This window comes from Haloferax denitrificans ATCC 35960 (assembly GCF_000337795.1).
Lineage (GTDB): Archaea > Halobacteriota > Halobacteria > Halobacteriales > Haloferacaceae > Haloferax > Haloferax denitrificans.
In genome coordinates this window covers 1-54,840 of the sequence record NZ_AOLP01000011.1, presented here as the reverse complement: position 1 = coordinate 54,840, position 54,840 = coordinate 1, and the positions used below count along the sequence as shown (strand labels likewise).

Annotated in this window: 59 protein-coding genes, 1 tRNA gene and 1 pseudogene (1 of these 61 only partly in view); 33 read left to right on the top strand and 28 right to left on the bottom strand. The window is 68.3% G+C overall.

All coding sequences use genetic code 11. The features are described 5' to 3' along the window. Positions 1-1,437: the 5' portion of a ribosome rescue protein RqcH gene (gene rqcH / locus C438_RS10085; RefSeq protein ID WP_004969279.1), read on the bottom strand. It extends 669 nt beyond the left edge of the window; only the first 1,437 of its 2,106 coding nucleotides appear in the window; its start codon is at positions 1,435-1,437; its stop codon lies beyond the left edge, outside the window. A 108-nt stretch (positions 1,438-1,545) separates the two neighbouring features. Between rqcH and C438_RS10080 the strand changes: the two genes are divergently transcribed. Together C438_RS10080 and C438_RS10075 are read left to right on the top strand one after the other, a co-directional pair. Then, positions 1,546-2,895, top strand: coding sequence for a hypothetical protein (locus tag C438_RS10080; RefSeq protein WP_004969278.1), 1,350 nt, complete (start codon positions 1,546-1,548; stop codon positions 2,893-2,895). 97 nt (positions 2,896-2,992) lie between these two features. Then, the gene (locus tag C438_RS10075; RefSeq protein WP_004969277.1) at positions 2,993-3,436 is read left to right on the top strand and encodes a GNAT family N-acetyltransferase; all 444 of its coding nucleotides are present in this window, start codon (positions 2,993-2,995) and stop codon (positions 3,434-3,436) included. 13 nt (positions 3,437-3,449) lie between these two features. Here the strand turns inward: C438_RS10075 and C438_RS10070 are convergent, their stop codons facing one another. From C438_RS10070 to C438_RS10045, 6 genes are all read right to left on the bottom strand, one after another. After that, complete coding sequence (locus tag C438_RS10070; RefSeq protein ID WP_004969276.1) at positions 3,450-4,673, bottom strand: mechanosensitive ion channel family protein; 1,224 nt, start codon at positions 4,671-4,673, stop codon at positions 3,450-3,452. 416 nt (positions 4,674-5,089) lie between these two features. Continuing rightward, entirely contained in the window at positions 5,090-6,748 is a 1,659-nt protein-coding gene (locus C438_RS10065) for a tRNA uridine(34) 5-carboxymethylaminomethyl modification radical SAM/GNAT enzyme Elp3 (RefSeq protein WP_004969275.1), read from the bottom strand. Between the two features lie 129 nt (positions 6,749-6,877). Beyond that, positions 6,878-9,088 carry a DHH family phosphoesterase gene (locus tag C438_RS10060; RefSeq protein WP_004969274.1) on the bottom strand — a complete coding sequence of 737 codons (2,211 nt, stop codon included), beginning with the start codon at positions 9,086-9,088 and terminating at the stop codon, positions 6,878-6,880. 125 nt (positions 9,089-9,213) lie between these two features. After that, entirely contained in the window at positions 9,214-9,741 is a 528-nt protein-coding gene (locus C438_RS10055) for a YIP1 family protein (protein ID WP_004969273.1), read from the bottom strand. Between the two features lie 83 nt (positions 9,742-9,824). Continuing rightward, the gene (locus tag C438_RS10050) at positions 9,825-10,412 is read right to left on the bottom strand and encodes a thymidine kinase (protein ID WP_004061202.1); all 588 of its coding nucleotides are present in this window, start codon (positions 10,410-10,412) and stop codon (positions 9,825-9,827) included. Positions 10,413-10,542: 130 nt separating this feature from the next. Next, positions 10,543-11,121 carry an NADPH-dependent FMN reductase gene (locus C438_RS10045; protein WP_049917941.1) on the bottom strand — a complete coding sequence of 193 codons (579 nt, stop codon included), beginning with the start codon at positions 11,119-11,121 and terminating at the stop codon, positions 10,543-10,545. A 97-nt stretch (positions 11,122-11,218) separates the two neighbouring features. On the opposite strand from C438_RS10045, the gene C438_RS10040 reads away from it, so the two are divergent. Next, complete coding sequence (locus C438_RS10040; RefSeq protein WP_004969271.1) at positions 11,219-11,560, top strand: DsrE family protein; 342 nt, start codon at positions 11,219-11,221, stop codon at positions 11,558-11,560. Between the two features lie 13 nt (positions 11,561-11,573). On the opposite strand, the gene C438_RS10035 is transcribed toward C438_RS10040, so the two are convergent. The 3 genes from C438_RS10035 to C438_RS10025 all read right to left on the bottom strand — a co-directional run bounded on the left by C438_RS10035 (position 11,574) and on the right by C438_RS10025 (position 14,277). Beyond that, on the bottom strand, positions 11,574-12,218 hold the full coding sequence (locus C438_RS10035; protein WP_004969270.1) for a helix-turn-helix domain-containing protein: 645 nt from the start codon (positions 12,216-12,218) through the stop codon (positions 11,574-11,576). Between the two features lie 34 nt (positions 12,219-12,252). Beyond that, a complete protein-coding gene (locus tag C438_RS10030) occupies positions 12,253-13,251 on the bottom strand; it encodes an alpha/beta fold hydrolase (protein ID WP_004969269.1) in 999 nt (332 codons plus the stop codon). Positions 13,252-13,359: 108 nt separating this feature from the next. Beyond that, positions 13,360-14,277: an A/G-specific adenine glycosylase gene (locus tag C438_RS10025; RefSeq protein WP_004969268.1), complete on the bottom strand. Its 918-nt coding sequence runs from the start codon at positions 14,275-14,277 to the stop codon at positions 13,360-13,362. A 118-nt stretch (positions 14,278-14,395) separates the two neighbouring features. On the opposite strand from C438_RS10025, the gene C438_RS10020 reads away from it, so the two are divergent. Next, on the top strand, positions 14,396-14,719 hold the full coding sequence (locus tag C438_RS10020; protein ID WP_004969267.1) for a hypothetical protein: 324 nt from the start codon (positions 14,396-14,398) through the stop codon (positions 14,717-14,719). A 22-nt stretch (positions 14,720-14,741) separates the two neighbouring features. Here C438_RS10020 and C438_RS10015 read toward each other — a convergent pair whose 3' ends face one another. The 4 genes from C438_RS10015 to C438_RS19510 all read right to left on the bottom strand — a co-directional run bounded on the left by C438_RS10015 (position 14,742) and on the right by C438_RS19510 (position 17,792). Continuing rightward, complete coding sequence (locus C438_RS10015; RefSeq protein ID WP_004969266.1) at positions 14,742-15,179, bottom strand: hypothetical protein; 438 nt, start codon at positions 15,177-15,179, stop codon at positions 14,742-14,744. Between the two features lie 54 nt (positions 15,180-15,233). Beyond that, positions 15,234-16,553, bottom strand: a complete 1,320-nt coding sequence (locus tag C438_RS10010; protein ID WP_004969265.1) for a class-III pyridoxal-phosphate-dependent aminotransferase — start codon at positions 16,551-16,553, stop codon at positions 15,234-15,236. Positions 16,554-16,827: 274 nt separating this feature from the next. Continuing rightward, a complete protein-coding gene (locus tag C438_RS10005; protein WP_004969264.1) occupies positions 16,828-17,631 on the bottom strand; it encodes an IclR family transcriptional regulator in 804 nt (267 codons plus the stop codon). Further along, positions 17,628-17,792, bottom strand: a complete 165-nt coding sequence (locus C438_RS19510; RefSeq protein ID WP_160166866.1) for a hypothetical protein — start codon at positions 17,790-17,792, stop codon at positions 17,628-17,630. Before C438_RS19510 ends, C438_RS10005 begins: the two co-directional genes overlap by 4 nt. A gap of 106 nt (positions 17,793-17,898) precedes the next feature. Between C438_RS19510 and C438_RS10000 the strand changes: the two genes are divergently transcribed. From C438_RS10000 to gatE, 6 genes are all read left to right on the top strand, one after another. Beyond that, on the top strand, positions 17,899-18,939 hold the full coding sequence (locus tag C438_RS10000) for a DUF1611 domain-containing protein (protein ID WP_004969263.1): 1,041 nt from the start codon (positions 17,899-17,901) through the stop codon (positions 18,937-18,939). Further along, positions 18,936-19,991, top strand: coding sequence for a dipeptide epimerase (locus C438_RS09995; protein ID WP_004969262.1), 1,056 nt, complete (start codon positions 18,936-18,938; stop codon positions 19,989-19,991). The genes C438_RS10000 and C438_RS09995 overlap by 4 nt, the downstream gene beginning before the upstream one ends. 78 nt (positions 19,992-20,069) lie before the next feature. Then, on the top strand, positions 20,070-20,333 hold the full coding sequence (locus tag C438_RS09990) for a BolA family protein (RefSeq protein ID WP_004969261.1): 264 nt from the start codon (positions 20,070-20,072) through the stop codon (positions 20,331-20,333). A 156-nt stretch (positions 20,334-20,489) separates the two neighbouring features. Beyond that, positions 20,490-21,899, top strand: coding sequence for a class II fumarate hydratase (locus tag C438_RS09985; RefSeq protein WP_004969260.1), 1,410 nt, complete (start codon positions 20,490-20,492; stop codon positions 21,897-21,899). Between the two features lie 235 nt (positions 21,900-22,134). Continuing rightward, positions 22,135-22,299 carry an HVO_2901 family zinc finger protein gene (locus C438_RS20180; RefSeq protein WP_013035362.1) on the top strand — a complete coding sequence of 55 codons (165 nt, stop codon included), beginning with the start codon at positions 22,135-22,137 and terminating at the stop codon, positions 22,297-22,299. Between the two features lie 47 nt (positions 22,300-22,346). Continuing rightward, entirely contained in the window at positions 22,347-24,221 is a 1,875-nt protein-coding gene (gene gatE, locus C438_RS09980; protein WP_004969259.1) for a Glu-tRNA(Gln) amidotransferase subunit GatE, read from the top strand. Positions 24,222-24,260: 39 nt separating this feature from the next. Here the strand turns inward: gatE and C438_RS09975 are convergent, their stop codons facing one another. Next, entirely contained in the window at positions 24,261-24,788 is a 528-nt protein-coding gene (locus C438_RS09975) for a hypothetical protein (RefSeq protein WP_004969258.1), read from the bottom strand. 1 nt (position 24,789) lies between these two features. Continuing rightward, positions 24,790-25,710 (bottom strand): M48 family metallopeptidase, encoded by a 921-nt coding sequence (locus C438_RS09970; RefSeq protein ID WP_004969257.1) that lies wholly within the window; start codon positions 25,708-25,710, stop codon positions 24,790-24,792. Between the two features lie 171 nt (positions 25,711-25,881). On the opposite strand from C438_RS09970, the gene C438_RS09965 reads away from it, so the two are divergent. Continuing rightward, positions 25,882-26,349 (top strand): MaoC family dehydratase, encoded by a 468-nt coding sequence (locus tag C438_RS09965; RefSeq protein WP_004969256.1) that lies wholly within the window; start codon positions 25,882-25,884, stop codon positions 26,347-26,349. A 4-nt stretch (positions 26,350-26,353) separates the two neighbouring features. Here the strand turns inward: C438_RS09965 and C438_RS09960 are convergent, their stop codons facing one another. Genes C438_RS09960 through C438_RS09940 form a run of 5 tightly spaced genes read right to left on the bottom strand, consistent with a single transcriptional unit; the run spans position 26,354 to position 31,480 of the window. Continuing rightward, a complete protein-coding gene (locus tag C438_RS09960; protein ID WP_004969255.1) occupies positions 26,354-27,187 on the bottom strand; it encodes an RNA methyltransferase in 834 nt (277 codons plus the stop codon). Next, positions 27,184-27,774, bottom strand: coding sequence for a hypothetical protein (locus C438_RS09955; RefSeq protein WP_004969254.1), 591 nt, complete (start codon positions 27,772-27,774; stop codon positions 27,184-27,186). The genes C438_RS09960 and C438_RS09955 overlap by 4 nt, the downstream gene beginning before the upstream one ends. 44 nt (positions 27,775-27,818) lie before the next feature. Beyond that, positions 27,819-28,826 carry a PstS family phosphate ABC transporter substrate-binding protein gene (locus C438_RS09950; RefSeq protein ID WP_049917990.1) on the bottom strand — a complete coding sequence of 336 codons (1,008 nt, stop codon included), beginning with the start codon at positions 28,824-28,826 and terminating at the stop codon, positions 27,819-27,821. Positions 28,827-28,878: 52 nt separating this feature from the next. Next, complete coding sequence (locus tag C438_RS09945; protein WP_004969252.1) at positions 28,879-30,888, bottom strand: HAMP domain-containing sensor histidine kinase; 2,010 nt, start codon at positions 30,886-30,888, stop codon at positions 28,879-28,881. 22 nt (positions 30,889-30,910) lie between these two features. Then, on the bottom strand, positions 30,911-31,480 hold the full coding sequence (locus C438_RS09940; RefSeq protein WP_004969250.1) for a response regulator: 570 nt from the start codon (positions 31,478-31,480) through the stop codon (positions 30,911-30,913). A gap of 180 nt (positions 31,481-31,660) precedes the next feature. Between C438_RS09940 and folP the strand changes: the two genes are divergently transcribed. Continuing rightward, positions 31,661-32,800 carry a dihydropteroate synthase gene (folP, locus tag C438_RS09935; RefSeq protein ID WP_004969249.1) on the top strand — a complete coding sequence of 380 codons (1,140 nt, stop codon included), beginning with the start codon at positions 31,661-31,663 and terminating at the stop codon, positions 32,798-32,800. A 188-nt stretch (positions 32,801-32,988) separates the two neighbouring features. Then, entirely contained in the window at positions 32,989-33,672 is a 684-nt protein-coding gene (locus tag C438_RS09930) for a 6-hydroxymethylpterin diphosphokinase MptE-like protein (protein ID WP_004969247.1), read from the top strand. A gap of 53 nt (positions 33,673-33,725) precedes the next feature. Here C438_RS09930 and C438_RS09925 read toward each other — a convergent pair whose 3' ends face one another. Beyond that, positions 33,726-34,493 (bottom strand): hypothetical protein, encoded by a 768-nt coding sequence (locus tag C438_RS09925; RefSeq protein ID WP_004969246.1) that lies wholly within the window; start codon positions 34,491-34,493, stop codon positions 33,726-33,728. Positions 34,494-34,882: 389 nt separating this feature from the next. On the opposite strand from C438_RS09925, the gene C438_RS09920 reads away from it, so the two are divergent. The 3 genes from C438_RS09920 (at position 34,883) to sod (ending at position 37,782) form a co-directional block, all read left to right on the top strand. Next, positions 34,883-36,337: a cryptochrome/photolyase family protein gene (locus C438_RS09920; protein ID WP_004969245.1), complete on the top strand. Its 1,455-nt coding sequence runs from the start codon at positions 34,883-34,885 to the stop codon at positions 36,335-36,337. A gap of 102 nt (positions 36,338-36,439) precedes the next feature. Beyond that, positions 36,440-37,045: a DJ-1/PfpI family protein gene (locus C438_RS09915; RefSeq protein WP_004969244.1), complete on the top strand. Its 606-nt coding sequence runs from the start codon at positions 36,440-36,442 to the stop codon at positions 37,043-37,045. A 137-nt stretch (positions 37,046-37,182) separates the two neighbouring features. Beyond that, a complete protein-coding gene (sod, locus tag C438_RS09910; RefSeq protein WP_004969243.1) occupies positions 37,183-37,782 on the top strand; it encodes a superoxide dismutase in 600 nt (199 codons plus the stop codon). A 113-nt stretch (positions 37,783-37,895) separates the two neighbouring features. Here sod and C438_RS09905 read toward each other — a convergent pair whose 3' ends face one another. Beyond that, on the bottom strand, positions 37,896-38,321 hold the full coding sequence (locus tag C438_RS09905; RefSeq protein ID WP_004969242.1) for a DUF7522 family protein: 426 nt from the start codon (positions 38,319-38,321) through the stop codon (positions 37,896-37,898). Between the two features lie 182 nt (positions 38,322-38,503). Here C438_RS09905 and C438_RS09900 point away from each other — a divergent pair, with 182 nt between their 5' ends. Beyond that, positions 38,504-38,794, top strand: coding sequence for a DUF5827 family protein (locus C438_RS09900; protein ID WP_004969241.1), 291 nt, complete (start codon positions 38,504-38,506; stop codon positions 38,792-38,794). Between the two features lie 103 nt (positions 38,795-38,897). Further along, the gene (locus tag C438_RS09895) at positions 38,898-39,656 is read left to right on the top strand and encodes an SDR family oxidoreductase (RefSeq protein ID WP_004969240.1); all 759 of its coding nucleotides are present in this window, start codon (positions 38,898-38,900) and stop codon (positions 39,654-39,656) included. A 20-nt stretch (positions 39,657-39,676) separates the two neighbouring features. Here C438_RS09895 and C438_RS09890 read toward each other — a convergent pair whose 3' ends face one another. Beyond that, on the bottom strand, positions 39,677-40,255 hold the full coding sequence (locus C438_RS09890) for an MBL fold metallo-hydrolase (RefSeq protein WP_004969239.1): 579 nt from the start codon (positions 40,253-40,255) through the stop codon (positions 39,677-39,679). Between the two features lie 207 nt (positions 40,256-40,462). On the opposite strand from C438_RS09890, the gene C438_RS19100 reads away from it, so the two are divergent. From C438_RS19100 to C438_RS09845, 11 genes and pseudogenes are all read left to right on the top strand, one after another. Beyond that, positions 40,463-40,687, top strand: a complete 225-nt coding sequence (locus C438_RS19100; RefSeq protein WP_083899992.1) for a type II toxin-antitoxin system HicB family antitoxin — start codon at positions 40,463-40,465, stop codon at positions 40,685-40,687. Between the two features lie 87 nt (positions 40,688-40,774). Next, the gene (locus C438_RS19095) at positions 40,775-41,017 is read left to right on the top strand and encodes a type II toxin-antitoxin system HicA family toxin (protein ID WP_004969238.1); all 243 of its coding nucleotides are present in this window, start codon (positions 40,775-40,777) and stop codon (positions 41,015-41,017) included. Between the two features lie 95 nt (positions 41,018-41,112). Next, positions 41,113-42,111 (top strand): thymidylate synthase, encoded by a 999-nt coding sequence (thyA, locus tag C438_RS09885; protein WP_004969237.1) that lies wholly within the window; start codon positions 41,113-41,115, stop codon positions 42,109-42,111. Then, the gene (locus C438_RS09880; RefSeq protein WP_004969236.1) at positions 42,108-42,716 is read left to right on the top strand and encodes a dihydrofolate reductase; all 609 of its coding nucleotides are present in this window, start codon (positions 42,108-42,110) and stop codon (positions 42,714-42,716) included. Before thyA ends, C438_RS09880 begins: the two co-directional genes overlap by 4 nt. Further along, positions 42,709-42,924 (top strand): DUF4177 domain-containing protein, encoded by a 216-nt coding sequence (locus C438_RS09875; RefSeq protein WP_004969235.1) that lies wholly within the window; start codon positions 42,709-42,711, stop codon positions 42,922-42,924. Before C438_RS09880 ends, C438_RS09875 begins: the two co-directional genes overlap by 8 nt. A gap of 126 nt (positions 42,925-43,050) precedes the next feature. Next, entirely contained in the window at positions 43,051-43,977 is a 927-nt protein-coding gene (locus C438_RS09870) for a hypothetical protein (RefSeq protein ID WP_004969234.1), read from the top strand. Positions 43,978-44,071: 94 nt separating this feature from the next. After that, positions 44,072-44,254, top strand: a complete 183-nt coding sequence (locus tag C438_RS09865; protein WP_004969233.1) for an HVO_2922 family protein — start codon at positions 44,072-44,074, stop codon at positions 44,252-44,254. Between the two features lie 159 nt (positions 44,255-44,413). Then, the gene (gene psmA2 / locus C438_RS09860; RefSeq protein WP_004969232.1) at positions 44,414-45,163 is read left to right on the top strand and encodes a proteasome subunit alpha; all 750 of its coding nucleotides are present in this window, start codon (positions 44,414-44,416) and stop codon (positions 45,161-45,163) included. After that, positions 45,164-46,012 (top strand): MOSC domain-containing protein, encoded by an 849-nt coding sequence (locus C438_RS09855; protein WP_004969231.1) that lies wholly within the window; start codon positions 45,164-45,166, stop codon positions 46,010-46,012. Positions 46,013-46,034: 22 nt separating this feature from the next. Continuing rightward, positions 46,035-46,610: pseudogene (locus C438_RS09850) on the top strand (amidohydrolase family protein); the annotation flags it as partial. 84 nt (positions 46,611-46,694) lie between these two features. After that, positions 46,695-46,769, top strand: a tRNA-Glu gene (locus tag C438_RS09845). 170 nt (positions 46,770-46,939) lie between these two features. Here C438_RS09845 and C438_RS09840 read toward each other — a convergent pair. Next, positions 46,940-47,659, bottom strand: coding sequence for a helix-turn-helix domain-containing protein (locus C438_RS09840; protein WP_004969229.1), 720 nt, complete (start codon positions 47,657-47,659; stop codon positions 46,940-46,942). 364 nt (positions 47,660-48,023) lie between these two features. On the opposite strand from C438_RS09840, the gene C438_RS09835 reads away from it, so the two are divergent. Beyond that, positions 48,024-49,337: a 5'-deoxyadenosine deaminase gene (locus C438_RS09835; RefSeq protein ID WP_004969228.1), complete on the top strand. Its 1,314-nt coding sequence runs from the start codon at positions 48,024-48,026 to the stop codon at positions 49,335-49,337. Between the two features lie 105 nt (positions 49,338-49,442). Next, positions 49,443-50,042, top strand: coding sequence for a GNAT family N-acetyltransferase (locus C438_RS09830; protein WP_004969227.1), 600 nt, complete (start codon positions 49,443-49,445; stop codon positions 50,040-50,042). Between the two features lie 59 nt (positions 50,043-50,101). On the opposite strand, the gene C438_RS09825 is transcribed toward C438_RS09830, so the two are convergent. Both C438_RS09825 and C438_RS09820 read right to left on the bottom strand, forming a co-directional pair. After that, entirely contained in the window at positions 50,102-50,500 is a 399-nt protein-coding gene (locus C438_RS09825; protein WP_004969226.1) for a hypothetical protein, read from the bottom strand. A gap of 54 nt (positions 50,501-50,554) precedes the next feature. Beyond that, a complete protein-coding gene (locus C438_RS09820; RefSeq protein WP_004969225.1) occupies positions 50,555-51,745 on the bottom strand; it encodes a redox-regulated ATPase YchF in 1,191 nt (396 codons plus the stop codon). 265 nt (positions 51,746-52,010) lie between these two features. Between C438_RS09820 and C438_RS09815 the strand changes: the two genes are divergently transcribed. Next, positions 52,011-52,388 (top strand): hypothetical protein, encoded by a 378-nt coding sequence (locus C438_RS09815; protein ID WP_004969224.1) that lies wholly within the window; start codon positions 52,011-52,013, stop codon positions 52,386-52,388. A gap of 16 nt (positions 52,389-52,404) precedes the next feature. Further along, entirely contained in the window at positions 52,405-52,815 is a 411-nt protein-coding gene (locus C438_RS09810) for a hypothetical protein (RefSeq protein ID WP_004969223.1), read from the top strand. Positions 52,816-52,955: 140 nt separating this feature from the next. Here the strand turns inward: C438_RS09810 and C438_RS09805 are convergent, their stop codons facing one another. Continuing rightward, positions 52,956-54,500: a hypothetical protein gene (locus tag C438_RS09805; protein ID WP_049917936.1), complete on the bottom strand. Its 1,545-nt coding sequence runs from the start codon at positions 54,498-54,500 to the stop codon at positions 52,956-52,958. Between the last annotated feature and the right edge of the window lie 340 nt (positions 54,501-54,840).

Genomic DNA, 54,840 nt, shown 5'->3' with positions numbered 1-54,840 from the left:
CGAATCGAGCGCCAGCCAGTCGGTCTCCTCCGGCTCTTCGTCCTCGTCTTCCTCGTCGTCGTCGTCGTCGGCTTCCCACTCGTCGCGGCGCTTCTTCACGGCCGCCAACTCCTCGCGGGTGTCCTCGATGGCCGCCAGCGCGCCCTCCTTTTTCTCCTCGATGCGCTTTGCCTCGGTGTAGAGGCGGTCGGCGTTCTTCTCGACGCCCATCGACACCTCGAGGGTGACCGTCGCGTCGTCGAGGTCGACGGTGACCGTGCCGTTCGCGCCGTCGACGTTCGTGACCGCCTCGGCCTCGGGGATGCCCTGCTCGGCACCCTCCGCGAGCGTCTCGCCGATGTCGTCCCACGGGACGCCCTCCTCGCGCGCGCCGCGGACGGTCGACAGCACGTCGTCGACGAGATCGTAGTTGGCGTACAGCAGTTCGGCGCGCTCGCGCTCGTCTTGGGCCTGCTTCTCGAATCCCTCGATTGCGCCCTCCTGCTGGTCGATGATGCGCTGTTGCTTGGCGATTTGCTCCTCGAAGTCCGGGCGGTCCGAGGTCGCCTCCTGCTCGTCGGCGGTCAGGTCGAGCCGGAAGAAGTACTCGTCGAGCGCGTCGTTGAACGTGTCGTAGGCCTCCTCGTCGAGCCCGGCGTTCTGGTGTTCGCGCAGGGGGAAGGGCGTCACGTCCACGACTTCGCCGTCGTCGTCGAGGTAGAGCCGCGGGTCGAACTCCCCGGACCGAACCTGCTCGCGGAGGTCGACGATGGCGTCGTAGATGGCGTCGTAGTCGTCGTCGGTGGCGTCGGCGATGTCGAGGGTCTTCTCCACGCCGGCGCGGGTACACAGCTCCTCGGCGTAGAGGCCGCCGAGGTTCAACTGCGTGGCGAGCGTCCGCACCACGTCGGTGTCGGACTGCTCCATGTTCCGGCCGAGGGCGTCGCGGCTGACGGTGAGGGGGTCGAGCCGCGAGGCGGGGTACTCGTACTGCGACCCCGGCGCGACCGTCCGCGACTTGAGCCGCACCGTCTCCAGACTGCGGACGACTTCGCCCGTCTCGTCGAGCACGGCGATGTTGCCCTGCCCGAACAGTTCGACGACGATTTTCGTGTTCTCGTCGCCGCGCTCGAACGTGAACGTGAGGATGCGGTCGAACTCGTACTGCTCGACGCCCGCGAAGTCGGCCCCGTTGAGCCGGTTTCTGAGCATCATCGCGAAGTTCGGCGGCCGACCGGGGGCGTCCGGCACGTGCTCCTGTGCGGCGAGGTGCGCGCGCTTTATCTCGCCCACTTCGAGGAGGAGTTCGAGCCGACCGCGGTCGAAGTCCCGCATCTTGAGGCGAAGCAGGTCGTCGCCGTAGAGGTACGCCTTGTCGACCTTCGCGCCCTCGTACCGGTTCAACTCGGTGACGAGGGCCGCGAGGTCGACGCTCGTGAGTTCCCGCTTCGGGTCCATGGACTCGCTTTTTGTCGGCGAACGAAAAGGGGTGTCGTTTCCGCGAATGCGACGCCCGTCCGAATCGGGGAGAAGATACTTGTCAACCAGTCCGAATGTGTTCGGTGAATGCGTCCTCGTACCCTCACGCTCGCCGCACTCGCCCTCCTCGTCGCGCTGGCCGCGCTCCCCATCGGAAGCGTTCCCGCCGAAGGGCGACCCCCGCCCGAGGCCGTCTGCGGCGTCTGCGGTGAGACGTTCGAGGAGACGGCCGACGACGCCGGCGTCCCGCTCACCGTCGAATCGAGCGCGCTCCGGGTCCGCGTCGGCGACGACGGCGTCGGCACGTGGACCGCCCGCGTCGAACTCGACGACGGGTCGGCCGCGACGTTCCGCGAGAACCCCGAACGGCTCGATAGCGTCGTGCGCCGGACCTTCGAAGACCACCGCGTGTTCACCGACGACCGCCGACGCCTCGAAACCCGGATGGACGGCGACACCGCGGTCGTGACGTTCGAGGTACCCGAGATGGCGTCCCGCGGCTACGGGGACGTGCTGGTCGTGGACTACTTCCACGACGACGGGGTCAGGGGTACCGTCTACGTCGATGCCGACCGGTTCGTCGTGACCGGCCCCGAGGGGTCGGCGCTCCTCACCGCGCCCCCCGGGACGCGGGCCAACGAGACGGCCGCCGTCTGGAGCGCCGACGACGGGGACGCGTCCAGCGTCGGGAGCCAGACGTACCTCACGTTCGGCCCCGACGCTGGACTGGCGACTACGGCCGCGGCCTACGCCAACCTCGCCGCCGACTCGGGCCCCGGTATCCTCACGAACCTCGCGTGGGTCGCGTTCGTCCCGACGCTCGCGCTCGCCATCGGTGTGCTCCTCATCCGGCACTTCGACCGCCGGTTCGACGACGGCCGGACCGCGCGGCGCTTCGGACCCGTCGTCGCGGGACTCGGCGTCCTGTGGGGCTTCTGTCTCCTCGTCGTCCGGGCGTTCTCCGGGAGCGTCGCCGCGATGGCGTGGCTCCTCGCCGTCCAACTCGTCGCGCTCGGCGTCGTCTCGGCGGTCCGGCCCGAGGCGCTCGGATTCCGTCGCCTCGTCGCCGCGACCGTCGGGCCGCAGGTCGCGCTCGCGGTCGCTACCGCGATTACGATGCCGGGTCCGAACCCGTGGTTCTCGCTCAGCGCGCTCGCGTTAGAGGCCGCCGTGGTGTTGTTTCTGCCTCTCGGCTACGCGGCCCGGCGCGACGGAGGCACGCGCCCCCTGTCGCTCGCCATCGTCGCCGCGCCCGTGGTCTTCGCGCTCCCGCTGGTCCCCTTCGGCGGCTACGGCGTCCTGTTCGTCGGGATTCTGCTCGTCGTCTGGGTGCTGGTGACGCTCGCGGCCGGGTCGCTCGTCTACCGACTCGGCTGGGCGCTCGGCGGCGAGTCGGCTCGGGGGAAGGCCGACGACAGCACGCGAGCGACGGCGTAGCGACCGCCGAAACCGAGCGCGAACCCGGAAGCTCGCGGGTCCGACATGATAAACCTCGCTCCGCAATCGTCAGGTAGACCCCCGCGGAACTGCCTCCATGAGCGAACCCGATGTCCGCGTCGCGGTCACCGAGGGCGAGCGCGACGACGCCTTCGCCGTCCGCAAGGCCGTCTTCGTGGACGAACAGGGCGTCGACGAGGAACTGGAGTGGGACGAACACGACGACCCCGACGCCGAGGCCGTCCACTTCGTCGCCTCCCGCGGCGGCGACCCGGTCGGCGCGGCCCGCCTGCGCGAGTACGAACCCGGCGTCGGCAAAGTCGAGCGCGTCGCCGTCCTCGAATCGGCCCGCGGCGAGGGCTGGGGACGGCGGCTCATGGAGGCGCTCGAAGCCGAGGCGCGCGAGCGCGGGTTCGACTCGCTCGTCCTCCACGGCCAGACGACCGCGGAGGGCTTCTATCACGGCCTCGGCTACGAGACGACGAGCGACGAGTTCGACGAGGCCGGCATCCCGCACGTCGAGATGCGGAAGTCGCTGTAGCCGACGCCGTCGCCTAATCCTCCGAGACCGACCTCTCGACCGGCCGACTCCGGCGGTCCTCCCGTAGCTGGAAGCCGTCGGCCTCCTCGCGGGCGAGCAGTTCGCGCTGTGGGTAGGGAATCTTGATTCCCTCGCGGTCGAACGCGAGTTTCACGCTCCGCAGGACCTCCGCTTTCGCCTGCGCCCGCCGCGGGGCCGAGGGGTTCGTAATCCAAAACCGGAGTTGGAGCCCGATGGCGGAGTCACCGAACGTCGTCGGCATCACCTGCGGCTTCGGCACCTCCTCGACGAACTTGAGGTCCGTGAGCGCCTCCTCCGCCACCGACTCGGCGTGTTCGATGTCCGCCTCGTAGTCGATTCCCACGTCGAGGCGAAGCCGGAGGCGGTTGCGCTTCGTCCGGTTCGTTATCTTCGCGTTCGTCACGCGGTCGTTGGGGAAGACGACCGTCTCGCCGTCGGCGTTGCTCAGCCGGGTGTTGATGATGGTGATGTCGGTGACGATGCCCTCGGCGTCGTCGATTTCGACCCAGTCGCCGAGTTCGAACGGTCGGGAGAACATCAGCACGAAGCCCGCGATGAGCGACCCGAGGGTCTGTCTCGCCGCCATACCGACCACGATGCCGAGGAAGCCAGCGCCGACGAGCAGGCCGCCGATTCTGACCTGCCAGACCGTGAGCGCCGCCATCCCGACCGCGAGGAGGACGACCAACTGGAGGACGCGGAAGACGATGCCCTGCTGGTGGGCGTTGATGTTGTCCGAGGCCGTCGCGTACGAGTCCAGTTTCTCTTCGAGGACGTTCGTCCCGACGAGCGCTCCGGCGAACAGCGCGACCGTCAGCCCGAGTTTGGCGGCGTTCGGCACCGCGACGGCGAGCACTTCGGCGAGGTCCGCGGCGACGCCGGTGTACCCCCAGAGGAGCAACAGCGACAGCGCCGCGCCGACGAACACCGCGAGTTGGAGCGTCCGGACGACGACCGTCGCGGGAAACAGCCACGCGGCGTCGGTGACGGCGTCCGGGACCCGCGGGTGGGCCAACACCCGCGTTCGGATTTCGGCGGTCGCCCGCGAGACGAGCCGCGGCGCGAGAAAGACCGCGATGCCGAGCGCGAGCGCCACGAGCGCCGCCGAGATGCCGAGTCGCTCTTCTGTCGAAACGAACTGTGCGAGCGTCGAGCGGAGGTCCTGAAGCCACGTCGCCGCCTGCCCCGAACCCGCCGCACCCCCCTGCGGTGCCATTCTACCGTGTTCGGTGGGTCAGGCAGTAAAAGCGTGACGGAGCGACACTCAGGAGTGAGAATCGGGGGCCGTGGTTCGTCGGCTACGGCCGCTTCGACACGTACGGCCCAGTCCCACCTTTTCCCGAGACTCGCTCCGCTCGTCTCGCAAAAATCTGTCTTCGGGAGCGACTGCGACCGAAGGCTCGTGAGGCTCAGCCTCACGGCGGACCAAAAATCCAACTATTCCCTACAGCCGCTTCGACACGTAACGCCCACCTTTTTCCGAGACTCGCTTCGCTCGTCTCGCAAAAATCTGGACCAAAAAACAGCCGAACTAGCCTACAGCCGCTTCGACACGTACGGCCCAGTCCCACCTTTTTCCGAGACTCGCTCCGCTCGTCTCGCAAAAATCTGGACCAAAAATCCAACTATTCCCTACAGCCGCTTCGACACGTACGGCCCGTCCTGGTGGTAGCCGAGTTTCTGCTTGTAGTACTGCCGGACGCCGATACCCGAGATGACCGAAATCTTGTCGTAGCCGGCGTCGCGGGACAGTTCTTCGGCGTGCGCGAGGAGCTTCTTCCCGTAGCCCTTGTGTTGCCAGTCGCCGTCGGCACCGATGCCCGCCTCGGAGCCGTAGACGTGGAGTTCGCGGACGAGCGCCGCGTCCTGAAGCTCGCGGCGGACCGGGTTGCCGGGGAACCGGAGCCGACAGAAGCCGACGAGCAGGTCCTCGACGGGGTCTTCGAACGAGATGAAGTGCTCCGTGCCGCCGGCGACCTCGTAGGTCATCACGTCGAGTTCGATGCGCTCTGGGTCCGGGTCGGCCTCGTTCATGCCGACCTCGCGGGCGCGGATGTCCCGCTGGACGATGCCTCGCTCCTCGGCGCGCTGGGCGGCCAGTTGCCGGAGGTTGGACTTCCAGACGCCGGCGTCGATGAAGTCCGCGGGGATGTCCCGCTGGACGCGCTGGAGGCGGGTGTACTTCGGAATCATGCCCATGACCTCCGCGACGATGTCGGCGGCCTCCTCGTTGTTCAGCGGCTCGTACTCGTCGCGCCGCCACATGTCGTAGGTAATGGTGTCGCGGACGATGAGCGTCGGGTAGATTTTGAGGTAGTCGGGCCGCCAGTCGCTGTTTTCGAACAGCTGGCGGAAGTCCTCCAGACACATCTCCTTGGTCATGCCCGGCTGGCCGGGCATCATGTGGAAGCCGACCTTGAACGCCGAGTCGCGGAGGCGGCGGTTGGCGTCGATGGACGCCTGCACGCCGTGGCCGCGGTGCATCTCGCGGTTGATGCGCTCGTAGGTCGTCTGGACGCCGACTTCGACCTTCGTCGCGCCCAAGTCGAGCATCCGGTCTATCTGCTCGGGGTCGCACCAGTCGGGCTTCGTCTCGAACGTCGTCCCGATGTTGCGGATTTCGTTCGTCTCGTTTTCGGCGATGACGTCCTCGATGTACTTGAACTCGACATCCTCGGGGTCGGGCTTGAACGACCGGTCCTCGGCCGGCTCGGGCTCCTTGTCGAGGTCGTAGTCGTTCATGGCTTCGAGCGCCCGCTTGACGAACCACTCCTGGTAGTCGTGGCTCCGGGCGGTCATCGTCCCGCCCATCAAGATGAGTTCGACCTTGTCCACGGGGTGGCCGATGTGTCGAAGCTGTTCGAGGCGGAGCGTGACCTGTCCGTAGGGGTCGTAGTCGTTCTGGACGCCGCGGGCGGCCGCGGGCTCGTGACCCGTGTACGACTGCGACGAGGAGAACTCGCTGGCGGGCCCGCCGGGACAGTAGAGACACTTCCCGTGGGGGCACATGTGCGGCGAGGTCATGATGGCGACCGGCGAGACGCCGGAGGCGGTGCGGACGGGCTTGCGCTGGACGACCTCTTTGACCTCCTCGCGGCGGTCTTCCGGGGCGTACTGCAGAATCTCGGCGTTCTTCGGGACCTTCGGCGAGGAGTGTTCCGAACAGGCGTCGAGCTTTGCGGATTCGAGGTCGTCGCGGTCGACGTCGCCCGCGAGGATGCGCTCAACGAGCGCCTCGCAGGTCCGCTCGAACGCCTCGGACTCCGTCTCGGTCTCGGCGCTCACGGACACACCTCCCGTTCGGCGACGTGGTGACGGTTCATGGGCGCGAATCGGGTCGTTTCGTGGATAAGCGTGTCGCTCGGGAGGCTGGAATACAGCCCTCCGTCGAACCGCGCGAGGAGGAGTCTGGATTGCGGCTTAGAACTGCTCGGCGGCGGCGTCGAGGACGGCTTCGAGCGCCTCGTCGCGCGCGCCCGTCAGGAACTCGATGCGGCCTTCGCGGATGCCCGCGGCGGCGAGGCCGGCGGCGGGCGCTTTCTCGGCGGCCGACTCGACGACAGCGCGGAAGTCGAGGTCGCCCGTCGAGCGCAGGTAGAGTTCGTCCATGCCGAGCGCGACGGTCACGAAGGCGTCGCCCTCACGGGTGCGGCGGTGGAGTTCGTCCACGAGCAGGCCCGTCGGCGGGAAGTCGAAGCGGTGACTGTAGGCGTCGGAGTCGAGGACGGCCGCGGAGATGGCACCGACCTCGCGGCGTTCGAGGTTCGCCTGCGCCGTCTCGATTTCGGCTTCGAGCTTGATGCGGAACTGCTCGGAGACGTGGCCGGCGAGGCCCTCGTCGGCGTCGAAAAGCAGGTCGGCGATGAGTTCGCGCTTGTCCTGATACGACTGGTAGTAGGCCTCCAGCGCGACGGCCTCGCGGAGTTCGCGGACGCGGTCGGCGTCGAAGCCGTGGGACTCGGCGAGGTCGAGGTACTGCTGTGGGCAGTTCTCCCAGTAGCTGACGGCGGGGAGGTGCGACACGTCGTCGCGGACGTCGTCGTTGACGGCGACCGAAAGCGTCGAGGCGAGCGCGCCGACCGAGAGGTCGCGGGCGTCGGCTCCCTCGCGGGCGGGGTTGACGAGCACGTCGACTTCCTCGGCGACCTCGTCGTCGGCGGGCGCGGCGTCGACGACGACGCGCTCGGAGCCGTAGACGCCGAGCAGGCCGAGACCGTCGAGGGACTCGGCGGTCGAACCGGCACCGAGGAGGAGCACGAGCGGGAGCTTCTCGTCGTGGCGGTCGCGGTCTTCGAGCATCCGCGTCACGTCGTTCGTGGCGGCGTCCATGCCGTAGACGGCCTCCTCGAGCGGACGGCGGGTGAAGTAGTGGTACTCGGCGTCGTCGCGGGGGTGCTCCTCGCGGATGAGCGGGAGCACGGCGCGCTCGACGGCGGCGCCGGCGACGTAGCCGTCGGCGGTGGCCGTGTGGCGGACGACGATGGGGCGCGATTCGAGGACGGCGCGGCGGATGGCCTCCGCGGCGTCGAGAAGCGACTTGCCGACGGCGGCGACCGGCTCGTGGGCCGCGAGGGGCGCGACGGCGTCCGGGCGGGCCTCGTCGGAGAGGGCGTCCGCGAGGCGCTGGCTCACGGTGTCGGCCTCGTCGCCGTCGAGAATCGTCAGCTCCTCGGTCTCTATCTGGAGTTCGCCGCGGCGGCGCTCGACCTCGCCGTCGATGCGGACGTAGTCGCCCACTTCGACTTCGGGGTACGCGCGGACGCCGGCCTCGACGAAGGCCGCGCAGTCGGCGATGGCCGTCTCGTCGCGGAGTTCGAACACCGTCGGACCGCCGGTCTGGCGGACGCTGGCGATTTCGCCCTCGACGCGAATCACGTCGCCGACGCGGTCGTCGATGCTGTCGAGCGTCACGCGCTCGACCTCGGCGTCGTCGGACTCGGCGTCAGCGTCGGTCTCGACTTCCTGCTCGGCGTCGGATTCGGCGTCCTGTTCGGGCTCCGATTCGCTCTCCGGTTCCGGTTCGGCTTCCTGCTCAGACTCGCCGTTGGCGGCGATGTCGTCGACGACGTCGCCGGCGGTCGGCGCGCGGTCCTCGTCTCCGGCGTCGGACTCGGACTCGGACGCGGCGTCCTGCTCGGGTTCGGGTTCGGCTTCCTGTTCGGGCTCCGAGTCGGACTCGGAGTCGGCGGTCTCGGACGACGTGCTCGCGCCGGCGGGCTTCGTCGTCTTGCCCGTCTTCGGTCGCGTCTTGACGGTCGCCGAACCGCCGCTTTCGGACTCCGTTTCGACGGGCTGGCCGTCGGCGTCGCCGTCGGGGTCGTGGATGCGAGCGCCGCGGAACTCCGAGTCGGACTGGCGAATCGACCAGCCGAGGTCGATGTTGCCGTTGTCGCGGACGTTCTTGACCTGGACGAACACCTCGTCGCCCGGCTCCCAGTCGAGGGATTCGAGGCGGCGGTCGAGTTCGCTACGGTGCAGTAATCCGGTCACGTTCGAAGCGAGGTCGACGAAGACACCGAAGTCGGCGTAGCCGTCGACGGTGCCTTTGTAAAATCGGCCGGGGACGAGCTGGTGGGGGCTATTGCCCCGGAATTCGAACCAGACGTCCTCCTCGTGCGTAATCCAATCCATTGCGTTGAGCAAACAACCCCTAACTAAAACGATTGTCGAAAAACGCTCAGGAGAGATTCGCGCGTTCGCGGGCGAGAAATCGGCGCTCGGTCGGTCGAAACGGGGGAAATACGGGCCGGGTCGACTCAGACGAGCGCGAGCGCGGCGGCGAGTTCACCGAGGGCGCGGAAGCCCCCGAAGGCGTACCCGAACACCACGCCGGCGGGGACGGCCGCCGCGACCGCGGCCTTCGGCACCGTCGTCTGGTGGACCTCGCTGATGCCGACGACGAGGAGTACCGCCCCGTAGACGGCACAGAGCGCGCGGACGCCGGGAATCGGGAGGCTGGCGAAGGCGCACGGCGCGGCGGCGTAGGCGATGACCTGCACCGTCTCGCTCACTCCCGCGCGACGGGACAGAAGCGGGATGAGAAGCGCCGTCTGGATGGCCGCCGTCAGGTGGAGCAACGCCGGCGCGACGAACAGCGCGACGACGAGCAGGGCGACGAGCGCCGACACGACCGGGCCGCCCTCGATGGCCGGAATCGTCGCCGGCGCGAGGGCGAACCCGAGGCCCTGGTAGACGAGCGCCACCGCGATGGCGAACACGAGGCCGGGCGCTTGGTCGCCGGGCGCGACCCCGTCGCGGAAGAACTGGCGGGGACGAACGACCACGGCGACCCACGCGCGGAGGAGCCCTGTCAGCCCGCGGTCGCGGCCCTCCCGTGGGGTTTCGACCCAAGTAGTCACGCTAGCCTCTAGTCCCGCCGGAGGGTATGACAGTTCCGACACCGCGCCTCGTAGGACTCCTCCGCGCCGACGAGGATGGTGGGGTCGTCGACGTGCGCGGGCTCGCCGTCGATGAGCCGTTGGTTCCGGGTCGCCGGCTCGCCGCAGACGGTGCAGATGGCCTGGAGCTTATCGACGTACTCGGCGAGCGCCATCAGTTGCGGAAGCGGGTCGAACGGTTCGGCGCGGAACGTCTGGTCGGTCCCCGAGACGACGACGCGCTTGCCGTCGGCGGCCAGCGCCTCGCAGACGTCGACCAACTCGGCCGAAAAGAAGTTCGCCTCGTCGATGGCGACCACGTCCTCGCCGTTGAGTTCCTCGGCGATTTGCCAGACGCCCTCGCCCTCGGAGGGGACGACGCTCGCCTCCCACGAGCGACCGGCGTGCGAGCCGACGGTCGTCTCGCCGTAGCGGTCGTCGAGCTGGGGCTTGAACACCGAAATCTCTTGACCGGCGATTTCCGCCCGGCGGAGTCGTCGGAGGAGTTCCTCGGTCTTCCCCGAGAACATAGAGCCGGAGATGACCTCTATCCACCCGCTCTGCGTGATGGCGTGCATATCCTGACTGGGGGACGAGGAGGGTCAAAACGATTGTTCATCTGCCGCGACCGTCGGGCGTCGCGACGGGTCGCCACGCGGGCCGACGGCGCGGTCGTGACTGCGCCACGAGGGGGCGCGTGACGGCGGTTCAGTCGTCTGCGCCGACGTTCTCGGCACTTTCGAACGTCGGCGGCTCCGGCTCGATGTTGGCGTAGACGACCGCGTCGCGGCCGAGTCGTTCGACCCGGTCGCGGAGGTCATCGCTCGCGATGTCGTCGCCGTCGAACGACGAGGAGACGCGGGGAATCGCGACTTGGTGCGGGAGCACCCACGAGTTCAGCGACCGACAGACGGACCGGAGGTGTTCGAGGGCGGTCACCGGGAACGACCCGCCGGCGACGGCGAGCAGGCCGACGGTCTTCTCGCCGAACTCGTCGAAGCCGCAGTAGTCCAGCGCGTTCTTGAGAACGCCCGAGTACGAGCCGTGGTAGACCGGCGTGCCGAGGATGACCGCGTCCGCGCCGTCGACGACGCGGACGAGTTCGGCCGAGTCGCCCTGCTCGTCGAAGTCGGCGTCGAGCGGCGGGAGGTCGTACTCGCGGAGGTCCACGAGCTCCGTCGTGCCGCCGGCGGCCGACGCGCCGGCGAGGACGTGTTCGAGTGCCAATCGGGTGTAGCTGTGGTCGCGGAGACTGCCGCAGACGGCGACCACGTGTGGTTGCGTCATACCCTGTGTCTCCGTGACTGCGTGAAAACCTCGTCGGCCGCACCCGGGCGTGTCGGACGGGCGCAACACACAGGGAGCCGGGGGACGAAAGCCGGATATGAACGTCGTCTTCCACGTCTCCAGCGCCGACCTCGGCGACTGGCGACACGCCATCCGCAACGTCCGAAACCTGCTCGACGACGAGACGGTCGAGACGGGCGAGGTCACCCTGCTCGCCAACGGCGACGCGGCGCTTCTGTTCCTCGCAGACTCTCCGGTCCGCGAGCGCCTCGACCCGCTTTTCGAGGCCGGCGTTCGCTGTTGCGCCTGTCAGAACTCCCTCGACGGCCGCGGGTTCGACGCCGACCGACTGGCCGACGGCGTCGAAGTCGTCCCCTCCGGCGTCGGCGAACTCGTGAAACGGCAGGCGGCGGGCGACGCGTATCTGAAGGTGCCGTAGGCGTTAGCGCGCGTCACCCCGAACCGGCGAACTCCCGGAGCACCGTCGCCTCGGCCTTTCGGAGTAGCTCGCCGGCCGTACTCGTCGAGCAGTCGAGCGCGTCGGCCACGTCCGCGACCGACCCCTCGCGAGGGATTTCGTAGTAGCCGGTCGAGACCGCGGTCTCCAGCGCGGCCCGCTGTCGGTCGGTGAGCTGTGAGGGGGACCGCCGCCGGTCGAAGGGCCGCACGCGTTCGACCGTGACGTCGCCGAGCGCGGCGATGTCGTCGTGAAACGCGCTGAGCGCCGATACCTCGCCGACCGCCTCGAATCGGACGGAGCCGGTGGCGTGGAACACCACCGGCGGGAGGAATATCACCCGTGAGTCGGCGATGACTCCGAGGAGCGGGTCCGCGAACTCGTAATCGCGCTGGTGGAGGAAACCGTAGGTCCCCTCCGCGCCCTCGACGAAGTGCGCCCGAACGAGCGAATCGACACCCGAAACGAGCGCGTCGGCCGCGTCTCGGTCGCCGTCGAACCAGAACAGCGTCGTCGCGTCGGCCGTCGGACTCCACATCAACAGCTCCGCCCGGTCGACCGGCGAGTCGCGCATCATCCCCCGCTGGAGCGGGTGGACCAGTCGGTCCGGGTAATCGACCGAGAACTGGGCGTGTTTCATTCCGTTTCGACCGGCCGTTTTTCGGTCCAGTATATCAAACGCGGTGGTGCGATTCGGCGGCGGTCGACCCCGGGAAGTCCCTCGAAGCATCCGGGTCGAGCGACCGCGCGGCGCGGCGCTGTTCGTCCAGCACGCCGGGGACGCTCCAAAGGAGCGTCCGCAGGTGGTCCGCGCCGCGGAGCGCTCGGAGTCGAGCCGCGGGAACCTCCGGTTCGAGGCGTCTCGCGCCGGCTATCGGGACGTTCGTGTCGGCGTCGCCGTGCCACAGGGACACGTCGGCCTCGATGTCGTCGAAGGAGATGTCCCACGGCGCGGCCGCGCTTCGGAAATCGTCGAGGACGCCCCGGCGCGACCGGCTGACTGCCGCCACGAAGTCGTCTCGAACCACCGCGGCGACTCCGTCTGGAATCTCTCCAGTCGCGTCGCCGGCCGTGTACTGCGCGACGACGACCGAGGGGTCGAGCCTCCCGGCGAGCCACGCCTGTCCGCGGAGGAGACCACCGAGGAGCGTCGGCGCGTTCGTCGCCAGCCACGACAGGAGCCGTTGCGTTCGGGGCGTCTCAGCGCGCGCTTCCGGCGGAACCGCCCCCGCGACGACGCTCACGTACCGAACCCTGTCCGGCCGCGCCGCCGCGATAGCCAACGCGTCTCGGCTCCCGCCAGAGAACGCGACGACCCCCGCCGACTGCGCGCCGATGTCGTCGAGAAGCGCGTCGAAGAAGTCCGCGGGTGCAGGTGTCGTGAGTCGCTGGCTCGGTTCGCCCGATTCCTCGGTCGGGCGCGGCGACGAACGGCCGTAGCCGGGTCTGTCGGGCGCGAGGACTCTGATTCCACGTTCCTCGGCCGGCGGGTCGAACAGCGAACCGAGCAGGCGCGACCCCGGCGCACCGTGGAGAAAGACGACCGGGATGCCGTCGGAATCGCCGTACTCGGCGTAGGCGAGTCGCCTCCCGCCGTCCAGCGCGAGGGTCTTCGCTTCGGCGGCTTCGGCGGCTTCGCGAGGGTCGGACAGCGACGCGTCGCGTGTTGCCATCGAGTGTACGTAGTCGGAACCGAGGGGTGCGACTACTGCCGGACTAGTCCGGTGGGGTAAATACGGGCGGCGAGACAGCCGCGGCGAGAACCACCGACGGTGCGCGGGCTACTTCGCCAGCGAGACGCGGACGCCGTCGTCGCCCTCCGCGACGTCGACCAAGCCGTCGGATTCGAGGTCGTCCACGAGGCCGCGGAGCCACTCCGCGCCCGTGTCGCCGCCGTAATCGACGCGGACTCTCGGTCCCAACTCAGCGAGGCCGAGGTCGTCGTACTCGCCGAGAACCCGGACGACCCGGCCGCGGAACTGCCGCCTGCTCCCCTCGAAACTCGGCTGGGTCGGCACGTCGGGCGCGGTGAAGTCGCCCGTCTCGTAGGCGTGGCAGAACCGCCGCCACGGACAGCCGGACTCGTCGCAGGACGGCGTCTTCCCGCAGGCGACGCCGCCGAGTTCCATGATGGCGTTGTTCCAGACGCGGGACTCGCCGTCGGGCATGAGTTCCGAGGCGGCGGCCTCGAACGCCGCGTCGTCGTCGGGGACCGCGAACGCGCGGTGGAGCACCCGCTTGACGTTGGTGTCGACCACCGCGTCGCCGTTGTTGAACGCGAAGGAGGCGACCGCGTTTGCGGTGTAGGGACCGACGCCCATCAGTTCCGAGAGGCCGTCGGGCGTCCGAGGGAACTCGCCGCCGTGGTCTTCTTCGACCTGCCGGGCGGCCTCGTGGAGGTACTTCGCGCGGTTGTTGTAGCCCAGTCGGTGGTTCGTCCAGAAGCCGACCACGTCGGCTCGGTCGGCCGCCGCGAGGTCGGCCGTCGTCGGCCACTCGTCGAGGAACGCCTCCCACGCCTCGACCACGCGGCCGAGTTGGGTCTGCTGGCTCATCACCTCGGAGACGAGAATCTCGTAGGGGTCGTCGGTGCGCCGCCACGGGAAGTCCCGGTGGTCGGCCTCGTACCACTCGGTGAGCGCGGACTGGACTGCTTCGCGGTCGAGGTCGGCGGGGAGTTCGGACGGCGCGTCGCTCATCGCCCCGGCTTGGGACGGCCCGCGTTTAGCCGTGGCGATGAGCGATGAGGGAGCGAACCCGACCCGGCGGTCTCCGCGGTCGAAACGCGTATCCCCGTGACGGCCCCATCGCCGGGCGATGACGCTCGACGAACTCACAGACGACGTTGACGCGGCCTACGGAGACCTCGGCGACAGCCTCGACGTGTCGCTCGACCGCGAGACGCGACACGAACTCGCCATGCTCGTCGCCCTGTTCGACCCCGACGACGCGGACGAACTCGTCCGCCGGGCGGTCCACGCGCTGTTCCAGTCGGAACTCGACCGCGGACAGCTCGACTTCCACCTCCGGCAGGGCTACGACGTGACCTACGACGAGTACCTCGCGGGGATGACCTACGAGGAGATGACCGGGCAGTCGCAGGCCCCGCCGCGGGACGACGTGCGCCGCTACCAGATGTAACTGCGGGGCAGGAGCGACCGATTCAGACGATTTCGGCTTCGATTTCGACGTCGTCGATGCGGCGGTAGCGGTGGTTCCCGTCGTCGCCGTCGCGGACGACTTCGAACGCCCGGAGGAGCACCACCAGTCGGCCGTCGCCGAGGTTGGCGCGGAGGACGACGCCCTCGCCGGTGACGACCACGTAGGGCGGGGCCGCGACGGGCGGCGCGGCCATCGGCCGGCCGGTGGCCGTCACCGCGTCAGCGAGCGCCCGCGGCAGGCGAGACAGCGCACCCGACCCGTCGAGCGCGCGCTTGAACGGGGGCACGACGCGCTCGCGGTCGGTCACCGAGTCGCTATCCCACTTCGCGGCGACGGCGATGGCGCACTGGCCGACGACGGTCAACAGTCGCTCGTGGTCGTCGCGGAGCACGCGGACGGCCTCCTCGGCGGACGCGGCGGCGGGTGTCACGTCAGTCACGACCCGAGGTGCGTCGTCCCCCGATAAAAATCTCCCCCGGTTCGGGCGGCGGCGCTAGGGCGCGGCCACGCCGACCACGTCCGACAGCGCGGCGTCGAGGAGGTCGACCGCGAGGTCGAGTTCGCGCTCGGTCACGTCGAGCGGCGGCAGGAGGCGGAGCGACCGCGCGCCGCATCCGAGGGTGAGCAGGCCGCGCTCGAAGGCGGCGTCGACGACCGCGTCACGGCGTTCTTTGGTGTCGAACTCGACGGCGACCATCAGCCCGAGGCCGCGCACGTCGACGACCTCCGCGAGCGACTCGGTCGCCGATTCGAGGCGCGCCCGGAGGGACGCGCCCTTCTCGGCGGCGTTGGCCGCGAGGTTCTGTTCCTCGATGAGTTCCAGCGTGAGCGCGCCCTGCATCGCCGCGAGCACGTCGCCCGCGCCCCACGTCGACGAGAGCCGAGCCTCTTCTTCGGGGAAGATATCGCTCCGCGAGATGGTCGCGCCGACCCGGAGCGCCTTGGCGCTGGTGATGACGTCGGGTTCGAGCGCGTAGTGGTCCGAGGCCCACATCTCGCCGGTCCGCGCGACGCCCGACTGAATCTCGTCGGCGATTATCGTGATGTCGTGGGCGTCGCAGAGCGCGTTCACCTCGCGCATGAACTCGTCGCTCGGGACGCGGTAGCCGCCTTCGCCCTGCACGGGTTCGAGGATGAGAAACGCCACTTGGTCGGCGGGGAGATGCCCGTCTGTCCCGTCGAGTTTGGCGCGCAGTCGCTCGACGCCCTCAATGGAGTACGGTACGTCGACGATGCCCGACACCTCCGGGAACTTCCGGCGGTGGACCGACTTCGAGCGGTTGAGCGACAGCGCGCCGAGGGTGCGGCCGTGGAACGCGCCCTCGAAGGTGATGCCGTACTTCGGCGTCTCGCAGTTGTCGTAGGCGATTTTGATGGCGTTCTCGACGGCCTCGGCCCCGGAGTTCGACAGGAACACCGTGTCCATGTCGTACTGGCCCGTGACCTCGGTCAGGAGGTCCATCAGGTGCGCCGGCCCCGGGAGCGACGTGTCGTCTGGCGTGCCGCCCGTACTGACGTAGAAGTCCTGACCGGCGATTTTCATCGGGTCGACGAGGTCGAACTCCCGCAGTCGGTCGATGAGGTCCGGGTTGTTGTAGCCGAGCGGCGCGGCCGCGACGTGGCTCGTGAAATCGAGGAGGACGTTGCCGTCGGGGTCGGTACAGAACGGCCCGACCGCGTCTTTGGTCACGTCCCAGACGAAGTCGTAGACGTACGTGCTCGGCGCGGCGGACCGCTGGTGGTACGAGACCCACTGCTCCGCCTTCGGGCCGGGGAACTCACCGACGCTCGGCTCGACCGTGTCTCGGTTCATACGCCACAGATTGGACATACATACATAAAATTTTGCTAAGTGAGCCGATTGGACCAGACAAATGTCCATATGCGAGGTATTTGTTTCTAAATTGGACGACTGCATTTGATATATGCAGACGAATTATCGGGCGCAGTCCGGCGCGCTCGCTCGACGTTCGGTCGTGGTTCCGGTCGAACAGCGCCGAATCAAGAGAGACGGTGTCACGCGACACGACGGGCGCGGCCGCTCGCTCGTTTGATATATCCAGACGCGGCGAACTCGAACGCCGAGTTCACCGATTTCGCTCGAAAACCGCGGTTTCGAGGTTCAGTTCGATGAGGTTCGCCGTCTCGGTCACGAGTTCGGGAACCTCGGTCTCGAACCGTTCGCCGCTGAGTCGGCTGGTCGGCGCGGTCACGCTGACCGCGCCGCAGACCGCGCCGTCGACGCCGCGAACCGGCGCGCCGACCGAGCGCATCCCGCGGATTTCCTCCTCGTCGTTGACGGCGTAGCCGCGTTCGCGGACCCGTTCGAGCACTGCGAACAGTTCGTCGCGGTCCGTAATCGTGTTCGCGGTCTGCCCGACGAGGCCCTCGCTGTCGAGTATCGACCGGACCCGGTCGTCGTCGAACTGCGAGAGGAGCGCCTTCCCGCTGGCGCTGTAGTGGAGGTGTTGGGGCGTCTCCCGCATCCTGAGGTGGTAGTCGGTGGCGACGGCGTCGTCGCCGCGGCTCTCGTAAATCGTCACCTCGCGGCCCCGGTGTTCGACCGTGAGGTGAGCGTACTCGTGGGTGGTGGCGGCGAGCGCGTCGACCTCCTCTTTGCCCGCGCGGTACAGCGGCGTCTCGTTTCTGACGCTCTCGCCGAGGGTGACAAAGCGGAGGCCGAGCCGGTAGGTCCGCCCCGTGCGCGTGAGGAACCCCTCGTCTTCGAGCGTGGCGAGGTAGGTGTGTACCGTCCCCTTCGACGCGTCGAGTTCCGCGCAGACCTCGCCGAGCGTCGGGTTCGAAAGCCGCTGGACCACGGAGACGATTCGGCTCGCGGTCTGAACCGACTTGATTCGCCGCGGCTCGTCTCCGGCGTCTCCCTCGCTCATCGGCCTTCGACGTGGAACGTCACGCTGTCTGTCAGCCCCTTCGGTTCCGCGTCGGCGACCAACCGGGCGTTCGCGCCGGAGAGGTACGGTGCGACGAGGTCCGCGGCCTCGGACCCCTCCGCGGCCGCCCCGCCCCGACTCGCTGTGTCGTCCGGACTCATGAGACGACCCGTCGAGGCGCGCCGAGTTATAGCTGTCCGAACCCCGACGCCGGACCCTCTCATACGAGGGGGCTGACTTTTGCCCGAAAGCTGACCCAGCTACAGTATGCATCTGACCGAACGCTACGAGGGCCCCGTCGAGGCGATTGTCTTCGCGGAGGGGGCCTTCGGTGAGACGGCGGGAAAGACCGCAAACGGCGTCGTCGCCCACGGCACGCTGTTCGACGTTCGCGCCGTCGTCGACTCCGAGAAGGCCGGCCGCGACGCCGACGACGTGCTCGGAACCGACCTCGCTGAGCCGCCCGCGGTCGTCCCCTCCGTCGCGGCCGCGTTGGAGGAGGCCCCCGACGCCGAGGCGCTCGTGCTCGGTGTCGCGCCCGTCGGCGGGAGCCTCCCGCGAGACTGGATTCCGGGCATCGAGGCCGCCATGGACGCCGGCTGTGACGTGGTCTCCGGCCTCCACGAGTTCCTCAGCGACGACCCCGAGTGGCGCGAGCGGGCCGCGGCCGCCGGCGTCTCCCTCATCGACGTTCGCAAGCCGCCCGAAGACGACCTTCGGGTGGCCGACGGGCGCGTCGACGACTGCGACGCCGACGTGGTGTTGACCATGGGGACCGACTGCGCCGTCGGCAAGCGGACGACCACGTTCGAACTGTATCGCGCCGCCCGCGAGGCGGGCCTCGACGCCGGCTGGGTCGCCACCGGCCAGACCGGCGTGATGATCGGTGCCGACGCCGGCGTCGTCATCGACCGCGTCCCCGCCGACTTCGTCGCGGGCGTGGTCGAAGACCTCGTCTGCGACGTGGCCGAAGACCGGGACCTCGTCTTCGTCGAGGGGCAGGCCGCGCTCTCCCACCGCGCCTACTCGGCGGTGACGCTCGGGCTCCTCCACGGGGCGAACCCCGACGCGGTCGTCGTCGCCGACGAGCCCGGCCGGGACTCCCGCGACGACTTCGACCGCTTCGAGGTCGAACCGCTCGCGGACGAACTCTCGCTCATCGAACACCTGTCTCCGGCGACGGTGGCCGCGGTTTCGACGTGGGGCGACGCCGACGCGGCGACCGCCGAAACCGGCCTCCCCGCAGGCAACGTGTACGCGGACGGCGGGACGGAGTCGCTCCTCGACGCCGTGTTGGAGGCGCTGTGAGCGACATCGTCTCGGTCGGCGTCGAGGCGCTCGACCTGCCGCTCGTCGAACCGTTCGAAATCGCCCTCGGAACCCAGTACGAAGCGCCGAACGTCCTCGTGACCGTCGAGACCGAGTCCGGCGTCGTCGGCTACGGCGAGGGGTCGCCCGACCACTACGTCACCGGCGAGACGCAGGGCGCGACGCTCGACACGGCGAGGCACGCCCGCGACCTCCTCGTCGGCCGCGACGTGGCGGACTACCGCGCCGTCATCGAGTCGTTGCACGCGACGTACCCCGGTGCGGTGTCGGCGCTGTTCGCCCTCGAAACCGCGATTATCGATGCGTACTGCCGGGAGCGCGAGCTACCGATGTCGGAGTTCTTCGGCGGAACGCCCGAGCCGGTGCGGACCGACATGTCGATACCGATTCACCCGCCGGAAGTCGCGGCCGACCGCGCGGCGGCCGCCGCCGACGCGGGCTTCGAGACCATCAAGGTGAAAGTCGGACAGCGCGTCGAGACCGACCTCGAACGGCTTCGCGCCGTCGCCGAGGCCGCGCCGGACGCGACGCTCACCGTCGACGCGAATCAGGGCTGGTCCGTCTCGGAGGCCGTCCGGTTCGACGACGCCGTCCACGACGCCGGAATCCCGCTTTCCCTGCTCGAACAGCCCGTCGCCAAAACGGACGTCGCCGGGCTCGCGAGCGTCAGAGACCGGACGAAGACGCCCGTCGCGGCCGACGAGACCGTGTTCACGCCCGAAGACGCCGTGCGCGTGGTCCGCGAGGACGCCGCCGACGTCATCAACGTCAAACTCGGGAAGTCGGGGCTCCTCGGCGCGGCGGACATCGCCGCCATCGCCCGCGCCGCGGGCCGCGACCTGATGGTCGGCTGTATGCTGGAGAGCTCTATCGGCATCCACACCAGCGCCCACCTCGTCTCCGGCATCGGCGGCTTCTCGCACGTCGATTTGGACGCGACGCGGCTTCTCGCCGAGGACGTGGTCCCGAAGGAGGCCGGCCCCGTCCACGCGCTCGACGGCCCCGGCCACGGCATCACGCCGAACGTCTGAGAATCGCTTGTTCGCCCGCGACCGATGCACCGACCGCTTCCCGGACGCTTTTTGCCGGCGCGGGCCGCCAGTTGGGACATGGAACTCTCCGCAATCGAGGATCTCATCGAATCGCACATCGAGGACGCCGACGCGACGGTCTCGCGGCCGCGGACGGTCGACCAAGACCACGAGGACGACCACTACGCCGCCGTCGTCGTCTCGCCCGCCTTCGAGGGGAAGTCGCTCGTCCAACAGCACCAGCTCGTCTACGACGCCCTCGGCGACCACATGACGACCGACATCCACGCGATGGAGCTGAAGACGTACACGCCCGAGGAGTACGCGGCGAAAGAGGAGTAACTGCGCCGTCGCGGCCCCGACGTACTGAAGGACGCCAACGAGCGCCGACGGACGCCGACGGTCTCCGACGGTCTCCGACGAGCGCCGACGGGCGCGGCTGTCAGTGAGGCGCACGGACCAATGGATTTTACCTCCTGCCAAAACGACCCCCGAATCATGGGCGACGATGATTATCGAATCGAGCGGGACAGTCTCGGCGAGATGGAAGTGCCTGTCGACGCCTACTGGGGCGCACAGACCCAGCGGGCGGTCGAGAACTTCCCCATCTCCGGTATCACCTTCGGGCGGCGGTTCGTCCGCGCGCTCGGCGTGGTGAAGAAGGCCGCCGCGCAGGCCAACCGCGACCTCGGCATGATTGACGAGGACGTCGCGGCCGCCATCGTCGAGGCCGCCGACGAGGTCATCGCCGGCGAGCTCGACGACCAGTTCCCCGTCGACGTGTTCCAGACCGGTTCGGGCACCTCCTCGAACATGAACGCCAACGAGGTCATCGCCAACCGCGCCGCGGAGATTATGGGCGAGGGCATCGGCGACCGCGTCGTCCACCCGAACGACCACGTCAACTTCGGCCAGTCCTCCAACGACGTGATTCCGACCGCCATGCACGTCGCCTCCCTCGAAGCCGTCGAGAAGGACCTGCTTCCCGCGCTGGAGACGCTCGCCGAGGCGCTCGGCGACAAGGAAGCCGAGTTCGACGGCGTCGTCAAGACCGGCCGCACCCACCTGCAGGACGCGACGCCCGTCCGTCTCGGACAGGAGTTCGGCGGCTACCGCACGCAGGTCGAAAAGGGCATCCGCCGCGTCGAGAACGTCCGCGAGCACCTCGGCGAACTCGCGCTCGGCGGCACCGCGGTCGGCACGGGACTCAACACGCACCCCGAGTTCCCGGCGAAGGCCGCCGAGTACATGTCCGAGGAGACCGGCGTCGAGTTCCGCGAGGCCGACAACCACTTCGAGGCGCAGGCGGCCCACGACGCGATGAGCGAGGCCCACGGCGCGCTCCGCACGGTCGCCGGCTCCCTGAACAAAATCGCCAACGACCTCCGCCTCTTGGCGTCCGGCCCGCGCAACGGCCTCGGCGAACTCGAACAGCCCGAGAACCAGCCCGGCTCCTCCATCATGCCCGGGAAAATCAACCCGGTCGTCGCCGAGGCGGTCAATCAGGTCCACAAGCAGGTCGTCGGCAACGACGCCGCCGTCTCCGCCGGTGCCGCGGAGGGCCAAATCGACCTCAACCTCTACAAGCCCGTCCTCGCCCACAACTTCCTCGAATCGGCGAAACTGCTGGCGAACTCCTCGGAGGTGTTCGCCGAGCGGTTCGTCGCCAAGCTCGAAGCCAACGAGGAACACTGCGAGACGCGGGTCGAACAGTCGATGGCGCTGGCGACGGCGCTCAACCCCGCAATCGGCTACGACAAGGCCTCGAAGGTCGCAAAGCAGGCGCTCGCAGAGGACAAAAGCGTCCGGCAGGTCGCCGTCGACGAGGGCTACCTCACCGAGGCGGAAGCCGACGAGGTGCTCGACCCCGAGAAGATGACGCATCGCGGCATCCTCGGCGACGACTGAGCAGGCCGGAAAAGCAGTCCGCTTTTTGATACGTCGGGGCGAGCGGGCGAACCGCTCGGTTCGAGTCGCGTTCGCGTCGGTTTCGGTCAGTTCAGCCGCGGAGACGGTTATATTTACTCGGCTCGCGGTAGCAATCGCATCTCCGCATCGCCGTGACAGTCCGTCCCGAGTGAAGAACTGTCACGAAATATCTAAAATCGGTATTTTGAAGCTTGATTTTGACGATTATACGGGTATGGCCGGACTGCAACAGCAGCGGGCCCGCGGGCGAGACATGTTGGAGTGTCGAGGTTGTGGGGCCGTATTCCCGGAGGGACGAGCGACGAACGACGGGTGGACGTACGTCTGTCCCGAGTGTGAACAGGTCGAAGGCATCGGCGAGGGGCTTCGTCGCCTCTGACGGCAGACTGAATCCTTTTTTACTCCCCCCGAACGCAGGGAGTACCAATGACCGAGTACGACTACGACTACGAGGACCTCGGCCTCGTGGCTGGGCTGGAGATTCACCAGCAACTCGACACCGAGACGAAGCTGTTCTGCGGGTGTCCGACCGACCTCCGCGAGCCAGACGAGGCGGCGCGCACGTTCTCGCGGTTCCTCCATCCGACAAAGAGCGAACTGGGCGAACTCGACGACGCCGCGCTCGAAGAGAGCCGCGTCGAACGCGAGTTCGAGTACCTCGCCTACGACTCGACCTGTCTGGTCGAAGAGGACGACGAGCCGCCGCACCGCCTCGACCACGAGGCGCGCACGGTCGCCATGCAGATCGCCGAACTGCTCGACATGAACGTCGTCGACGAGGCGCACGTCATGCGCAAGCTCGTCATCGACGGCTCGAACACCTCGGGCTTCCAGCGCTCGTCGCTCATCGCCCAAGAAGGCGAGATTCAGACCAGCGACGGTCCCGTCTCCGTCGTCGACCTCATGCTCGAAGAGGAGTCCGCCCAGCGCGTCGAAGAGCGCGACGACGGCGTCCTCTACAGCCTCGACCGCCTCGGCATCCCGCTGGTCGAAATCGGCACCGGCCCGGACATCTCGTCGCCCGAGCAGGCGCGCGAGGCGGCCCAGACCATCGGCATGCTCCTGCGCTCGACGGGCAAGGTCAAACGCGGCCTCGGCACCATCCGACAGGACGTGAACGTCTCTATCGCCGACGGCGCGCGCGTCGAAATCAAGGGCGTGCAGGCGCTCGACCAGATCGACGAAATCGTCCGCTTCGAGGTCGGTCGGCAGGCCGAACTCGTCGAGATTCGCGACGAACTCCGGTCGCGCGACGCCTCCGTCGGCGACGTGGCCGACGTGACCGACGTGTTCGAGGACTCCGACTCCGGCGTCATCCGCGGCGCGCTCGACGCCGGCGGGAAGGTCACGGCCGTCCCGCTGTACGGCTTCGACGGCCTCGTCGGCCGCGAACTCCAGCCCGACCGCCGCCTCGGCACCGAACTCTCCGACCACGCCAAGCGCCACGGGGCGGGCGGCATCTTCCACACCGACGAACTCCCGGCCTACGGCGTCACCGAGGCCGAAGTGGAGGCGCTCCGCGACGCCGTCGACGCCGGTCCCGAGGACGCGGTCGCCATCGTCGCCGACGACCCCGAGACGGCCGACCTCGCCATCGACGCGGTCGCAGAGCGCGCAACGGTCGCCATCGAGGAGGTCCCCGAGGAGACCCGCGGTGCCAACGACGACGGCACGACGCGCTACCTCCGCCCGCTCCCCGGCGCGGCCCGGATGTACCCCGAGACCGACGTGCTCCCCGTCGACCTCGACCCGAGCGACGTGGAGACGCCCGAACTCCTGACCGAGAAGGTCGACCGCTATCAGGCCGAGTTCGGCCTCGACGCCGGCCTCGCGGAACAGGTCGCCTACGGCCGGAAGATGCCGCTGTTCGAGGCGGCCGTGGACGCCGGCATCGACGCGACGTTCGCGGCGGGCCTGCTCGAATCGACGCTGACCGAACTCCGCCGCGACGACGTGGCCGTCGCCGAACTCACCGACGACCATCTACTCGCGGTCATGCATCTCGTCGAGGACGGCGACCTCGCCAAGGAGGGCGTCAACGACGTGCTCTCGACCATCGCCGAGGACCCGAGCCTCACGGCCGAGGAGGCCGTCGAGGAGGCCGGCCTCTCCGGCGTCTCCGAAGACGAGGTCCGCGAGGCCATCGCCGAGGTGGTCGAGCGCAACGCCGACCAGGTCGAACAGCAGGGCATGGGCGCGTTCTCGGCGCTCATGGGCGAGGCGATGGGCGCGCTCCGCGGCAAGGCCGACGGCGGCGTCGTCAGCGACGTGCTCCGCGAGGAGATTCAAAAGCGCGCCTGAGCCAACTCTAACTGCTCTCTCCGGCCGTCTGTTTCGTTCTCACGTCGCCGAGCGTCCGCCATCGCGGACGAACCGCCGCCAGCCCCATCGACCCGCGTACTCGACGCCGGCCGCGACGAGGAGAAGCACCAACAGCGCCGGCCCGACGAAGAGGAACATCCCGAGGGCGTCCGTCTCGCCGCGGACGTGGAGGAACGCCCACCAGACGAGTTCCGTGACGCCGAACAGGCCGACGAGCGGCGCGACCAGCCCGCGGCGAGCGAACAGCAGGGCCGAAACGACGACGAACCCGGCGAGCAGGAGGAACGAGAATCCGAGGAAGCCAGCCGCGGTCAGCGGGTCTTCGACCAGTTCCGAGGGGACCGCGTCGGTGGCGAGTCGCGCCGCGGTCCAGACCGCGAGCGTGGCGAGGGCGTAGCCGCCGCCGACGAGCGCGGGCGTCAGGAAACTTCGGGCGCTCCGAGCGCGGGTCGCGTAGACGACGCCGACGGTGCCGAGCGCGGCGGCGACGGCGACGACGTGGGTGAGAAGCCAGTTTCCGAGCACCGGGTCGGGCGAGCCGGGCATCTCACCGCACCTCGATTCGCGTCATCGACTCGTCGGCCATCGCGGCCAGTCGCTCGACGCGCTCGTCGGTCGAGGGGTGGGTCGAAAGCAGGTCCGACACCGGGTCTTCGACCTCGACCTCGCCGTACACCCACAGAGGCGACAGGCCGAGTTTCGGCCGGGCGGCCCGGTCTAACTTCCGCAGGGCCGACGCGAGCGCCATCGGCTTGCCCGTCACCTCGGCGGCCCGCGCGTCGGCCGCGAACTCCCGCTTTCTCGACTGCGACCGGACGAACACGGTGAGGCCGAAGCCGAACAGCCCGACGAACTCGTCCAGCCGGAGGCGAATCCGCCCGGCGAACGTCTCGGGCCACGACTTCGGCCGGCCGCGCATCCACGCCGAGCCGAGGGCGACGCCCGTCGTCAGAAACGTCACCGGCGAGACGAACAGGTAGCCGACGCCGACGACCGTCTGGAGGACGCTCGCCACGAGCGACTGGACCAGCCCGTCTTTCCGTTCGAGGTGCGCGAGTTCGTGCGCCAGCAGGGCCTCGAACTCGTCGGCGTCGAGGAGGCGGAACAGCGCGGCGTCGAGGACGACCACGTCGCGGCCCATCGGGTCGAGCGCCATCGCGTTCGGCGCGGAAAAGCGCGCGAGCTTCAGCGTCGGCGGGTCGAGGTCCATCCGCTCGGCGAGGCGGTCGCGCAGGCGGTGGACCGACGGCGACTCCGCGGGCGACATGTCCCGCGCGTCGAGTTGGCTGAGCAGTCTGACCGTGCCGAAGCGGAAGCTCAGATAGCCGAGGACGACGGCGACGCCGACGCCGACGACGGCGGCGGTCAGGGGGTCGGGGCGGAGCCGCCAGAGCGTCACCACCGCAAAGGCGCTGAGCGCGCTGAGCGAGAGGTAGAACGCGAGGACGACGACGCCGACGGCGACCATCGGGAGGCGAGAGGGACGCGGGGACGATGCCATCTCGCGTGCCGATAGGGCGTCGGACCGCAAAAGCTGTCTGGCGCGCCGGGGGAACGACCGCGCGGGCACGCGGCCGTGAGCGCCCGCCCGGACCGCCGGCATCGCTACATTCTCAATGGGGGTGGGCAAAAGGGGGACATGCAGTTTTTCGAGGATTTCGCGGTCGGCGACACCGACGAGTTCGGCGAGTACGACGTGACGCTGTCTGAGGTTCTCGAATTCGCCGAGCGGTACGACCCCCAGTGGTTCCACACCGACCCGGAACGCGCAGAAGCCGAATCCATGTACGGCGGCATCATCGCCAGCGGCTGGCACACCGCGTCGATGACGATGCGCCTTTTCGTCGACGGCGTCCTCAGCGACGCCGCCTCGCTCGGCGCGAAGGGCGTCGAGGAGCTTCGCTGGTGGAAGCCGGTGTACCCGGGCGACACGCTCGTCGTCGAAAGCGAGGTGTTGGAGACGACCGTCGAAACCGACGACCGCGGCCTCGTCGAGATTCGGACGCGGACCTTCGCGGAGCGCGAGTCGGGCGAGGTCGAACTGGTCTGTTCGTTCGTGAGCGACGTGATGGTCGCCCGGCGGGACGGTACGTGGGGAAGCCCGTAGGGCGTCAGGGTTCGGCGTCGCGGTCCGTGTCGCGGTCGCCCAGTCCGTCGCCGTCGCCGTCGCCGTCGTCGTCGCGGAAGCGGTCGGGGTCGCGGACGGCCTCGGCGGCCCGGCGGAACACGCCCGTCAGCGTCGCGGCCTCGCGCTCGGTCGGGTGGGCGCGGCCGAGCAGTCGGCGCATCATCCGCGAGGTCTTGGTGCGCTTGTGCTCGCGGTAGTCCACGGCGTCGAGCAGTTCGTCGAAAAAGCGGTAGACGACCTCGATTTCGTCTTCGGAGGCGCGCTCGCGTTCCACGTCCGGTAGTTGCGTCTCCTCGACCGTGAAGCGGCGAAGCTCGTACATGAGAATCGTCGCCGCCTGCCCGAGGTTGAGCACGGGGTAGCGGTCGTCGGCGGGGATGCAACAGACCTCGTCGAGCATCGCAAGCTCCTCGTTGTCGAGGCCGGTGCCCTCGCGGCCGAACACGAGCGCGGTCTTCGTCTCCACCGACTCCAGCGAGTCGGCGATTTCGACCGGCGTCTTGAACGGGTAGCGAATGTGCCGGGTGGAGTCCTCGTGGGAGACGGCGGTCGTCCCGATGGTGTGGAACTCCTCGACGACCTCCTCTAAGGTCGTCTCGGTGGCGTTCGGGAGCACGTCCTCGCGGGCGTGGCCGGCGAAGCCGTACGCCTCGCCGTCGGGGTCGAGCGGCGGCGGGTTGACGAGGCGGAGGTCGTAGATGCCGAAGTTCTTCATCGCCCGCGCGATGGTTCCGACGTTGCCGGGCGTCTCGGGTTCGACGACGACGACGACGAACTCGCGGCCCCCGTCGGCACCGGCGTCTCGGTCGCCGCTCATCTCGTCGGGTAGTCCGTGTCGAGGTCGACGCCGTCGAGGTCGTCTTCGGTTAGGGGCGTGGCCTCCTCGTCGTCGTCCGCGTCGGGACCGTAGTCGCGGAGGTCGATGCGCTCGCCCTCGACGAAGTTCTCCTCCAGCCGGCGCTGTATCTCGTTTGCGTCCGGCGGCGACGGCAGTTCGTCGGGTTCGGTGTCGACGTACTCCAGCCCGCCGTAGCCGTCAGGGGCGCGGCCGCCGTCGGCGAACCACTCGTGGAAGGCGTCGGCGAACACCGCGTCGCCGACGAGGTCGCGGCCGTCCTCCTCGCGGAACCAGTAGAGGAAGTCCGGCTCGTGGTGGTCACAGAGGAGCACCTCCTCGCGGGGCTCGCCGTAGACGATGGACGCCTGTCGGCACTGCTGTATCTCCTCGTCGCCGTGAATCAGATAGCAGGCGTCGCACGGCTCCTCGACGAGCGAGACGAGGCGCACGAGTCGCTCCCGCGGGTCCTCGGGAATCTCGTCGAGCGGTTTGAACTCGCCCTCGTCGGTGAATATCTCGGCCTCCTCGAACCGCCATCCGCGGAGTCCGACGCTGACCTTCGCCATGGGCCGAGATAGCCGAGCGGCGGATAAAAATGGCGTGATGCCGGTCAGCCGTCCGCGAGGAGCGCGTCCAGCCGGTCGAGGTTGTCGGCGGCCGTCCCCTCCGTGACGGGCACGTAGCCGACGACCGCCGGCTCCGACGTGGACCGTTCGAGGTAGTAGCGGACGAACGCGGCGACCTCCGGACGCGACAGCGCCTCGCGGGCGACGTAGATGTACAGGGGTCGCGAGAGCGTGTCGTAGCGCCCGTTCTTCGCGTTCGCGGGCGACGGGAGGACGCATCCGTCGGGCTCGGAAATCGGGACCGCGCGGACGGTGTCGCGGTTCTGGAGGTAGTACGCGAGGCCGAAGTAGCCCATCGCGTGCGGCGAGTCGCCGACGGTCTTGGCGATGACCGTGTCCTGTTCGGTCGTGAGGTGGTCGGTCCGCTGGACCGCGCTCGGGAGGACGGCGTCGGAGAAGTAGTCGAACGTGCCCGAGGCCGTGGTCGGGCCGGCGAGGCGAATCGGCTCGTCGGGCCACTCGGGTCGCACGTCGCTCCACGACGAGGCCCCGCCGACGCGCCATATCGAGGCGAGTTCGGAGAGCGTGAGGCAGTCCACCCAGTCGGCGTCGGGGTTGACGACGACCGAGACGGCGTCGGTGGCGATGCGGAACTCCACGGGGTCGATGCCGGCGGCCGCACACGCGTCGCGCTCGTCCGCCTCGATGGCCCTGCTCGCGTCGTTCACGACGGTCCGGCCCGCACAGAAGAAGTCGGCGAACCCCCCGCCGGTCCCGGTCGAGGCGACGGACACCGTCACGTCCGGGTGCGCCTCCGAGAACGACTTGCCGAGCGAGAGCGTCAGCGGGTAGACCGTACTACTCCCAGCGACGGCGATACGCCCCGAGAGCGCGCCGTCGGTCGCCGCGGTCGCGGTCCGACTCGCGGTCGACCCCGGCACCGACTCGACGCTCCCGAGACAGCCCGCGAGTCCGACCGCCCCGGCCACCCCGACCGCGCCGAGGAACCCGCGCCGACTCGGTCCGTCTCCGCTCCGACAAGGTGGCTTCACGGTCGGTCGTTTCTCGCGTCCGGTCATGGTGGTTGCTAAGTGGGGTATATAGTCACACGAAGGAGACGGCGTCGTCGGAACCGCGGCCGACGCGCTCGACGCCGCTGAGTTCGAACCGCGCACCGCCGGTCGCCGACTCGCAGAGCGCGAGGTCCCAGCCGTGGGCGTCGGCGACCTGCAGGACGATTGGGAGGCCGAAGCCGGTCCCGCCGCCGGCGCGGTTCGTCGTGTAGCCCGGTTCGAGCACGCTCGCCCGGTCTGCCTCCGGGATGCCGGGCCCGTCGTCTTCGACGTAGAAGCCGGGGGCGTCGCAGAGCGCGCCGACGGTGACGGTCACCCCGTCGGGGTCGCCGTGCTCGACGGCGTCACCAGACGCAGTCTGGTTGCCCGTGGAACCGTGTTCCACGGCGTTCCGAAAGAGGTTCTCGAAGACGTGGGCCGCGAGGTCGGGGTCGGCGGCGAACCGGGCGTTCTCCTCGACGACGAGCGTCGCGTCTCCCGTCTCCACGTGCGCCCACGCCCGCCGGGCCGCGTCTGACAGCGCGACCGGGAGCGTGTCTTCGACCCGCCGCTGGAGCGCCAACACGAGCGCGTCGTCGATGATGGCGTCGATGCGGTCGAGCGAGTCGACCAGCGGTTCGACGTGGTCGCTTTCGGTCTCGTCGGCGAGGAGTTCGGCCCGGCCGACCGCGACGTTGAGGGGGTTTCGCAGGTCGTGCGAGAGCACGTTCGAGACGGTTCGGAGCTGTTCGTTTCGCTCCTCCACGTCGGCCATCATCTCGTTGAACGAGCGGGCGACCTCGGCCATCGCCTCGCTCTCCTCGTCGGGCTCGATTCGCTCCGCGAGGTCGCCGTCGGCGCAGGCCCGCATCACCTCGCCGTAGGCCTCCGCGGTCCGTTCGAGGTGGCGGCGGCGGCGCTCGGAGGCCTCCTTTTCGGCCCACGCCACCCCTCTCGCCGCCTCGGCCTCCTCGCGGGCGCGCTCGGCTTCGAGAATCTGGTCGCGCAGGGAGACGCGCATCACGTCGAACGCCTCGTAGAGGTCGCCGAACTCGTCCTCGCGGTCGCGGTCGATTGAGACGTCGAGGTTGCCGTCGGTGAGTTCCCGCGCGTTCGACCCGAGGGTCCGGACCGCGTCCACGGTGTCCCGACCGATGGTGACCGCCAGCAGGGCCGCGCCCGCGCCGACGACGAACAGGGTCGCGAGTATCTGCGTGAGGATGTCCGTCCGCAGGGCGTACGCCTCGCCCGTGGGGACGCGGGAGGTGACGACCCAGTCGTGGGTCTCCATCCGGGCGAACCCGACCTCGGTCGACGAGCCGGCGAGCGACTGCCCGGGGACGAACCCCGACGCGGCGTCGTACCGGGTCGTGTCGAGCGCGTCGGTCTCCAACAGCCGCGACTCGTCCTCCGCGAGGACGACCGTCCCCGCCCCGTCGACGACGACGAACCGGCCGGCGTCGATGTCGTGGAGATGCGTCTCGGAGATGTCGCGGAGGTTCGCCACGGCGATGACGGCCCGGTTCGGGCGGTCGGGAATCGTCGTCGCGAAGAGGACGACGGGCGCGGCCCCCTCGGAGGGGCGGAACGGGTCCGAGACGACCACGTCGCCGTGGGACTGCTGGGCGAGCGCGGTGAACTCCCGGCGGCCGTAGTACGTCGTCACCGACTCGGCCGAGGCGACGCTGGCGCTCCCCGTGCTCGTGAGAACCGTCTCGTTTCTCGTGTCGATGTAGTACGCGGCGTCGATGTCGCGGTCGCGTTCGACCACCGACCACAGATAGAGGTTGATGTCGCGGTCGTCGCCGGACTGGAACGCCGCGGACTCCGATAGCGACCGCATCTGCACCTCCATCCGCGTGAGCCACTCGTCGAGGTTCTGCGCCTGAATCTCGGCGTTCGTCACGAGGTCGTCGCGCGTCTCGTCGCCGATGACCTCGTTGGCGTGGAGATACGAGTAGCCGCCGACGGCCGCGATGGCGAGCGTGACGAGGCCGAGCGCGAGCGCGAACTGCACCGCGTACCGCTTCCTGACGAACCGCGGCAGGAGGCGTCGCGTCACGGCCGGTCGAGCCTCCGGTCTGTCATCCGAAGTCGAGCGCCGCCTCCTCGAACGCGTCGTCGAGCAGTTCCGCGCGGGCGTCGTCGGCGCGGGCCGCCGCGTCGTCGACCGAGGCGGTGAGTTCGCGGTACGACGCCGACTCTTCGAGCGTCTCGCGGTCGTAGGTGGACTCCAACACGGCCCGCTTGCGGGCGAGCGCGAAGTACTCGCGGAGCAGGTCGTTGTACGACCCGCGGACCACGAGCGAGCGGACGACGCGGCGGACCTCCGGTTTTCCGACCGGCTTGACGAGATAGTCGTCGAACGGCATCTCGACGATGTCGGTGTCGGGGTCGACGCCGGTCACCATCACGACCGGGAAGTCGTGGTCGCGCGCCCGGAGTTCGGACAGCACCTCGTCGCCGGTGCCGCCGGGCATCTGCCTGTCGAGCATCGCGGCGTCGAACGACTCGTCGGCGACGAGTCCGAGCGCCTCCTCCGCGCTCGACGCCGTCTCGACGCGGTAGTCGTCTGCGAGCCACGCCTCGTACAGCGTCGTCAGGGACGGTTCGTCGTCAACGGCGAGTATCGTCGGTGGTCCGTCGCCAGTCATAATCCTGTGTGGGTGCGCCCGGAAGGCACCCGGTTGGCTGTGTAGTCCAGAGAACGCTATTAAGCGGTTGCTATGAGGACTCAATAGCCCTCAATTCCGTCGCATGCGGCTTCGTACTCGACGAACTCGCCCGCCTTCCGCGACCGGTCGGCATATGGTCGTGTGGTCCAACCGACGGGTATGCGAACCGTCGATGCGGCAGGACTCGAAATCGGCGACGACCACCCGCCCCGAATCATGGGTGTGCTGAACGTCTCCAAGGAGTCCCCGTACAAGCCGAGCGTGTTCAACGACCCGGGCGAGGCCGCCGAATACGTCGACCGCGAACTCATCGACGAGGGGGCCGACATCGTCGACGTCGGCCTCGAATCGGCGAACAAGCGCCTCGACGTGCTGTCGGCCGAAGACGAACTGGACCGCCTCGACACGGCGCTTTCGGTCCTCGATAGCGTCACCGGCGACGCCGTCTTCTCCATCGAGACGCGCTACCACGAAGTCGCCGAGGCGGCGCTCGACGGCGGCTTCGACATGGTCAACGACATCTGCGGCTTCGCCGACCCGGAGATGCCCCGAGTCTGCGAGGAGTTCGACGCCGCCGTCGCCAAGATGGCCAGCCCCCCGGACCTCACCCGCCCCGGGGCGATAGAGGAAGTCGACGACATCTACGACGCCCTCGAACTGAACGGCTTCACCGACAAGACCATCGTCGACCCCGCCTTCGGCGGCTGGTCGGAGGCGAAGACACTCGAACACGACCGCGAGACGTTCGACCGTCTGCGGGAGTTCCGCGGCTACGGCTACCCCATCTTAGTCTCTATCAACCGTAAGAACTTCCTCCGCGACGTGGCCGGCCGCCCGACCGAGGAGGCCCTGCCCGTCAGCCTCGCCGCCACGTCGATGGCGGTCGAGCGCGGTGCCCACGTCGTCCGCACCCACGACGTGAAAGAGACCCGCGACGCCGCCCTCATCGGCCACGAGTTCAAGCGCCGTCGCGTCCGCGAACCCGGCGACGTGTCGGTCGAGGAACTCGACGTGACGACGCCCGCCGAGGCCGCGAGACACCTCGACCGCGTCGGCGCGAACCGCGAGGTCGCCGCCGAGAGCGTCACGCGCGTCTTCGAACTGGAGGGGCTCGGAGCCGACGACCGGGAGGCCCTCGCGACCGCCGCCGGCGACGCGGGAGCCGTCTTGGCCGGCGGCGACACCGGCGCGCTTCTGGTCGGGACGCCCGCCGCGCTCGCCCGGCTTTCGGCGCTCGTCACGGACGCGTCCGACGCCCTCGACGCCGCCCTCGAAACGGTCGAGCGGGCGACGCGCTAACCGGCCCGAGAACCCCTCACGAACCCGTCTCGCCGTCTGACGTTCGGCAGACGTTGACCGTTCTACTAAGAGAAAACTTATACCATCCGACTCTAAAACGGTCCTGTGGACGCCGGAAGGGCACGCGGGTAGGGGTACACGAGTGCCGTTCCGGCCCATACAGTTACATTCTGAGCGACAGCTACACCATGGATTTCACCACGTGGGAACCCGTCTACGGGCGGATTCTCGACGACTTCGGCTTCGACCGAACCGGCGACGAGCGGGCCAGAGATGCGCTCGCGGACCTCGTCGCACCGTTCGACCGGGACCGGCTGGACTGGGCGGGCGCGACCGTCGCCGTCTGCGGGGCGGCCCCGACGCTCGACGACGAACTCGACCGGCTCGACGACCCCGAGGTGGACGTGGTCGTCGCCGCCTCCACCGCCGCCGACGCGGTTCAAGACGCCGGCTTCGACCTCGATTTAATGGTGACTGACCTCGATAAAAACCCCGAGACGGCGGTCGAACTGACCGAATCGGGCGTGCCGGTCGCGGCCCACGCCCACGGCGACAATCTCCCCGCGGTCCGCGAGTGGGTGCCGCGGTTCGATACCGACCACGTCCTCGGGACGACGCAGGCGGCCCCGGTCGGTCCCGTGGTCAACTGGGGCGGGTTCACCGACGGCGACCGGGCGGCCTTCATCGCCGACGAACTCGGGGCGGACCGGCTCGTCTTCGCCGGCTGGGACTTCGACGACCCGACCGTGGACCCGATGAAAGCGCGGAAACTCAGGTGGGCCGAGCGCCTGCTCCGGTGGCTCGAACGACGCCGCGGAGAGCGGTTTTCGGTACTCGACGGGCGACGCGACGGCATCGACCCGCTCCCCTGAGCGCCCGCTCACACCGACTCGTCGGCGCGGCGTCCCTCGCGCTCGCGCCCCGGTTACCGCGTGTTCTGCGGGTGCACGTCAGCTCCCTCTTCGGTCCCGGTCGGTTCGGCCGCCGACTGCTCGACCACGCCGTCGAACAGGGACGCGTCACAGCCGCGGCAGGTCGCCGAGACGCGCCGCTTCGTCCCCTCGCTCTCGGGGGCCGCCACCCGTTCGCTCTCGACCGCGACTGTACCGTCGCAGGTCGGGCACGTTCGGAGACACAGCCGAAGCGCTCCGAGGACGCGGTTCCGGTCCGCGGTCGAGAGCCGCCACCACTCGGGGTAGTACCGCCGGAACGTCGCGACCGCCGTGAGGTCGGCGACGAACGCGGCGCGAGAGGTCCACCGGCCCACCGTCCCGCGGTCGAGGCGCGCGAACAGCCCCTGCTCGTCCCAGCCCAGTTCGACTCTGTCCGGGGCGACGCCGAGGAGCGCCGCGAGCGCCTCGCGGTCGCGGTCCCGCCCCTCGGTGTCGAGCACGCGGGCGCGCCACTCCTCGGCGAACTGCGTCGACAGAGACAGCGTGCCGTCCGCGCCGGCCGAGAGGACGCCCGCGGCGTGTAGCGCGGCCGCGAGGTCGACCCGGCCGTCGAGCGAGAGCGGCGGCGACGGGCGCGCCGACGGGAGTTGCGGGGGCGGCGGCGAGACCGACGAGAGCTCGACGAGCGCGAAACCGAAGACGACGACCGGCGGCAGAGCGCCGAGGAACGCGCCGTACGGCACCCAGACGAGCCACCCGAGCGTTCCGCAGACGAACGTCAAGAGGAGGAGCGGAAACACGAGCGGGGACCGGAGAGGCGGCTGTCGGACCGCGGAATCGGGAAGGAAGCGATGCCCGGACATACCAGAACCGTGGGCACGACGCCGTATAGGTATGGACTGGGTACACCAGATATCAAGAACGTAAACGTGCTCCCGTCCCGGAATTCGGTCGATAACATCACATTACCCGCGACAGTCGCGCCGCCGCGAGAGTCGACTACCGTACCATATTCATCCCACTCTGCGTCCGGAAACGGGCGAACGTCCGCCGCTGGACGCGGTAGGAAGCCGTTTCCCGCGCCGCGAGCAGATTAAGCTCGCTCGAACGGACAAGTTGGCCGGTTTCGGTCGCGCGTCGGGGTCTGACTGCCGCTACATTGACATGGACGCCGTCCTGAGGCGCGGCTATGCAACTGCACTGGCACCGCCGGGACCTGCGAGTCGCGGACAACCGCGGGCTCGCCACGGCCGCCGAGGCGGGCCCCGTCGCCCCGCTTTTCGTCTTCGACCGGGACGTGCTCGACCACGCCGGCGCGCCCCGCGTCAGGTACCTGCTCGACGCGCTCGCCGAACTCCGCGAGGCGTACCGCGACCGCGGGAGCGACCTGCTCGTCGCCCGCGGCGACCCCCGGACGGTCGTGCCGGCGGTCGCGGCGGCGCTCGACGCGGAACGGGCCGTGTGGGGTATCGACTACTCCGGGCTGGCCCGGGAGCGCGACGCCGACGTGCGGCTCGCCCTCGACGACGCCGGCGTCGCCCGCGAGTCGGTCCACGACGCCATCTTCCACCCGCCGGGGAGCATCACGACCAACGCGGGCGACACCTACTCGGTCTACACCTACTTCTGGAAGAAGTGGCGCGACCGCGACAAGCCCGAGCCGTACCCGGAACCGACGGCCGACGACCTCGCCGACGCCGGCACGCTCGAAACCGCGGCAGAGAGCCTCTCCGACGGCGACGCCGAGTTCGACGTCGCCGTCGGCGACCTCCCGACCATCTCGGACCTCGGCTTCGAGGAGCCGACGGCGGCGGTCCAGTCGGCGGGGACCGAGGCGGCCCGCGAGCGCCTGTCGGCGTTCTGCGCGGACGCCATCTACCGCTACGCCGACGACCGCGACTACCCGACGCGGGACGCCACGTCCCGGCTCTCGACGGACCTCAAGTTCGGGACCATCGGCATCCGCGAGGTGTACGCGGCGACCGCGGCGGCCCGCGAGGGCGTCGGCGGCGAGCGAGACGAGTCGGTCGAGGAGTTCCAGTCGCAGTTGGCGTGGCGGGAGTTCTACGCGCACGTCCTCCGGGAGCACCCGAGCGTCGTCACGGAGAACTACAAGGAGTACGAGGAGGACATCGCGTGGCGCGACGACGCCGAGGAACTCGCGGCGTGGAAGGAGGGCAAAACCGGCTACCCCATCGTCGACGCCGGGATGCGACAGCTCCGCGAGGAGGCGTACATGCACAACCGCGTCCGGATGATTGTCGCGTCGTTCCTCACGAAGGACCTCCTGTGCGACTGGCGACACGGCTACGCGCACTTCCGCGAGCACCTCGCGGACCACGACACCGCCAACGACAACGGCGGCTGGCAGTGGGCCGCCTCGACCGGGACCGACGCCCAGCCGTACTTCCGCATCTTCAACCCGATGACGCAGGGCGAGCGCTACGACCCAGACGGCGAGTACATCAAGCGGTACGTCCCCGAGCTATCGGACGTGACGGCAAACACCATCCACGAGTGGCACGACCTGACCGACCTCGAACGCGAGCGCCTCGCGCCGGACTACCCGGAACCAATCGTGGACCACTCCGAGCGCCGCGAGCGGGCGATTTCGATGTTCGAGGCCGCCCGCGGCGACGACTGAGCGACGGGCGCGCAGGCGGTGGTCGCGAGCCGCCGCGCCCGCCCTCCGCCCTCGGTCGCCGCGGTACGAACGGCTTTCTCCTCGGAACCCGACTCCGAATCCATGCACGTCGCTATCATCCTCTACGACGGCTTCGACGAACTCGACGCCGTCGCCCCGTTCGAGGTGTTCCAGAACGCCGGCGCGGCCGGGGCCGACTGCGAGGCCGAACTCGTCGCGCTCGACGACCGCGAGTTCGTGACCGCGAGCCACGGCATGCGCGTCGGCGTCGACGGCGTCCTCGACCCCGAGACCGACCGCCCGGACCTCCTCGTCGTCCCCGGCGGCGGCTGGAACTCCCGCGCCGAACAGAGCGCGTGGGCCGAGGCCGAGAAAGGCGAGATTCCGGATGCAATCGCGGTACTCCACGAGGCCGGAACGACCGTCGCCGGCGTCTGTACCGGCGGGATGCTCCTCGCCCGCGCCGGCGTCCTCGACGGCCGCCCCGCGGTCACCCACGGCGGCGCGCTTTCCGACCTCCGACAGACGGCCGCCGAAGTCGTCGAAGCGCGCGTCGTCGACGACGGCGACGTGCTCACCGCGGGCGGCGTCACCTCCGGCCTCGACCTCTCGTTGCACGTCGTCGAACGCGAGTTCGGAGCCGAAGTCGCCGACGCCGTCTCGACGGAAATCGAGTACGAGCGCCGGACGGACCCGTTCGACGGCTGACACGCTCGCGCGAACCGGAGTTTCTCGAAGCGGAGAAATCGACCGATAGCGACCCGCACGATGTGGTTTGTGCTAGCATACCCCTCCTCAAGTTTTAACAGGATTCCGCCCGACCCATGATACGGAGGTTACACATTATGAGCTACGAACTCGACCCACTTCCGTACGAGTACGACGCCCTCGAACCGCACATCTCCGAGCAGGTGCTGACGTGGCATCACGACACCCACCATCAGGGCTACGTCAACGGCTGGAACGCGGCCGAGGAGACTCTCGCTGACAACCGCGAAGCAGGCGAGTTCGGCTCGTCCGCCGGCGCGCTCCGCAACGTCACCCACAACGGCTCGGGACACATTCTGCACGACCTGTTCTGGCAGAACATGTCGCCGGAAGGCGGCGACGAGCCCGAGGGCGCGCTCGCAGAGCGCATCGCGGAGGACTTCGGCTCCTACGAGGCGTGGAAGGGCGAATTCGAAGCGGCGGCCGGCGCGGCCGGCGGCTGGGCGCTTCTCGTCTACGACTCGTTCTCGAACCAGCTTCGGAACGTCGTCGTCGACAAGCACGACCAGGGCGCACTCTGGGGTAGCCATCCCATCCTCGCGCTGGACGTCTGGGAGCACTCGTACTACCACGACTACGGCCCGGCCCGCGGCGACTTCGTCTCCGCGTTCTTCGAGGTCGTCGACTGGGAAGAACCGTCGGCCCGCTACGACCAGGCCGTCGAACTCTTCGAGTAAACCCGATACATCCCGACTTTTCTTTCGGACGCAACGCCGTCAGCGGCGGCGCTGTCCGCGTCGAACCGAAGCGAACCGAGAACGAGTCGTCTGCCGCGGGGTCGAGCCGCCGCTCAGGGCCGGCGGTCGCGGGCGGTCGGGTCGGAGAACAGCTCCGTCCCGCCGAACTCCTCGTTCAGCGCGCAGATTCGGTCGTGCAGTGCCGCGAAGTCGCGGCCGTCGGTCCCGCGGTCGAAGCCGGCGAGGACGCCGGTGGGGCGGTCGCCGACGAACGTCCGAAACTGCTCGAACGCGTCGAACCCGCGGACGGTGTAGCCGTAGTCCGCGTAGTACAGCGTCTCGTAGGTGTCTCTCGTGACGTACCCGAACCGCTCGTTGTCGATGAATCGAGAGACGTCGAGACATTCGAGCGCGTCGGACACGTCCTCCCTGAGATAGAGGTGTTCGTAGCCGTGGTGGTCGAAGACCCAGAGGTCCCGGAGGTCGTCCCCGCCGAAGCTACGGAAGGCCTCGACGAGTCGTGCGGCGGCGTCGCTCATCGTTTCGGGTCTCGCGTCGCGGCTGATAAGCCTACTTATGGGGCCGTCGAGGCCCGTGCGGAGGCCATGGCCGCGCTCGTCAGCCGCAGTGCCGTCGTCCCTGTCCCCGTCCCCGTCCCCGTCCCCGTCGCTCGCCGCCCGCGGTCGTCGGGGTTTTGCCCGTCGGCCGAGAAGCCTACGGCATGCCCAAGCCGAAAGACGACTTCGACACCCTCTACGGGTATCTCCTGTACGAACCCGCCGACATCCTCGACCCCGACTACATGTACACCGTCGGCGAAATCGCCCGCCTGATGCAGGGGCTGTCGCCGCAGGACGATCTCAGCGAGGAGACCGAAGACCGCATCATCCAGTGGACGATTCCGTGGATCGTCGCCAACCAAGAGGACTTCGTCATCAACGACCCCCGGAGCGACGAACCGGGCTACTTCGGCCTCCACCCCGACGCCGTCCCCGAAGCAGACGAGGAGTAACGACCGCCGCGTCCCCGTCTCGCGGTTCGGCGTCCGCGAGTTCTTCCGACGTGAGACTCGCACAAACGGTTATCTGTCAGGTAGTTGTTTTCTCGCTCGTACTATGGCTCAATTCGACACCGAAGTCGCAGTCGTAACAGGCGCTGGCTCTGGAATCGGTCGAGCGACCGCGGAGGCGTTCGCCGCCGAGGGCGCGCGCGTCGTCGTCTCCGACGTGAACGTCGAGGGCGGCGAGGAGACCGTCGCGCGTATCGAAGAAGCCGGCGGGACGGCGACGTTCGTCGAGACGGACGTGACGGACGACGACGCCGTCGCCGCGATGGTCGAGACGGCGGTCTCCGAGTACGGCCGACTCGACTTCGCCTGCAACAACGCGGGCATCGGCGGCGCGCAGAAACCGACCGCCGACCTCTCGGCCGACGAGTGGCAAGGGGTCATCGACGTGAACCTCAACGGCGTCTGGCGGTCGATGCGACACGAGATTCCCGCGATGCTCGACGGCGACGGCGGCGTCATCGTCAACATGGCGTCGATTCTCGGGAAAGTCGGTTTCGCGAACGCGGGCCACTACGTCGCCGCCAAACACGGCGTCCTCGGGCTGACGAAGACCGCGGCCATCGAGTACGCCGAACAGGGCGTCCGCGTCAACGCGGTGTGTCCGGGCTTCGTCGACACGCCGCTACTCGGCGAGGGCGGCCTCGACGACCCCGAAGCCCGGAAGGGAATCGAGTCGCTCCACCCGATGAACCGCCTCGGCGACGTGGACGAAATCGCCTCCGCGGTCGTCTGGCTCTGTTCGGACGGCGCGTCGTTCACGACGGGCGAGGCGCTCACCGTCGACGGCGGCTACACGAGCAGATAGACAGACGATTGGGCGGCGACTCACCTCGTCCGCGCCGCCTTCGCCGCGAGGTCGAGGTCCTCGCTCGGGCGAGTCGTGACGCTCGGGCCGTGGCCGGCGTGGAGTTCGGTCAGGTCGTCGCCGACGACCTCGCGCAGGCGGTCGATGCTCTCGACGAGCGCGCCGCGGTCGCCCTCGGGGAGGTCGGTCCGGCCGAAGCCGCCGTTGGCGAAGACGAGGTCGCCCGCGAAGCAGACGCCCGACCCGCGGGAGAAGAAACACAGGTGGTCGTCCTTGTGGCCCGGCGTGTGGACCGCCTCGAACACGTCGTCGCCGATTTGGACGCGCTCGCCGTCGTCGATGCGCCTGTCCACGGCGAGGTTGCCGGTGTCGTAGCCCCACGTCTGCACGTCGAACGCCTCGCGGACGGCGTCCACGTTTCCGATGTGGTCCGGGTGAGTGTGGGTGAGGTACACCGCGTCGAGCGAGTCGGTGACCTCGCGGACTTTCGGTACCACGTCGAAGTTCGCCCCGGCGTCGACGAGCGCGGTGGTCTCGCCGTCGACGAGAAAGACGTTGCTCGTGAAGGCCCGGGTGTCCCCTGCGAGGTTGCGAATCATGGGCACAGGTACGAAAAGCGGGGTATTCGGTGTTGTGGGCGTCGCAAAGAACGCTTTGGTATCACCACCATATTACACAGGCCGCATACTGCCTGAAGGATATGAACACTGGTTGCGTTACCAGTTATATCGTGTCTGATCGTGGGGAAGCAACATAACAGATCGATTTCCCGAAAATCTATACCCGCGTCTTACGACTGTATTTGTATGAGTGAAGCCCGTACGCCGGATACACCCAAAGAGACAGTCACAATCGTCAGAGATGGTGATTGGTTCGTCGCAACAGACGAGGCTACGGGCGTGGCCAGTCAGGGAAAGACTCGCCATGAAGCACTCGCAATGCTCGCAGAGGCGATAGAACTTCACGAGTCTCCCCTCCCTGCCGATACTGACAAAGGCTCCGGTGAGATACCCGACGCCCCTTGGTTCTGAATTCTCGTCGGTTCTCGCGCCCGTGTCATAATTCTGTCAATTAATATCAGGAGTATTTTTACCTCTGATCGTGTCTGGCTGACTATCGTGTCACGACGGACCTATAGTGGCCGAGAAGTCGTCAAGGCCCTCCGGAAAATGCGCTATCGTCCTGCTGGACGAACCGGAAGCCACGTCCGTCTTGTGTACGAACATCCTGACGGTGAAACACGTCGAGTCACCGTTCCGATGCACAAAGAGCTTGCACCGGGGACTCTGCGAAAAATTGCAGAGCAGGCAGGTGCAAAAGATTTCGACAGATTCTGTGAGTGGATTGACGAACTCTCGTAGTCTGCTCGTTGCAAACGTAACTGCCGAAGTAGTAAACAAATAGAGTAGGTTTTACAGGGACTAACGACGACCAACAGCCAATCAGGACACCTCTCATGCGCCAATATCTCGACCTCGTGACAGACGTTCTCGGCACCGGGCGACACAAACCCAATCGGACGGGCGTCGACACCATCTCGGGCTTCTCGAAGCACTACACCGTCGACTTACAGGAGGGCTTTCCGCTTCTCACGACGAAGGACCTCTCGGGCTTCCGCTGGAACTCCCTCATCCACGAACTGCTGTGGTACCTCTCCGGCGAGGAGCACATCCGCACCCTCCGCGAGGAGACGGGCATCTGGGACGCGTGGGCCGACGAGGAGGGCCTCCTCGACACGGCCTACGGCCGGTTCTGGCGGCGCTACCCGGTCCCCGAGGAGGGGCTTTCGGGCGAGGCGTGGCCCGACGACGACCACCGCTGGATGAACGACGAGGGGACGTTCGACCAGCTCGCGTACGTCCTCGACACGCTCGACGAGAACCCGAACTCCCGCCGGATGGTCATCAACGCGTGGCACCCCGCCAACGCGGCCGTCTCGACGCTCCCGCCGTGTCACTACACGTTCGTCTTCAACGTGCAGGGCGACGAACTCAACCTCCACCTGACCCAGCGTTCCGGCGACATCGCGCTCGGCGTCCCGTTCAACCTCGCGGCGTACGCCATCCTCGCGCAGGTCGTCGCCCAGCGCGCCGGCTTCGAACTCGGGTCGTTCGCCCACACCATCGTCGACGCCCACGTCTACTGCGGCACCGGCGAGCGCGGCGCGTGGTACGGCGACCACCTCGACGAGCTCCAGTCCCGCCTCGCCGACGTGCAGTCGCCCGAAGAGTACCTCGACGTGCGCGAGTGGCTCCTCGACGCGGCCCCCGAGGAGGACGAGGGCGAGGAGGACTACGATCACGTGCCCGGACTGCTCCTGCAGGCCTCGCGCGAACCCCGCGAGCGCCCCACGCTCGACGTGGCCGACGTGCCGCTCGAAGAACTCTCGTTCGAGGACATCGTCCTCCGCGGCTACGACCCGGCCGACGGGATTCGCTTCGCGGTGGCCGAATGAACGGCGAGGAGATGGCCGAAGCCGAGGCCGACGACGCCGTCGGTTCCGCGGTCCGATTCGTCCTCGTCGCCGCCGTCGCCGACAACCGCGTCATCGGCCGCGACGGCGACATGCCGTGGCACCTCCCCGAGGACCTGAAGCACTTCAAGCGGACGACGACCGGGCACCCGGTCGTGATGGGCCGCAAGACCTACGAGAGCATCGCCCGCCAACTCGACGGCCCGCTCCCGGACCGCCACAGCGTCGTGCTGACGAGCCGCGACCTCGACCTCCCCGAGGGCGCTGAGGCGGTCGATTCGGTCGCCGCCGCGGTCGCCGCCGCCGAAGACGCGGCCGCCGAAATGGGCGTCGAGACCGTCTACGTCGTCGGCGGCGCGACCGTCTACGAGCAGTTCCTCGACCGCGCGGCGGGGCTGGTTCTCACCGAACTCGACGCGCCCCACGAGGGAGACACGCGGTTCCCCGAGTGGGACCGCGAGGAGTGGGTCGAGACCGCCCGCGACGACCGCGACGGCTTCTCGTTCGTCACGTACGAGCGCCGGGAACGCGGGGACCCCGCGGCGGCAGGTAGAGCCGAGCGCGACCCGGAGGGGTCCGATGACTGACCCCGCCGCCCCCGGCGACGAGTGGGAGTACAAAATCGTCCGCACGGCCGACGGCGGCCTGTTCAGCGGCGACACGTCCCCGATGGAGGACGCGCTCAACTCCCTCGGCGGGGAGGGGTGGGAGCTCGTGGACACGATTTCCGACTCGCGCGGTGCCGGCGCGAACAGCGGCCAGACGGCGCTCGTGTTCAAGCGGCCGAAGCGCTGAGACGCCGGGCCTCGGCGTCGTCTCGCGGAACCACTCGTGAACGACCTGTATCTCCCGTGACGCGTCACGAGTAGCTTTATTGACGCGAACGACCACCTAACAGGGAACGAAGCTTTCCCGTCCGCCATGACCACTCCGACACTCGCAGATCGACTCCGTCAACCCGAGTACACCGGCGAAAACCGGTGCACCCCGTGTACCGTCGTGAACGTCGTCATCGCCGCCGCGTTGAGCCTGGTGCTCGGCGTCGCGTGGCCGCCGCTCGCGCTCGTCTCGTTCGCCCTCTTCGCGGGCGCGATTTACTTCCGGGGCTACCTCGTTCCCGGCACGCCGACGCTCACGAAGACGTACTTCCCCGACCGGGTCCTCCGGTGGTTCGACAAGGAGCCGGCGCCGACCCAGACTCGCGTCGGGGCCACCGCGTCCGCGCCGGGGTCGGCCGCCGGCGACGACGCTGACGCCGAATCGCCGGACGACGAGGTCGAATCGGGGGAGTTAGACGGCGATGGCGCGTCGGTCGCGGCGTTCGACGTGGAGGCGACCCTGATGGACGCCGGCGCGTTGGAGGTGAACGAGAACGGCGACGAACTCCGCCTCGTCCCGACGTTCGAATCGGCGTGGAACGACGAAATCGCGCGCACCGACGAGGACGTCGCGCGACGGTGGCTCGCGCGCTTGACCGGGGTCGACGAGGCCGACGTCACGCTGGAATCTCGGGCTCGGAGCCGGTGGCTCGTGGCGATGGTCGACGGCACGACACTCGGCAGTTGGGAGTCGGACGGCGCGCTCGTCGCGGACGTGGCCGCCGACGCCGCCCTCGACGGCCGTCTCGACGACTGGGACCGCCTGACGGCCGAACAGCGGAGCGCGCTGGTGAGGGGGCTCCGCATCTACCTCAACCGCTGTCCGACCTGCGGCGGCGACGTCCGGTTCGGCTCGGAGACCGCCGAGTCGTGTTGCCGGTCGTGGGAGGTGTTCGCCGTCCGCTGTGAGGACTGCGAGGCGCGACTGCTGGAAGTCGACGCCGAGGCGCTCGAACCCGAAACCGCCTGAGGCGACCGGACCGACCGGACCAACCGGACCGACGTGTCGGCCGCGACGCTCCGCCGGCGAATACATTTTTGTCCGTTGACAACAGATTCTCAGTATGAGCAAGGCGCACTTCGAGGTGTTCGTCGACGCGGCGGACGACTACCGCTGGCGACTCGTCCACGACAACGGGAACATCCTCGCCGACTCGGGCGAGGGGTACGCGTCGAAACAGAAGGCGAAGCAGGGCATCGAGAGCGTCAAGCGGAACGCCCCCGACGCGGACGTGGTCGAAGCGTAGTTCCGCGGTTCGAGCCCCCGATTCGTCTGAAATCGGAGGATGACCCGCCGATTCGAGTACGAACCCCACACCGATGCCGGGTGTGGAGGCTTTTTCCGCCTCCGGGACTGACCGGAGAGTAATGACGAACGTCGCCGACGCGAGCGAGGAGGTCGCACGATGAACCGAAACGACAAGCAGGCGTACGACCGCGGGACGTCGCTTTTCTCCCCCGACGGACGCATCTATCAGGTCGAGTACGCCCGCGAGGCCGTCAAGCGCGGCGCGCCGGTCCTCGGCGTGCGCACCGCCGACGGCGTCGTTCTGGCGGCGCTCCGGTCGACCCCGTCGGAACTCATGGAAGCAGAAAGCATCGAGAAGCTCCACAAGCTCGACGACGCGCTCGGCGCGGCCACGGCCGGCCACGTCGCCGACGCGCGGAAGCTCGTCGACTTCGCGCGGACGACCGCCCAGCGCGAGCACCTGCGCTACGGCGAGCCCATCGGCGTCGAGACGCTCACGAAGACCATCACCGACAACATCCAAGAGAGCACGCAGTCCGGCGGCACCCGCCCGTACGGCGCGTCGCTCCTCATCGGCGGCGTCGAAGACGGCTCGGGCCGCCTCTTTGCGACCGACCCGTCCGGGACGCCACAGGAGTGGAAAGCGGTCGCCATCGGCGGCCACCGCGAAGACGTGCAGGCCGCCCTCGAAGACGGGTACGCCGAGGACCTGTCGCTCGAAGACGGCCTCGCGCTCGCCGTGAAGGCGCTCGTCGCGGCCGACGACGAAATCGAGAGCGACGAGCTGAACCTCGTCACCGTCTCCGAGGCGGGCTACGAAATCGTCGACGAGGAGACCATCGCCGAGCTGTTCGCCGACGCGACCGCGGACGACGGGTCCGACGAGACGGACGAAAGCGAGGAGTAGATGACGGACGGGAGCCCGACTGACGACGACTCGTCGGCGCCGACCGCGAACGCGACCGCGGGCGCGGCGGCCGTGACGCTCGACCGCATCGCGGTCTACCCGGTGAAGTCGCTCGACGCCGAGTTCGTCGACGCCGCCGACATCGTCGAGAACGGCGGGCTCCGCGGCGACCGCGAGTACGCCATCTTCGACGAGGACGACCAGTACGTCAACGGCAAGCGCGAGCGGGCGGTCCACCGCATCCGAAGCTCCGTCTCGCTCGCCGACGGCACGGTCGAACTCTCGGCCCCCGAGATGGACGACTACGACGGCCCGATAGCCGAGGCCGACGACTGGCTCTCGGCGTACTTCGGCTACCCGGTCGAACTCCGGCGCGACCTCGCCGGCGGGTTCCCCGACGACACCGAAGCCAGCGGCCCGACGGTCATCTCGACCGGAACGCTCGATGCGGTCGCCTCGTGGTTCGACGGCGTCGACGCCGACGAGATGCGCCGCCGCCTCCGGCCGAACCTCGTCCTCGACGCGACCGAGCCGTTCTGGGAGGACCACCTGTTCGACCGGCGCGGGACGGTCGTCGAGTTCGGCGTCGGGGGAGTTGCCTTCGAGGGCGTCAACCCCTGCCAGCGCTGTGTCGTCCCGAGCCGCGACCCCGACACGGGCGCGGAAACGGCCGACTTCCGGACGACGCTCATGACGAAGCGCCGCGAGACGCTCCCCGAGTGGTCCGGCGGCGACTGGTTCGACCACGACTTCCGGCTCATGGTCAACACCGCGGTTCCGGAGTCGTCGTGGGGCGAGACGCTGTCGGTCGGGGACGTCGTCACCGTCGGCGATATCGTCCCCGAGTGAGTCGGGCCTTTTTGCGTCGCGTTCGAACGCCGCGAGCGCGAAGGGCGTCCCGACCGCGGCCCACGCCCACGGCGAGGCGGGTATCAAAAACGCCGCCCGCGCCGGGATTTCGAGCGTCGAACACGGGATGTTCATGGACGAGGAGGCCGCGGCGCTCATGGTCGAACACGGCACGTACTGGGTGCCGACGGCCTCGGCCGTCCGCGAAATCGTCGAGGCGGGCGTCGAGGGCGGTATCCCGCCGGAGGCCGTTGCGAAGGCCGAAGACGCCGCCGAGCGCTTCGAAGGCGCGTGGGACCGCGCGCTCGACGCCGGCGTGAAAATCGCCATGGGAACCGACGCGGGCACGCCGTTCAACGACCACGGCGAGAACGCGCTCCGCGAGCTGGAACTGCTCGTCGAATACGGCCTGTCGCCCGCCGAGGCCCTCGAAGCCGCGACCGTCGGCGGCGCGGACCTCCTCGGACTGGACGACGTGGGGAAGGTCGCCGAGGGCTACGTCGCCGACCTCGTCGTCCTCGACGCCGACCCGAGCGAGGACGCGAGCGCGTGGCGGACGGTCCGGCAGGTGTACCGCGAGGGCGAGCGAGTCGTCTAATCGCAACACGGCAGTCGGTATCACACCCGATTTGAAGCGACAACCTTTTACAATCACGAGCAATACGAAAGGATGTACCAACGTGCTCTGTTGGTGTAGTCCGGCCAATCATATCACCCTCTCACGGTGATGACCAGGGTTCGAATCCCTGACGGAGCACTTCTCTCAACACCGAACCGCGAGCGACAGCGAGCGTGTTCGGGTCCGAAATGCAACAGAAGGGTTCGAGCAGCGAGCAACGCAACGCGTTGCGAGTGAGTTCGAATCCCTGACGGAGCACTTCTCTCAATCCCCGAACCGCGAGCGACAGCGAGCGTTCTCTTCGCCGTCTACGCCTCGGGGTCGCCGAGTTGCGACATCACGATGTCCTCGGCGGTTCGCAACCGGTACTGAACAGTCGAACGCGGTACGTCGAGCACGTCGCTGAGGTCCTCGACTGTCACCTTCCGCGGGCGCTCGTAGTAGCCGTGTTCGACGGCTGTTTCGAGCGCCTCCCAGTGGGCCGACGAGAGGTCGGCCGCGATGCGCGCCTCGGCGTCCCAGTTGCCGGCGTTCGTGAGATGTTCGACGTCCAGTTGCAGACCGTCTCTGAGTTGCGCCTCGATGGTCTCGTACAGTTCGCCGAGCGGGTGGTCGCCGGGGTAGAGGATGCGCCAGCGGTACTCGCCCGCGCGGCGGGACGACTCGAAGATGACACCCGGTCCGACGTGTTCGAGGACGTACCGGGGAATCGAGTGGCAGTTGCTCACCTCCTCGCGGTAGGTGTAGACGGTCATCGAGTGGTCCGAGCGGTCGAGGACGTGGTAGTCGCGGTGGGTGTGACAGTCAGGGGCGTCGAGGCATTCGTTGCACCGCGTCTCGTCGGTGAACACCTCCTCGAACGCCGACAGCCCCTCCGGCGTGCCGACGACGTGGTCGACCCGCCACATCACGTCCTCCGTGGACGAACAGACCGACGAACGGGAGCGCAGACTCGGGTACTCGTAAAACAGGTCCATCAGCTCGTCGGTCCCCTCCGAAAAGCGAACGACGAATTCGAACTCGCGCATTGGGTCTTCGTTCTGTCGCGGAGTGACTTAGCATGTACTAATCCGACATCGACCGTGTTCTCAGTCCCTTTCCGGGTCACGTTCGTTTTCGTCACCGCTTCGCGACCAGAGTTAGCAGGTGCTAACGAAATAGTGAGGCCAGTTTAGCACGGAGCGAAACACGGGCGAGCAGACCGGTGCGACACGGCAGACGCGGGTTCCACCCGTCGATTCGGAAACGTATGTGTGGCTCGGAGGCGCTCGCTCGCGGGGACCGGTTCCGACCATCCCCTCCCACCACCGACCGCACCCGTTCACTCCAACCAACCTCGGACGGCGGCCGGGTCACCACCTATTTTACGCCCGGTCGTCTACCCGCACGGGAATGTTACTCGCGGGAACGGTGGTCATCGACGCGTCCACCATCATCGAAGAGGGCGCCGTCGTCGTCGACGGCGACCGCATCGTCGCGGTCGGGGAGCGCGAGTCGGTCGTCGAGGCGTACCCCGACCACGAACGCCGCGAGTTCGGCATCGTCGCGCCCGGACTCGTCGGCGGACACGTCCACTCGGTGCAGTCGCTCGGAAGGGGCATCGCCGACGACACCGAACTGCTGGACTGGCTCTTCGACCACGTGCTCCCGATGGAGGCCGGTCTCGACGCCGAAGGGATGCGCGTCGCCGCCGAGCTCGGCTACCTCGAATGCATCGAGTCCGGCACGACGACGGTCGTCGACCACCTGTCGGTCAACCACGCCGAGCAGGCGTTCGAGGCCGCGGGCGAGATGGGCATCCGGGGACGCATCGGCAAGGTGCTCATGGACACGAACGCCCCCGAGGGATTACAGGAAGACACCGACGCGGGCCTCGCCGAGTCCGAGCGCCTCATCGAGCGCTATCACGGCGGCTTCGACGGCCGCATCCAGTACGCCGTCACGCCGCGATTTGCCGTCACCTGCTCGGAGGCGTGTCTGCGGGGCGTCCGCGCGCTCGCGGACCGCTACGACGGCGTCCGCATCCACACCCACGCCAGCGAGAACCGAAACGAAATCGCCACCGTCGAGGCGGAGACGGGCATGCGCAACATCCACTGGCTCGACGAAGTCGGCATCACCGGCGACGACGTGGTGCTGGCCCACTGCGTCCACACCGACGACTCCGAGCGCGAGGTGCTCGCCGACACCGGCACGCACGTCACCTACTGCCCGTCGTCGAACATGAAGCTCGCGTCGGGCATCGCGCCGATTCCGGACTACCTCGACCGGGGCATCAACGTCGCGCTCGGCAACGACGGCCCGCCGTGCAACAACACGCTCGACCCCTTCACCGAGATGCGACAGGCCAGCCTCCTCCAGAAGGTCGACGCGCTCGACCCGACGAGCACGCCCGCCGCGACGGTCTTCGAGATGGCGACCCGCAACGGCGCGAAAGCCGCCGGCTTCGACCGCGTCGGTGAACTCCGCGAGGGATGGAACGCCGACATCGTCGGCATCGACACCGACGGCACGCGAGCGACGCCGCTCCACGACGTGCTGTCGCACCTCGTGTTTTCGGCCCACGGCGACGACGTGGTGTTCACCATGGTCGACGGCGACGTGCTCTACGACGGGGGCGAACACGTCCGCGCGGACGCCGACGACGTCCGAGAACGGGCGCGAGCGGTTGCCGCGGGCCTCGACTCGGCACCGACGAGCGACTGAGCGCCCCCGCTCAGGAGACCGCCTCGCACGCAAGACCGGCCGACCGTGTCCGCGAGGCCCGCCGCCACCGTCGCCTCTTTCTCTCCGCGCGACCCCACCTGAGTCATGACTGTCCGACTCCGTGCGGCGACGACGTCCGACCTCCCGGCGATTCGGGAGATTTACGCGCCGTTCGTCGAAGACACCGCGATTTCGTTCGCCTACGACCCGCCGAGCGTCGCGGACCTCGAAGCGAAACTGGAAGCGAAGACCGACTACCCGTGGCTCGTCTGCGAACTCGACGGCGAAATTGCCGGCTACGCCTACGCCGGCGCGATTCGAGAGCGCGTCGCCTACCAGTGGACCGTCGAGACATCGATTTACGTCCGTCCGGAGTTCCAGCGCCGCGGCGTCGCTCGCGGTCTCTACACGGCGCTTTTGGACCTGCTCGAACGGCAGGGCTACGTCTCCGCGGTCGCCGTCATCACGACGCCGAACCCCGCGAGCATCGCCTTCCACGAGTCGTTCGGCTTCGAGCGCGTCGGCCGCTTCGAGCGCGTCGGCTACAAAGGCGACGCGTGGCACGACGTGGAGTGGTGGAGTCTCGACCTCGGCGACCGGCCCGACGAACCCGACGCGCCGCTGTCCGTCGCCGACGCTCGCGAACGTGACTGGTGGGACGACGCGCTCGCCCGCGGTGCGACGCTCGTCGAAAACAGCGCATAACGGTTCCCGGTTCCCGGTTCCCCCGAACCGGGAGCCCTTCTTCCCGTCAGCCCGCGCGTTCAGACGCCGGCTTCGAGCGAGTCTTCGGTCTCGGCGTCCGCCGAGTCGCCTCCGTCGGCCGTCTCGACCTCGTCGAGCGCCTCAACCTCGTCGGTCGGGTCGCCGGTCCCCGCCTGTTCGAGCACGTACCGCTCGACGCCGGCCGAGAGCATCTCCTGCCAGTCGTCGAACTCGGTGTTCGACTCGACGTACCGGTCCCACTCGTGGGTCGGTATCGACTCGAAGGAATCCTGATCTGCGACCGCGAACCCGCTTTCTTCGAGGAATTCACTGATCGATGCCGCCTGACAATGTGACTCGACCCACGGCGACGGGAACAAGTCGGCCAGCGTCACCTCGCCGCCGAGACCCCCAATCTCGACGTCGAGTGCCGCGGCCGTCGTTTCGGCCTCACCCATACCCGGGTCCTACAGCCACGGATATAACGGTGTTGCGGTTGGCGTCCGAGAGAGTCAGTTCGTCGAGACGATTTCGACCACGTCGCGGTGTGCGAGTTCGTGGTCCGACCCGATTTGACGCTTCGAGTGGCAGTCGATGCCGTGGAGGAGACCGTCGCCGATGTCAGAATGCAGGTGGTACGCGAAGTCCTCGGTCGTCGAGCCCTCGGGGAGGATAAAGCAGTCGCGGAAGACGCCCTGCGAGTCGCTCTTGCCGTTCGCGCTCCCGGGGAAGATAGCGATGGCACCCATCACGTCGAACAGCGCGTTTTCGAGCGACTGCTGGACGCCCGTGCCGCCGAACTCGGTGACGAACTCCCGAATCTGTTCGAGCCCCGCCTCCTGTTCGTCGCTCACGTCGCCGACGATGTCGAAGTCGTCGTCGCCGGGGCGGTAGTCGACGACGCCGCCCTCGTCGGCCTTCTTCAGCGCCTTCTCGGCGTGCGCCGAGGTCGGAACGAACGTCAGGTGCTCGTAGTCGGGGTCCGCCGTGATTTCCTCGTAGTTCTCCTGGGAGACCGGCTTGTCCATCTTGTTCGCCGCGATGATGATGGGCTTCGTGCGCTTTCGAATCTCGCGGGCGAGCGACTCCTTGTCCGCGTCGTCCCACTCGTCGGGGTCGAGCTCCAGCCCGAGCGAGAGGATTATCTGCTTGATTTCGTCTTTGTTCGTCTTGAACGCGGACATCTGCTCCGCGAGGTCGACTTCGATGTCCTTGTCCTCGCCGTGGTAGCCCGAGCGGTAGCGGTCGATACCCTTCTCTAAGACGCCGAGGTACCACATGTCCAGTTCGTTTTCGAGGAAGTCGATGTCCTCGCGGGGGTCGTGGCCCTCCGTCGCCTCGCCTTCGATGTCCGTCTCACCGGAGAAGTCGACGACGTGGACGAGCACGTCCGCCTCGTTGAGGTCGGTGAGGAACTGGTTCCCGAGGCCCTTGCCCTCGTGCGCGCCGGGGATGAGCCCCGCCACGTCGACGAGTTTGACCGGGACGAACCGCATCCCGTGGTCGCAGTAACCGACCGAGGGCGTACACGACTCGTCGAACTCCGGGGCCGCACACTCGACGCGGACGTACGCCTCGCCGATAGAGGGGTCGATGGTCGTAAACGGGTACGCACCCTCGGGCACGTCGTTCATCGTCGCCGCGTTGAAGAAACTCGACTTCCCGACGGATGGCTTTCCGACGAGACCGATCTTGTAACTCATTCGTTGGTCGGACTGGTGTCTCGAACGCTAATAACCGTTCGAGGTTCGTCTCGCTATGCGTGAAATTCACACGCCATCGGTGTCGAGGAGGCCGGTTCCCCGCGCTCGACTCCCGGGTTCGAGCGCCGGGGACGCGACTCCGTCGGCGAGTTCGCGGCGGGGAGAGCCGAGTCGCACCCGCGAGCCGACGGTCGTTCCGCGCCGGGCGCGGTCCCTTCGGCTCACGTCCGGTGCATCTTTGTCTTCACGTCCCCGACTGCCGGGCATGACCGACCGCGACGAGACGGCGAGGGAAACCGCATCCGCGTCGAACGCGAACGCCGACGCGGCCGCCGCCGAGTCCTCGCCGGACGACACGACCGACGCGGACACGTTCCGCGTCGGCATCCACGTCACCGAGACCGAGCTCCGGTTCGTGGTCAACGTCCCGTCCGACATCGACTCGGGGTGGACCGACCCCGACGCGTTCCAGCGCCTCGTCGAACGCGTCACGTGGGAACAACTCGACCAGCGGGAGACGCTTCAGACCGTCGCAACCCGCGCCGCCGAGGGCGAAACGGTGTTCCTCGGGACGGTGACGCTCCGACCGGACGAGACCGTCGTCGACCACTCCCTTCGCGTGCCGCCGCTCGACGGGGCGTGACCCGACTCAGCGTCAGATGACCGAACCCACGACCGAGACCGCGATTCGAGAGATTCAGGACGCCGCGCTCAGCCGCGCGCTCACCGACGACGACCACGCGAGGCAATCGCTCGCCGTCGCCGGCGCGCTCGAAACGGCCAGAACGGAAGCGACCGACGCCGCGTTCGACGACGGCGGCGTGACGCTCGCGGCGTCGCTGGCGTTCGTCTCGACGCTGTTCGCACACCGTCGCCTCCGCGAGTCGCTCCGGTCGAGCGTCCGCGCGTCCGACGATTCAGCGTGGTATCCCAGCGGCGCACCCGCCCGCGTCGACGACGACCTCGTGGTCGCGGGCGCACGGCTCGCGGTTCGACGGTTCGACGTCGACCCGGCGCTCGTCGGCGCGCTCGGTGACGTTTCGATAGAAAAAATCGCGTCGGGCGAGTGAGTAGCCCGACCGTCAGCCTCTGACAACGACGGTCGGGGGCGTAGTGGGATGGGGTGCCTCTGACCCACAGTACCCGCCCGGACGCGGATGGCTGAAACCCAAGCCCACGCTCGATGCGTGGGAAACCCGTGTCCGATTAGTTAGTTGTTTGCGTGGTCCGGCGGGCCACCGCCGTTGCCGTTGTTCCCGCTCGAATCGTCCGAGGAGTCGTCCGAATCATCGTCTGACTCGTCTGCGGAGCCGTCGTCCGAGGAGTCGTCGTCTGACTCGTCGTCAGCATCGTCCGCGGTTTCGGTCTCCTCGTCGTCCTCTGACTCGTCGTCGCTCGCCTTGTTGTTGTTCGCGTGCTCCGGCGGACCTCCACCGTTGCCGTTCTTGGCGTTGGCGGAGTTCCCGGGTGCGTCCTCGTCGTCGTCAGCGTCGTCGCTGTGCTTCGGACCGGCGTGGTCCGGACGCTTGTCGTCCGCGTTACCCGGGTTGTTCTCGGTCACGAAGTCGGAGACGGCCTGTCCGAGCGGGCCGTCACTGCCCGTGTCCTTGAGACGCTCGACGAAACTGCTGACGAGCTGTCCGAACGGGTCGTCCGCGGCGACCTCACCCTGCAGGGTGACGGTCGTCTCGGCGGTGAGGCCGTCGTATTCGGCGGTCACGTCGACCGTGACAGTCTGCAATGGCGAGATGAGTTCGACGGTACCGTTCGCGTCCGTCTCGTACTCGCCCGCGTCCGTGTAGTTCCCATCGACCGCGACCGACGCGTTCTCGACGGGTTCGCCGTCCTCGGTCACGGTGATGGTGACCGACTCGTTTCCGTCCTGCGAGACGGAGACGTTGAGGTCGTCAGCCTCGACGGCGACCGTCGTCTCGGCGGTGAGGCCGTCGGCGGTCGCGACGAACGTCAGGTTCGTCGTGGTCGTCGGCTCCGCGACTTCGACAGTGCCGTTCTCGTCCGTCGCGTACGTTCCGTTGCCGGCGTAGTCGGTCCCGTTGACCTGCACCGACGCGTTCTCGACGGGTTCGCCGTCCTGCGTGACGGTGGCGACGACTGTGTCGTTGGCGTCGTCAACCTCGGCGGAGACCGAGAGGTCGTCGGCCTCGACTGCGACCGTCGTCTCGGCCGTGAGGTCGCCGTCCATCGCGACGAACGTCAGGTCCGTCGTGGTCGTCGGCTCGTCGACCTCGACGGTGCCGTCCGCGTCCGTCTCGTACGTTCCGTTGCCGGCGTAGTCGGTCCCGTTGACCATGACGGACGCGCCTTCGACGGCGTCACCGTACTGGGTGACGGTGGCGACGACCGTGTCGTTGGCGTCGTCGGCCTCGACGGACACGTCGAGGGACTCGTCGAGCGGGACGAGGACGACGGACGTGCTAGTCGTGTTGTTCCCCTCGGAGACGGTGAACGTCGCGTTCACGCGTTCCTGCGGATTGGGGAGGTCGACGGTGCCGTCCGCGTCCGTCGCGTACGTTCCGTTCCCGGCGTAGTTATCGCTCGATTCGACGACGACCGTCGCGTTCTCGACGGCCGTCTCGTTCCGTGTCACGGTCACTGTCGCGTCGCCCGTGTCGGCGTCCTGCGTGACGCCGACATGGAGGGCATCGGTGCTCGCGGCACCGACGGTCCCGGGGACCATCGCGACGGCGAGCATCGCAACGACCATGACTACGGTGAGGTGTTTGCTGCCGCGCATGCAACCGTTCCTTCTAACCCTGATACGGTAAAAGGGGAGAATCGTAACCCCGGTTTTCGCTGAATTTCACCCCAATCAACGCGTTCGAAATCGGGCCTTCGTCTGTCGATTTCGTCGAGTTTCGCACCGAACGACTGACTGGGTCGCATCGAAACGCCCTCACGGTCGAGCTTAGGGGTGCATCGGAGGCGGCCCGCACTGCGAGAGTGTTGCCACTCTCGAACGACGAGAGAGACGCGACCGGAGTGCGGTCGCTGTCTGTGTGATGGACGAGCGAACCGTCCGCTCGCTATAAATGAAAAAAGCCCACTGGACCGAAGTCCAGCGGGCTCTGTATGAA

Excerpts from the sequence above, each read along its gene's own strand:
- C438_RS10080 (WP_004969278.1), top strand. The coding sequence starts at position 1,546 with ATGCGTCCTCGTACCCTCACGCTCGCCGCACTCGCCCTCCTCGTCGCG.
- C438_RS10075 (WP_004969277.1), top strand. The coding sequence starts at position 2,993 with ATGAGCGAACCCGATGTCCGCGTCGCGGTCACCGAGGGCGAGCGCGAC.
- C438_RS10070 (WP_004969276.1), bottom strand. The coding sequence starts at position 4,673 with ATGGCACCGCAGGGGGGTGCGGCGGGTTCGGGGCAGGCGGCGACGTGG.
- C438_RS10060 (WP_004969274.1), bottom strand. The coding sequence starts at position 9,088 with ATGGATTGGATTACGCACGAGGAGGACGTCTGGTTCGAATTCCGGGGC.
- C438_RS10050 (WP_004061202.1), bottom strand. The coding sequence starts at position 10,412 with ATGCACGCCATCACGCAGAGCGGGTGGATAGAGGTCATCTCCGGCTCT.
- C438_RS10045 (WP_049917941.1), bottom strand. The coding sequence starts at position 11,121 with ATGACGCAACCACACGTGGTCGCCGTCTGCGGCAGTCTCCGCGACCAC.
- C438_RS10040 (WP_004969271.1), top strand. The coding sequence starts at position 11,219 with ATGAACGTCGTCTTCCACGTCTCCAGCGCCGACCTCGGCGACTGGCGA.
- C438_RS10035 (WP_004969270.1), bottom strand. The coding sequence starts at position 12,218 with ATGAAACACGCCCAGTTCTCGGTCGATTACCCGGACCGACTGGTCCAC.
- C438_RS10030 (WP_004969269.1), bottom strand. The coding sequence starts at position 13,251 with ATGGCAACACGCGACGCGTCGCTGTCCGACCCTCGCGAAGCCGCCGAA.
- C438_RS10025 (WP_004969268.1), bottom strand. The coding sequence starts at position 14,277 with ATGAGCGACGCGCCGTCCGAACTCCCCGCCGACCTCGACCGCGAAGCA.
- C438_RS10020 (WP_004969267.1), top strand. The coding sequence starts at position 14,396 with ATGACGCTCGACGAACTCACAGACGACGTTGACGCGGCCTACGGAGAC.
- C438_RS10010 (WP_004969265.1), bottom strand. The coding sequence starts at position 16,553 with ATGAACCGAGACACGGTCGAGCCGAGCGTCGGTGAGTTCCCCGGCCCG.
- C438_RS10005 (WP_004969264.1), bottom strand. The coding sequence starts at position 17,631 with ATGAGCGAGGGAGACGCCGGAGACGAGCCGCGGCGAATCAAGTCGGTT.
- C438_RS19510 (WP_160166866.1), bottom strand. The coding sequence starts at position 17,792 with ATGAGTCCGGACGACACAGCGAGTCGGGGCGGGGCGGCCGCGGAGGGG.
- C438_RS10000 (WP_004969263.1), top strand. The coding sequence starts at position 17,899 with ATGCATCTGACCGAACGCTACGAGGGCCCCGTCGAGGCGATTGTCTTC.
- C438_RS09990 (WP_004969261.1), top strand. The coding sequence starts at position 20,070 with ATGGAACTCTCCGCAATCGAGGATCTCATCGAATCGCACATCGAGGAC.
- C438_RS09985 (WP_004969260.1), top strand. The coding sequence starts at position 20,490 with ATGGGCGACGATGATTATCGAATCGAGCGGGACAGTCTCGGCGAGATG.
- C438_RS20180 (WP_013035362.1), top strand. The coding sequence starts at position 22,135 with ATGGCCGGACTGCAACAGCAGCGGGCCCGCGGGCGAGACATGTTGGAG.
- gatE (WP_004969259.1), top strand. The coding sequence starts at position 22,347 with ATGACCGAGTACGACTACGACTACGAGGACCTCGGCCTCGTGGCTGGG.
- C438_RS09975 (WP_004969258.1), bottom strand. The coding sequence starts at position 24,788 with ATGCCCGGCTCGCCCGACCCGGTGCTCGGAAACTGGCTTCTCACCCAC.
- C438_RS09970 (WP_004969257.1), bottom strand. The coding sequence starts at position 25,710 with ATGGTCGCCGTCGGCGTCGTCGTCCTCGCGTTCTACCTCTCGCTCAGC.
- C438_RS09965 (WP_004969256.1), top strand. The coding sequence starts at position 25,882 with ATGCAGTTTTTCGAGGATTTCGCGGTCGGCGACACCGACGAGTTCGGC.
- C438_RS09960 (WP_004969255.1), bottom strand. The coding sequence starts at position 27,187 with ATGAGCGGCGACCGAGACGCCGGTGCCGACGGGGGCCGCGAGTTCGTC.
- C438_RS09955 (WP_004969254.1), bottom strand. The coding sequence starts at position 27,774 with ATGGCGAAGGTCAGCGTCGGACTCCGCGGATGGCGGTTCGAGGAGGCC.
- C438_RS09940 (WP_004969250.1), bottom strand. The coding sequence starts at position 31,480 with ATGACTGGCGACGGACCACCGACGATACTCGCCGTTGACGACGAACCG.
- folP (WP_004969249.1), top strand. The coding sequence starts at position 31,661 with ATGCGAACCGTCGATGCGGCAGGACTCGAAATCGGCGACGACCACCCG.
- C438_RS09930 (WP_004969247.1), top strand. The coding sequence starts at position 32,989 with ATGGATTTCACCACGTGGGAACCCGTCTACGGGCGGATTCTCGACGAC.
- C438_RS09920 (WP_004969245.1), top strand. The coding sequence starts at position 34,883 with ATGCAACTGCACTGGCACCGCCGGGACCTGCGAGTCGCGGACAACCGC.
- C438_RS09915 (WP_004969244.1), top strand. The coding sequence starts at position 36,440 with ATGCACGTCGCTATCATCCTCTACGACGGCTTCGACGAACTCGACGCC.
- sod (WP_004969243.1), top strand. The coding sequence starts at position 37,183 with ATGAGCTACGAACTCGACCCACTTCCGTACGAGTACGACGCCCTCGAA.
- C438_RS09905 (WP_004969242.1), bottom strand. The coding sequence starts at position 38,321 with ATGAGCGACGCCGCCGCACGACTCGTCGAGGCCTTCCGTAGCTTCGGC.
- C438_RS09900 (WP_004969241.1), top strand. The coding sequence starts at position 38,504 with ATGCCCAAGCCGAAAGACGACTTCGACACCCTCTACGGGTATCTCCTG.
- C438_RS09895 (WP_004969240.1), top strand. The coding sequence starts at position 38,898 with ATGGCTCAATTCGACACCGAAGTCGCAGTCGTAACAGGCGCTGGCTCT.
- C438_RS09890 (WP_004969239.1), bottom strand. The coding sequence starts at position 40,255 with ATGATTCGCAACCTCGCAGGGGACACCCGGGCCTTCACGAGCAACGTC.
- C438_RS19100 (WP_083899992.1), top strand. The coding sequence starts at position 40,463 with ATGAGTGAAGCCCGTACGCCGGATACACCCAAAGAGACAGTCACAATC.
- thyA (WP_004969237.1), top strand. The coding sequence starts at position 41,113 with ATGCGCCAATATCTCGACCTCGTGACAGACGTTCTCGGCACCGGGCGA.
- C438_RS09880 (WP_004969236.1), top strand. The coding sequence starts at position 42,108 with ATGAACGGCGAGGAGATGGCCGAAGCCGAGGCCGACGACGCCGTCGGT.
- C438_RS09875 (WP_004969235.1), top strand. The coding sequence starts at position 42,709 with ATGACTGACCCCGCCGCCCCCGGCGACGAGTGGGAGTACAAAATCGTC.
- C438_RS09870 (WP_004969234.1), top strand. The coding sequence starts at position 43,051 with ATGACCACTCCGACACTCGCAGATCGACTCCGTCAACCCGAGTACACC.
- C438_RS09865 (WP_004969233.1), top strand. The coding sequence starts at position 44,072 with ATGAGCAAGGCGCACTTCGAGGTGTTCGTCGACGCGGCGGACGACTAC.
- psmA2 (WP_004969232.1), top strand. The coding sequence starts at position 44,414 with ATGAACCGAAACGACAAGCAGGCGTACGACCGCGGGACGTCGCTTTTC.
- C438_RS09855 (WP_004969231.1), top strand. The coding sequence starts at position 45,164 with ATGACGGACGGGAGCCCGACTGACGACGACTCGTCGGCGCCGACCGCG.
- C438_RS09840 (WP_004969229.1), bottom strand. The coding sequence starts at position 47,659 with ATGCGCGAGTTCGAATTCGTCGTTCGCTTTTCGGAGGGGACCGACGAG.
- C438_RS09835 (WP_004969228.1), top strand. The coding sequence starts at position 48,024 with ATGTTACTCGCGGGAACGGTGGTCATCGACGCGTCCACCATCATCGAA.
- C438_RS09830 (WP_004969227.1), top strand. The coding sequence starts at position 49,443 with ATGACTGTCCGACTCCGTGCGGCGACGACGTCCGACCTCCCGGCGATT.
- C438_RS09825 (WP_004969226.1), bottom strand. The coding sequence starts at position 50,500 with ATGGGTGAGGCCGAAACGACGGCCGCGGCACTCGACGTCGAGATTGGG.
- C438_RS09820 (WP_004969225.1), bottom strand. The coding sequence starts at position 51,745 with ATGAGTTACAAGATCGGTCTCGTCGGAAAGCCATCCGTCGGGAAGTCG.
- C438_RS09815 (WP_004969224.1), top strand. The coding sequence starts at position 52,011 with ATGACCGACCGCGACGAGACGGCGAGGGAAACCGCATCCGCGTCGAAC.
- C438_RS09810 (WP_004969223.1), top strand. The coding sequence starts at position 52,405 with ATGACCGAACCCACGACCGAGACCGCGATTCGAGAGATTCAGGACGCC.
- C438_RS09805 (WP_049917936.1), bottom strand. The coding sequence starts at position 54,500 with ATGCGCGGCAGCAAACACCTCACCGTAGTCATGGTCGTTGCGATGCTC.